41 protein-coding genes (2 of these 41 running past the window's edge) are annotated in these 57,671 nt (G+C 49.2%); 9 read left to right on the top strand and 32 right to left on the bottom strand.

The window, feature by feature from the left end:
• The 8 genes from AAHB90_RS11270 to AAHB90_RS11235 all read right to left on the bottom strand — a co-directional run.
• A protein-coding gene (locus AAHB90_RS11270) for a SusC/RagA family TonB-linked outer membrane protein (RefSeq protein WP_342085149.1) crosses the window boundary here: on the bottom strand, window positions 1-2,240 show its 5' portion. 961 nt of this gene lie to the left of the window's left edge; only the first 2,240 of its 3,201 coding nucleotides appear in the window; its start codon is at window positions 2,238-2,240; the stop codon falls past the left edge of the window.
• 334 nt (window positions 2,241-2,574) lie between these two features.
• Window positions 2,575-3,159 (bottom strand): Crp/Fnr family transcriptional regulator, encoded by a 585-nt coding sequence (locus tag AAHB90_RS11265; protein ID WP_342085148.1) that lies wholly within the window; start codon window positions 3,157-3,159, stop codon window positions 2,575-2,577.
• A 37-nt stretch (window positions 3,160-3,196) separates the two neighbouring features.
• Window positions 3,197-4,210, bottom strand: a complete 1,014-nt coding sequence (locus tag AAHB90_RS11260; protein WP_342085147.1) for an NAD-dependent epimerase/dehydratase family protein — start codon at window positions 4,208-4,210, stop codon at window positions 3,197-3,199.
• Between the two features lie 113 nt (window positions 4,211-4,323).
• On the bottom strand, window positions 4,324-5,910 hold the full coding sequence (locus tag AAHB90_RS11255) for a RagB/SusD family nutrient uptake outer membrane protein (RefSeq protein WP_342085146.1): 1,587 nt from the start codon (window positions 5,908-5,910) through the stop codon (window positions 4,324-4,326).
• 29 nt (window positions 5,911-5,939) lie between these two features.
• On the bottom strand, window positions 5,940-9,449 hold the full coding sequence (locus AAHB90_RS11250) for a SusC/RagA family TonB-linked outer membrane protein (RefSeq protein ID WP_342085144.1): 3,510 nt from the start codon (window positions 9,447-9,449) through the stop codon (window positions 5,940-5,942).
• A complete protein-coding gene (locus tag AAHB90_RS11245; RefSeq protein ID WP_342085143.1) occupies window positions 9,442-10,452 on the bottom strand; it encodes a FecR family protein in 1,011 nt (336 codons plus the stop codon). Before AAHB90_RS11245 ends, AAHB90_RS11250 begins: the two co-directional genes overlap by 8 nt.
• 144 nt (window positions 10,453-10,596) lie before the next feature.
• Entirely contained in the window at window positions 10,597-11,247 is a 651-nt protein-coding gene (locus tag AAHB90_RS11240) for an RNA polymerase sigma-70 factor (protein WP_342085141.1), read from the bottom strand.
• Between the two features lie 213 nt (window positions 11,248-11,460).
• A complete protein-coding gene (locus tag AAHB90_RS11235; RefSeq protein ID WP_342085139.1) occupies window positions 11,461-17,331 on the bottom strand; it encodes an Ig-like domain-containing protein in 5,871 nt (1,956 codons plus the stop codon).
• A gap of 420 nt (window positions 17,332-17,751) precedes the next feature.
• Here AAHB90_RS11235 and AAHB90_RS11230 point away from each other — a divergent pair, with 420 nt between their 5' ends.
• Window positions 17,752-19,875, top strand: coding sequence for an alpha-L-fucosidase (locus AAHB90_RS11230; RefSeq protein ID WP_342085138.1), 2,124 nt, complete (start codon window positions 17,752-17,754; stop codon window positions 19,873-19,875).
• Between the two features lie 93 nt (window positions 19,876-19,968).
• Here the strand turns inward: AAHB90_RS11230 and AAHB90_RS11225 are convergent, their stop codons facing one another.
• Together AAHB90_RS11225 and AAHB90_RS11220 are read right to left on the bottom strand one after the other, a co-directional pair.
• The gene (locus AAHB90_RS11225) at window positions 19,969-20,490 is read right to left on the bottom strand and encodes a hypothetical protein (protein ID WP_342085137.1); all 522 of its coding nucleotides are present in this window, start codon (window positions 20,488-20,490) and stop codon (window positions 19,969-19,971) included.
• Between the two features lie 114 nt (window positions 20,491-20,604).
• On the bottom strand, window positions 20,605-21,201 hold the full coding sequence (locus tag AAHB90_RS11220) for a Crp/Fnr family transcriptional regulator (RefSeq protein ID WP_342085136.1): 597 nt from the start codon (window positions 21,199-21,201) through the stop codon (window positions 20,605-20,607).
• Between the two features lie 310 nt (window positions 21,202-21,511).
• On the opposite strand from AAHB90_RS11220, the gene AAHB90_RS11215 reads away from it, so the two are divergent.
• On the top strand, window positions 21,512-21,976 hold the full coding sequence (locus AAHB90_RS11215) for a hypothetical protein (RefSeq protein ID WP_342085135.1): 465 nt from the start codon (window positions 21,512-21,514) through the stop codon (window positions 21,974-21,976).
• Window positions 21,976-22,380: a hypothetical protein gene (locus AAHB90_RS11210; RefSeq protein ID WP_342085134.1), complete on the top strand. Its 405-nt coding sequence runs from the start codon at window positions 21,976-21,978 to the stop codon at window positions 22,378-22,380. The genes AAHB90_RS11215 and AAHB90_RS11210 overlap by 1 nt, the downstream gene beginning before the upstream one ends.
• Window positions 22,381-22,642: 262 nt before the next feature.
• Here AAHB90_RS11210 and AAHB90_RS11205 read toward each other — a convergent pair whose 3' ends face one another.
• The 7 genes from AAHB90_RS11205 to AAHB90_RS11175 all read right to left on the bottom strand — a co-directional run bounded on the left by AAHB90_RS11205 (window position 22,643) and on the right by AAHB90_RS11175 (window position 38,994).
• On the bottom strand, window positions 22,643-24,958 hold the full coding sequence (locus AAHB90_RS11205; protein ID WP_342085132.1) for a glycoside hydrolase family 44 protein: 2,316 nt from the start codon (window positions 24,956-24,958) through the stop codon (window positions 22,643-22,645).
• A 133-nt stretch (window positions 24,959-25,091) separates the two neighbouring features.
• Entirely contained in the window at window positions 25,092-25,988 is an 897-nt protein-coding gene (locus AAHB90_RS11200) for a hydroxypyruvate isomerase family protein (RefSeq protein WP_342085131.1), read from the bottom strand.
• A 53-nt stretch (window positions 25,989-26,041) separates the two neighbouring features.
• Window positions 26,042-28,171: a glycoside hydrolase family 44 protein gene (locus AAHB90_RS11195; RefSeq protein WP_342085130.1), complete on the bottom strand. Its 2,130-nt coding sequence runs from the start codon at window positions 28,169-28,171 to the stop codon at window positions 26,042-26,044.
• 402 nt (window positions 28,172-28,573) lie between these two features.
• Complete coding sequence (locus AAHB90_RS11190; RefSeq protein WP_342085129.1) at window positions 28,574-29,767, bottom strand: hypothetical protein; 1,194 nt, start codon at window positions 29,765-29,767, stop codon at window positions 28,574-28,576.
• Window positions 29,768-29,779: 12 nt separating this feature from the next.
• Window positions 29,780-31,360, bottom strand: a complete 1,581-nt coding sequence (locus tag AAHB90_RS11185) for a RagB/SusD family nutrient uptake outer membrane protein (RefSeq protein ID WP_342085128.1) — start codon at window positions 31,358-31,360, stop codon at window positions 29,780-29,782.
• A 49-nt stretch (window positions 31,361-31,409) separates the two neighbouring features.
• Window positions 31,410-34,550, bottom strand: a complete 3,141-nt coding sequence (locus tag AAHB90_RS11180) for a SusC/RagA family TonB-linked outer membrane protein (RefSeq protein ID WP_342085127.1) — start codon at window positions 34,548-34,550, stop codon at window positions 31,410-31,412.
• Window positions 34,551-34,845: 295 nt separating this feature from the next.
• Window positions 34,846-38,994, bottom strand: a complete 4,149-nt coding sequence (locus AAHB90_RS11175) for a hybrid sensor histidine kinase/response regulator transcription factor (RefSeq protein ID WP_342085125.1) — start codon at window positions 38,992-38,994, stop codon at window positions 34,846-34,848.
• Window positions 38,995-39,139: 145 nt separating this feature from the next.
• On the opposite strand from AAHB90_RS11175, the gene AAHB90_RS11170 reads away from it, so the two are divergent.
• Entirely contained in the window at window positions 39,140-40,024 is an 885-nt protein-coding gene (locus AAHB90_RS11170) for an AraC family transcriptional regulator (protein WP_342085124.1), read from the top strand.
• 30 nt (window positions 40,025-40,054) lie between these two features.
• Here the strand turns inward: AAHB90_RS11170 and AAHB90_RS11165 are convergent, their stop codons facing one another.
• Complete coding sequence (locus tag AAHB90_RS11165; RefSeq protein WP_342085122.1) at window positions 40,055-40,276, bottom strand: hypothetical protein; 222 nt, start codon at window positions 40,274-40,276, stop codon at window positions 40,055-40,057.
• 5 nt (window positions 40,277-40,281) lie between these two features.
• Window positions 40,282-40,938, bottom strand: coding sequence for a response regulator transcription factor (locus AAHB90_RS11160; RefSeq protein ID WP_342085121.1), 657 nt, complete (start codon window positions 40,936-40,938; stop codon window positions 40,282-40,284).
• Between the two features lie 225 nt (window positions 40,939-41,163).
• On the opposite strand from AAHB90_RS11160, the gene AAHB90_RS11155 reads away from it, so the two are divergent.
• Both AAHB90_RS11155 and AAHB90_RS11150 read left to right on the top strand, forming a co-directional pair.
• On the top strand, window positions 41,164-42,273 hold the full coding sequence (locus AAHB90_RS11155) for a fatty acid desaturase family protein (RefSeq protein WP_342085119.1): 1,110 nt from the start codon (window positions 41,164-41,166) through the stop codon (window positions 42,271-42,273).
• Between the two features lie 110 nt (window positions 42,274-42,383).
• On the top strand, window positions 42,384-43,238 hold the full coding sequence (locus AAHB90_RS11150) for a transglutaminase family protein (protein ID WP_342085117.1): 855 nt from the start codon (window positions 42,384-42,386) through the stop codon (window positions 43,236-43,238).
• 62 nt (window positions 43,239-43,300) lie between these two features.
• On the opposite strand, the gene AAHB90_RS11145 is transcribed toward AAHB90_RS11150, so the two are convergent.
• The 5 genes from AAHB90_RS11145 to AAHB90_RS11125 all read right to left on the bottom strand — a co-directional run bounded on the left by AAHB90_RS11145 (window position 43,301) and on the right by AAHB90_RS11125 (window position 47,274).
• Window positions 43,301-43,768: a hypothetical protein gene (locus tag AAHB90_RS11145; protein WP_342085115.1), complete on the bottom strand. Its 468-nt coding sequence runs from the start codon at window positions 43,766-43,768 to the stop codon at window positions 43,301-43,303.
• A 192-nt stretch (window positions 43,769-43,960) separates the two neighbouring features.
• Entirely contained in the window at window positions 43,961-44,305 is a 345-nt protein-coding gene (locus AAHB90_RS11140) for a cupin domain-containing protein (RefSeq protein WP_342085114.1), read from the bottom strand.
• Between the two features lie 166 nt (window positions 44,306-44,471).
• Window positions 44,472-44,990: a helix-turn-helix domain-containing protein gene (locus AAHB90_RS11135; protein ID WP_342085113.1), complete on the bottom strand. Its 519-nt coding sequence runs from the start codon at window positions 44,988-44,990 to the stop codon at window positions 44,472-44,474.
• Window positions 44,991-45,119: 129 nt separating this feature from the next.
• A complete protein-coding gene (locus tag AAHB90_RS11130; RefSeq protein ID WP_342085112.1) occupies window positions 45,120-45,821 on the bottom strand; it encodes an ATP-binding protein in 702 nt (233 codons plus the stop codon).
• A 196-nt stretch (window positions 45,822-46,017) separates the two neighbouring features.
• On the bottom strand, window positions 46,018-47,274 hold the full coding sequence (locus AAHB90_RS11125) for an ice-binding family protein (RefSeq protein WP_342085111.1): 1,257 nt from the start codon (window positions 47,272-47,274) through the stop codon (window positions 46,018-46,020).
• A 569-nt stretch (window positions 47,275-47,843) separates the two neighbouring features.
• Between AAHB90_RS11125 and AAHB90_RS11120 the strand changes: the two genes are divergently transcribed.
• On the top strand, window positions 47,844-50,087 hold the full coding sequence (locus AAHB90_RS11120; RefSeq protein ID WP_342085110.1) for a glycosyltransferase family 4 protein: 2,244 nt from the start codon (window positions 47,844-47,846) through the stop codon (window positions 50,085-50,087).
• Window positions 50,084-51,094, top strand: coding sequence for a glycosyltransferase family 4 protein (locus tag AAHB90_RS11115; protein WP_342085109.1), 1,011 nt, complete (start codon window positions 50,084-50,086; stop codon window positions 51,092-51,094). Before AAHB90_RS11120 ends, AAHB90_RS11115 begins: the two co-directional genes overlap by 4 nt.
• Here the strand turns inward: AAHB90_RS11115 and AAHB90_RS11110 are convergent.
• From AAHB90_RS11110 to AAHB90_RS11100, 3 genes are all read right to left on the bottom strand, one after another.
• Window positions 51,091-52,563: a glycoside hydrolase family 130 protein gene (locus tag AAHB90_RS11110; protein ID WP_342085108.1), complete on the bottom strand. Its 1,473-nt coding sequence runs from the start codon at window positions 52,561-52,563 to the stop codon at window positions 51,091-51,093. The genes AAHB90_RS11115 and AAHB90_RS11110 overlap by 4 nt on opposite strands.
• A 9-nt stretch (window positions 52,564-52,572) precedes the next feature.
• Window positions 52,573-53,493 carry a lysophospholipid acyltransferase family protein gene (locus tag AAHB90_RS11105; RefSeq protein ID WP_342085106.1) on the bottom strand — a complete coding sequence of 307 codons (921 nt, stop codon included), beginning with the start codon at window positions 53,491-53,493 and terminating at the stop codon, window positions 52,573-52,575.
• 68 nt (window positions 53,494-53,561) lie between these two features.
• A complete protein-coding gene (locus AAHB90_RS11100) occupies window positions 53,562-53,753 on the bottom strand; it encodes a cold-shock protein (RefSeq protein WP_342085104.1) in 192 nt (63 codons plus the stop codon).
• A 136-nt stretch (window positions 53,754-53,889) separates the two neighbouring features.
• Between AAHB90_RS11100 and AAHB90_RS11095 the strand changes: the two genes are divergently transcribed.
• A complete protein-coding gene (locus AAHB90_RS11095; RefSeq protein ID WP_342085103.1) occupies window positions 53,890-54,339 on the top strand; it encodes an alpha amylase C-terminal domain-containing protein in 450 nt (149 codons plus the stop codon).
• Window positions 54,340-54,567: 228 nt separating this feature from the next.
• On the opposite strand, the gene AAHB90_RS11090 is transcribed toward AAHB90_RS11095, so the two are convergent.
• The 5 genes from AAHB90_RS11090 to AAHB90_RS11070 form a co-directional block, all read right to left on the bottom strand.
• A complete protein-coding gene (locus AAHB90_RS11090; protein ID WP_342085102.1) occupies window positions 54,568-54,723 on the bottom strand; it encodes a hypothetical protein in 156 nt (51 codons plus the stop codon).
• Between the two features lie 195 nt (window positions 54,724-54,918).
• On the bottom strand, window positions 54,919-55,479 hold the full coding sequence (locus AAHB90_RS11085; protein WP_342085101.1) for a helix-turn-helix domain-containing protein: 561 nt from the start codon (window positions 55,477-55,479) through the stop codon (window positions 54,919-54,921).
• A 193-nt stretch (window positions 55,480-55,672) separates the two neighbouring features.
• Entirely contained in the window at window positions 55,673-56,941 is a 1,269-nt protein-coding gene (locus AAHB90_RS11080) for a polysaccharide pyruvyl transferase family protein (protein WP_342085100.1), read from the bottom strand.
• A gap of 106 nt (window positions 56,942-57,047) precedes the next feature.
• On the bottom strand, window positions 57,048-57,497 hold the full coding sequence (locus tag AAHB90_RS11075; protein ID WP_446717894.1) for a RagB/SusD family nutrient uptake outer membrane protein: 450 nt from the start codon (window positions 57,495-57,497) through the stop codon (window positions 57,048-57,050).
• Between the two features lie 12 nt (window positions 57,498-57,509).
• Window positions 57,510-57,671, bottom strand: the 3' end of a protein-coding gene (locus AAHB90_RS11070) for a RagB/SusD family nutrient uptake outer membrane protein (protein ID WP_342085098.1). 1,077 nt of this gene lie beyond the right edge of the window; 162 of the gene's 1,239 nt are visible here — the last part of the coding sequence; its start codon lies off the right edge, out of view; its stop codon occupies window positions 57,510-57,512.

Here is a 57,671-nt window from a genome sequence, read left to right as displayed (position 1 = left end):
TCCAGCACCTTGCCTTCAACGCCCAGTTCATACTCTGTGTGCAGTTCGGGTTTCAGGTTGGGGTTGCCAAGGTTATTGTTGACCGAATGGGTCTGGATGGTCGAACCGGCGCTATTGAGAAATGCCCTTGCATTCTGGTCAAGAATGTTCCGCGTGCTGTAAGGCGAGGGAAAACCGGCAGAAGTCCCCACTCCGACGCGCATTTTCAGAAAATTCAGAAAACCGGTCCCCAACCCCTTGAACGCGCTGGTGGGTACGAAGGAAAGGCTGGCTGATGGATAAAAGATCCTCCGGTTGGCGATCTCTACCGTCGACGTCCAGTCATTACGGCCCGCCACGTTCAGGAACAGTGCGTTATCGATATCTGCTGTGATTTCCCCGAAAATCCCGATCCTTGTTTGCTCGGTTTCAAAATCGGAAGCTGTATTATCAATAAAATTATTATGACGGAAAAGTCCGCGTGCCAATTGGTTCTGGCTCGTGATCACTTTACCTTCAAAGAGGTCATTGCGCATGTTTCCGCCGACTTTGGCAGAAAATGAAAATTTTTCAGAAAGCGTTTTGCTGTACGAAAGGATCAGACTATTGTCCCAGATCCTGTTGTTGATGTCATAGGTGCTATAAAAGCCGTTGACAAAACTGACGCCGCCCTTGTTGAGCATGTACCGCTGATTTTCTGTATAAGAATCCAATCCTACCTTGTAAATGAGGTTGAAATCCGGGGCCACTTGGTAGTTGACCAGCGTAGAGGTGAATAGCCTGTTGACAATGCCAGTGGTTTTGTAGTTTTTCAGAATCCACCTAGGATTAGGAATGTCGTTGCCGCTGCGAAAATACACCGTGCCACCGGTAATTGGGTTTTCATAGGGCCATCCCATCAGGTCGACCTGCCTGGGCGTGTACATGACATTGGCGAGCACCGACGGGAAATCGACGGCGTTGTTGCCCGTACCCCCGCTGAGCGGCGGCGCGTACTGGTCGGTATTGACGAAATTGAACGAGGTGATGATATTGAGCTTTTTGCTGAGCTGGGCATTCAATCCAAGGCCGAGATTGAGCCTTTTCAATCCATTCTCCGGGATATAGCCCTGCTCGGCGTTGTATCCTGCCGATACATTGTAGCTCACTTTTTCACCACCACCCGAAACGTTCAGCGACGTCGTCGAGATTTTTCCCGTACGAAAGAAATCCTTGACGTTGTTGGGGTATACCTGCATTTTATACGGGCTGACCGAGGCGACATAATCCGCCATTGCCGCCCGAAGGCCTCCTGATGTCGTCAGGAAAGCGTATGGATGGGTCGTGAGGGCCGTATTGGTGTTTTGGGACGGGTAGGTCTGAGCTTCTGCTAACGTAGGGCCCCAGTTACTGAAAAAGTAGCCCAGGTTTTGCTGGAAACCACCCACGTAGTCATTTTGGTAACGGGGCAGATGCGCCTGGTTGGCAAATACCGATTGTGTGAGGGAGTACTCCGTAGCGCGTGCCTTTTTACTTCCATTCTTGGTAGTTACCAGAATAACCCCGTTACGGCCCTGGTCGCCGTACGTGACCGTCGCGGCAAGTCCTTTGAGGACGGTGATATTCTCGATATTGTTAGGGTCAATATCGAGGAACCGGCTCGATGCCGTTTGCCCTCCGTTTGTAAAACCGCCCCGGGAGTTGGTATTCGAGTTGAACGGAATGCCGTCCACGACAAACAGGGGCTGATTGGAGCCGGTGATGGAGGAATACCCCCGGATCGTAATGTTGGTACCTGTGCCCGAAACACCCGACGTGGACGTAATATTGACGCCAGCAATCTTGCCCTGCAGGACCCGGCCCACGTCCGCCTGCGGGCGGTCCTCGATCGATTTTTTCTCGATGGTCGTTACGGCATAACCCAACGCGCGTTTTTCACGGGCAATACCCTGGGCGGTCACCACGATCTCCTGAAGGTTTTTGGTGTCGACTACCAGTTGCACATCGACAGTGGATCGGTTACCGACCGAAACTTCCTGGGTAGTGGTGCCTACAAAACTGAATACAAGCGTTGTGGCGCCGTCGGGCAGGTCAATGGCGTAGGTTCCGTCGGCCCCGGTGTTGGTGCCTATCGGCGTGCCTTTTACTACAATTGCAACACCCGGAAGATCACTCCCGTCATCGGAGGACGTCACCTTGCCAGTGATTTTTCGTTGCTGGGCAGAAACGAGCTGCCAGCAAGAACATCCCAGCAGGATGCCCAGCAGTAAAAATTTTCCCATAAATCATTCTGTTAGTTAGGTTTTGGCAGTCGGCTACAAGTAACCTTTCCACAATGTCAGAAAACTTGCCCAGCCGTCGTTTATCGGATATTAACCGATATTTACCAAAAATTAACAAAACAGAATTTTATTTTAACTTTTTAAATTTTTATTTGATTTATAACTTTAATAGTTGTTGATACCAAAATATAATTTGTCATAATCTGACACTTACAACATCATAAACTATATAATAATATCAAAATAATACCATACGGGAAATATCATTCCCCGGTCACGCTCAGGGCGTTAACCCAGCTAAAACACGCCTGAACAGTTGTCTCAACGCAAAGTACTATTGGTTTTCATTCGTCAGCTTTTTTCTGATACGGCTCAGGCTTTCCGGTTTCATTCCAAGGAAAGAAGCGATGTACTGGACCGGCACGTTGTGAAGGATTTCCGGGTAAGAACTTATCAGTTTCCGATAGCGCTGCTCGGCGCCGAGTGTGGCAAGCTCTTTTGAGCGGTTTTCGTTGTAGGTGATCGATTGCTGGAAGACTGAAATGCTGAAATCTTTCATCACCGGGCTGGTGGCTATTAGCTTGTCCAGCTCTACTTTGGTGATTCTGAGCAATTCGCATTCGGTAATGCACTCCACGTTTTCAGACGACTCGCTCTGGCCAATAAAATTGCCATAGGAAGTGAAGAATCCCGGCGGGCAATTAATATGCGTGGTCACCTCATCGCCGTTCTCATTGTAGTGAAACAGCCGCAGGTAACCTGAAACTATGTAATACAAATATTTAGGAACAGTCCCCTGCTCTTCTATAATCCGGTTCTTCGGAAAAAGAACCGGATCGAAGCTACTGCTAATCAGATCTGCCTCCCGCGCTGAGAGTGGGTGATATTGATTGATAAAATCGATTAGTTTCCTGTGCATGCTTTCGGCCTGATCCGGGTCAGCAATTTAGCGAAAACTATTGAAGCAGACCTCTATGCTCCATCAGATAAGCCAAGGCATCCCTGACTGCCTGCTCAGGTTTACCGGGATTAAATCCAAGTTCATTTCGGGCTTTACTGATATCAAAATTTTGTTGCAACCCTGAAAACATCGCAATATCCTTTCTGGTCAACAACGGAGCTTTTCCGGAAATCTTGGCGGATAGCTCCATGACGCCGGCAACAGCCATCAGCAAAAACCTCGGTAGTGAACCGGGTACTTTCAACTTCAATTCAGGGTAAAGCCCGGCCGCAAGCCTGGTCGTTTCGGTGATTGTCATACACTGCTCGTTGGCGAGAATGTACCTTTCGCCCGCTTTACCCTTTTGTGCTGCCATATAGCAGCCCTCCGCTACATCTTTGACGTCTATCCAGTTCAAAGTAATTTTTGTATCCACCGGAATCTGCTTGTTCAGGATCAATTTCAGCACGCCGTAGGAGATGTTCAGGGGTAGGCTGGCCTGTCCGCCTATCATGGCCGAGGGCAACACCGCCACAAGCTCCACACCAAGGCCGGCCGCCAGACGGAACGCCAGCTGCTCTCCGTCGTTTTTTGAATTGTAATACATATCCCTTCTTTCCGGGTTGTACCCAAAGCTTTCCTTCGTGGGCAGCTTTGCGTAGTCCAGCGCGGCGACTGAGCTCACGTAAACGATGCGTTTGACGCCCATTTCCGCTGCCGCCTCGATGGTGTTGCGGACACCCTGCAAATTCACATCATAAATTTCTTTTTTCGGATCCCTGGCCCAAAGTTTAAATGCGGCCCCCACCGCATAGAAAACCTCGACGCCCTGAAGCGCTTTCAAAAAGGATTGCTTGTCTGTAATGTCCGCCTGTACCACCTCACAATCCAGACCGGAAAGGGTTGCTTTGCTGTCAATGTTGCGGACGGTTGCCCTTACCGGAATTCCTTTCCCGATTAATAAGCGAACCAGATTGTTTCCCAAATGCCCATTCGCGCCTGAAACCAGCGCCAGATTACTTTGTCCCATCTTTAAACTGTTTTGATTGATGGAACAAAGGTCGCGCCCCTTCATTGGGTGACACTTGACATTTGTTAGGTAATCAGTCCGGCATCAAAATACCGGGCTGCAAGCAGGCATAGCTAGTTCCAGTCCCCGCTTAGGTCTTTGGCAACCAACGGATTGGTGATCTTCTCGGATAAGGGAATAGGAAACAGCACATGTTTATCCTGAAAGAACGATTGGCTGGAATTCGGGAATTTTGCTTTCTTCTCCGCATTCAGTGTTTCTTTGGCGACTCCCCATCGGATCAGGTCAAACCAGCGCACCTGCTCACCGGATAGTTCCAGCTGGCGTTCCAGCATGATTTTCTTCATGGCTTCGTCCTTGCCGCCCAGCGAGGAATATGCAAATGCACCCGAACGCGCGCGCACTTTGTTGATCCACGGCAAGGCCTCGGCGATTTTACCGGTGTTAACCTGCGCTTCGGCAAGCATCAGCAGCACGTCGGCGTACCGGATCACTTGCGAATTGATGTCCGACTGAGGCAATTCTCCTTTTTCCTTGTATTCGTAGGGCTCGTATTTTCGCCATCGGTAGCCATTTCCATTTTCTGCGAATGGGTACGGTTTGGCACCGCCTGTGCAGTTGTCGCAATAGGTAACGTCCCCTCCACTCGCCTTGTCGCCATAAAACGTATTCTTCGCCCTGGGGTCTACGTAAGTTTTACCTGCTTCATCCTTATAAGTGAATGCCTGGACGGCAGCGTCCGAGATAAATACATTTCGCCAGTCGTTCCAGCCGTATTCCATCGCCCGGCCCGTCAGCGTATTCTTTCCGCTTCCCGAGCCTTCCTGCGAGCCGAACATATAGTACGGACTTCCTTCGGCCCAGCCTCCCCATGCTTTGTGCGGAATATCGAAAACCGTTTCCGCATTCTTGACCGGCGATTTGGTAAACAGCTCGTCCAGGTTCGGGACGAGGTCATAGGTATAAGGCGCCTTGGTCAGCAACTCGAATTGCGCGGCAGCTTCCGCATATTTTTTCTGGTATAAATAAGATTTACCCAGCAATGCAATCGCGGCGCCTTTGGTGGCCCTGCCCAGGTCGACAGCGGGATTCGCGTACGCGACGGGTAACCCGGCAATCGCATTGGTCAGGTCCGATTCGACCTGTTTCCAGACCTCCTCGGTGCTCGCCCGGGGCAGATAAAATTCGCTGTTGCCACCGTAATCTTTTCGGATAGGCACCCTACCCCACAGCGTGACCAGCAAAAACTCGGCATAAGCTTTCAAAAAATAGGCTTCGGAGGTGTACTGGGTAAGTTTTGCCTTGTCTGCTTCCGCGGCAGGAACGACCTTCGCGGCCTTGTCGATCACCAGGTTTGCCCTGAATGTGATTTTGTAGGCGGTAGACCAAAGGTCACTGATCTGCGCATGATTGGGCGCGTAGCTGTAATCATGCAACTGCAAAACATCACCGAGCAAAGGCGCATCCGCTTCGGCTTCGTTACCGGTGAGATCCATTAAAAAATAGAAGTCTCTCGAATACAGCCCTTTGTAAAGCATCAGGCCATAAGTTGCCGTTACCGCTTCCGAAATCGTCGCTGGTGTGGTAAAATAGGTATCGTCGTTATAGCTTGTCTGGTTTACGACGTTGTCCAGCGAATTGTCGCATCCGGTCACGCCCAGGCAAGCCAGTGTTCCAAGTATTAGTATTTGCTTTTTCATGATGCCTCAATGAAAATGAATGATAGAATTTAAAACCCAACCTGGACCCCGAGCAGGAAAGTCCGTGGCTGCGGGTATTGGCCGGTATCCACACCTTTTGTGAAAATAAATGACTTGGCGTCATTCACGCTGGCGCTAACTTCGGGATCATATCCTTTATAACTGGTGAGCGTCAGCAGGTTCATGGCTGTGGCGTAAATGCGCAGGCTTGAAAAGACCTTTGTGCTGCCGGCATTCAGGAGTGTCTTGGGAATCGAAAACCCGATCGTCAGGTTACGCAGGCGCATGAATGAGCCGTTTTCAAGAAAGCGGTCGGAAGCACGCAGGTTGGAAGGCGTATTCTGGCCTGATCTGGGCATGTCCGTTACGTCGCCATCTTTTTTCCAGGCATTCAAAACGGCCGTCGACGAATTGAAAGGGCGGGTCGTGCCTTCGGTCCAGTAGCGCAATGCATTGTAGACTTTTACATCCCCGATCCCGGCCAGGCCCATTGAAAGGTCCCATGCCTTGTAGGATAAATTGACTGAGCCGCCGAAAGTCCACACCGGAATGGCCGAACCCAGAAACGCCTGGTCCGAATCGGTAATCTGTCCGTCTCCGTTTAAATCCTGGTAAACGATGTCGCCCGCTTTCAGACCATCCTGATAAGACTTGAAGCCTTTTGCGACAGCCTGCTCGTTGTAACGGGCCACCTCGGCGGTGCTGGACACGACGTGGTCCACTTTGAAACCATAAAACGATCCGATTGCCGCGCCTACGTCGGTTTTGGTGATGTTAATTCCACCATTGGTACTCCCACTCACGATCGGGGCGCCGTTACCGAGTGAAACCACGTTATTCTTATTGTAGCCCGTGTTGGCAGAGATGCTGTAATTGAAATCGCCCGCCTGACCGGCATAGGAAACTGCCGCCTCGAAACCCTTGTTGACGGCATTGGCCGCATTCTGGACCATACTCGCTTCATTATAAACATCGCCCAGGCCCGTAGAAACGGGCAGTTTCACATCCAGCAGCAAATCCTTACTGTCGCGTTTGTAATAGTCCAGGCTCACCTGAAGCCTGTTTTGCAAAAGACCGAAGTCAATACCGAAGTCGACCTGCGTGGTTTCTTCCCATTTGAGGAACGGGTTTGGCACGCGGGTAACTGTCGCTCCTTGCTGGAAAGCCTTGTTTTCTCCAAATGAATACACAATGTTGTTGTTTCCGTAGCCCCGGTAAACGGTCGGATCGGTGAGGAACAGACCGATGTTCGCATTGCCGGTGATACCCCAGCTGCCACGGAGTTTCAAGTCGGAAATAAAGCTTACTCCTTTCATGAAATCCTCATTGGCCAGCTTCCAGGCAACGCCCACCGAGGGGAAGTTCCCCTTTCGGTAAGCTTTGCCAAATGCCGGGTTAATGTCCTGCCGGAACGACGCATTAACCAGATAGCGATCATGAAATGCGTAGGTAAGGCGGCCGAAATACGATCGTGAGGCATAAATACCAGACCCTGCACCGGTAATGCTGTTGGATTTGGAAACCCCGATCTGCTTGATCAGGTCGTTGGTAAAACCCGCGCCTGTAAGATTAACGCTCCGGCTTCTGTTGCCTTCATTAAAGGTGTTGCCGGCCATGATAGAGAAGTCGTGACGGCCCAGGGTTTTGGAATAGGTCAGGATATTTTCAATGATCGGCGAGACTGCGAACGAATAGCTCTCATCAATCTTGCGATCTGTTTTGGTATTGCCGTTCAGATATTCACCGGTATAGTTATAACTGTTGCTGTTGGAAAGGCCAATATTGGCCTGCGTTCTGAATTTCAATCCATTGACAATGTCTACTTCACCCCAAAGCTGGAAAAGATTGGAAACGCTCCTCGACAGTTTTTCAGTCAGATAAATACCGGGCAACGGGTTCAGTGCATCATTCTGGTCCAGGATCGTAGTTACCTTGCTATACCCGCCCAGGTTCGTCGGGTCCATGGTAGGCGCATAAGGTGGCATGCGCAGCGCTTCCACGAAACTGGCCGCATTCCCGGTTGTTCTGTTGTATTTAAAATTAATGGTTTGTCCCAATCGGATACGCTTGCCGATCTGCTCTTCCAGCTGCGTACGTAAATTGATCCGCTGATAGCCGAAATCTTTCATAATGCCCTCCTGATTGGTGTATCCGGCCGAAAAATTATAAGTAGCCTTGTCACTTCCTCCTGTTACATTTACATAGTGTTCGGTAATCTTTGCATTTCTGAAAATCTCCTTTTGCCAATCCGTGCGGGTTACCAGCACATCGGGCGTGTTCAGCTTGTCGGGCACCTTGTTGCCCTGGGTTTCATCAATGTCCTTTACCAGCTGGACGTACTGGGCTGCATTGAGCATATCCAGTTTCTTCCAGGGTTGTGAAATGCCCGCGTAGCCGTTGTAGGTCACTTTCGGCGTTCCGGCCTTTCCCTTTTTTGTAGTAATTAAAACCACGCCATTCGCAGCGGAAGCGCCATATATCGCTACCGAGGAAGCGTCTTTCAGCACTGTAATATCCTGGATATCATACGGACTTACCGAATTGATATCTCCGCCCTGAATGCCGTCGATCACATATAAAGGGTCCGAATTCGTCAGCGAGCCTACGCCACGGATAATGATCTTGGCATTGGAACCCGGCAAGCCTCCTGTATTGACGATCTGCACCCCGGCGATCTTGCCCTGCAAAAGCTGCTGGGCGGAAGTAGCCGACACGTCGCCGAACTCTTTGCGACCTACCACGGAAACCGCGCCGGTAAGGTCCTTCTTTTTGGCGGTTCCGTAACCGATCACCACCACTTCCTCCAACGCCTTGGTATCTACGGCAAGCGATACATCCACCACCGTCCGGTTGCCGACCACCTCTTCAACAGGGAGGTAGCCCACAAATGAAAAGATCAGAATATCGTTCGCACTTGTGCCCGCAATTTCAAATTTACCTCCAATATCGGTCGTTACTCCGCGCTGGGAGCCTTTCAGCACCACGCTCACGCCCGGAAGCCCGTCCCCGCGTTCATCGGTCACTTTGCCTTTCACGGTAACTTCTTCCGGGCTGGCTTTCATGGGTTTGGCCAGGGAAATATCGGGCTTACCCGAGGCTTCAGTTGACATTGCCGGCGCTGTGGTCGCACTTTCTATGCTGGCAGCTTCCACTGCCGAAGTCCTTTTCTCATTCTTTGGTACAATCACATAGGCCTCTTTTCCAGCCTTTTTAAAACGCAGATTAAACGGTTTGAGCAAGTCGGTCAGCTGTTTTTCCAATTTGCTGCCCTCCTGGCGGTAGTTGGCACCGGTTACCGTTATATTGCTCACGGTTTCTTCTTCAAACAATATGCTAACCTGGTACTGCTTGCCCAGGTCAACGAGCAGGTCTTTCAGGTTTTTAACTTTAGTGCGGTTCTCTCCGCGCTGCACTTGGGCCGCACCCGGCTGGGCCGCATTCGGCTGGCTGGCCAATGAAATACCCTGCGCCACGCAAAGTTGCTGAACAGATAGCATGATCAGCACGACGCGGGTTTTTTGTAAAAATCTGCTACTCATGATTAGGGTTGGTTACGGATTTTCTTAATTCAATGAATTCGCTGTGTTTTACCACTTCCAGATGGAGCAGCTCAGATAATATGGTCAGCAAGTCCTCGGCTTGCCTGGCTTTGTAAACACCGCCAATGCGGCGGCGCCCAAGAACGGGATCCAGTATACGCACATCGACTTTAAATCGTTCGTTCATTTGTTCCACCGCTTCCGACAGCAGTGTGTTATCGAAATAAAACATGTCCTGCTTCCAGGCGACGAAAGGCGCGGGTGTGGGCGAGGATGTTAGCGTAAACCCGCCATTTGTTCCGGCAGCGAAAAGATTGCCGGGCTTCATATAAAGCTGTTTGCCTCTGGGCAGGCTAAGTTTTACTTTTCCTTTTGTCAGAAAGACCTTGGTGCCGCGCTTCCGGGAAAAGGCAACAAATTCGGTACCAAGCACTTCAATAACATAATCCTTGTTCATCCGAACGATGAAACGGCTGTCGCGCTCGGTGTGCACCACTTTGAATTCAGCTTCGCCTTCGAGCATTACCTCCCGATTGCCCGAACCGAAGCCCAGCCTGGGGACGCGCAAAACGGAATTGGCATTAAGCACAACCTGGGTCCCGTCGGACAACTCGTAGGATGAGATCCTGCCATTGCCCGACACCAGCGACTTGTACAGCAACTCGGTCCTGAAAACAAAACCTGCCACGATCAGCAGGCACGCAGCCGCCGCGCCGTATAGCCAGGCGCTTTTCCAGATGCTGGTTTGCCTTACCTCCGGCTGGGATAACGGCACTTCTCTGCCTACGGCTTCGTTGTTGATCAATGAAATGTAATTGGACAACGCGTGGTCCATTTTGGGCGCGAATTGCGGATGGCGGCTTTCCCACTCGTCCAGATACTGATAATAAAGCTCCTCGTTATGCGGATCGGCAAGCCAGTCCTCGACAAGCTTGCGCTGAATGGATGTAGTCCTTCCGTCAAAAAAATCGAACAGGACATCTTTGGATAGGGAATCTTTCATTTTATACTTTTTAGCTTTTACAGGGCTCTTAGGATTGTTTCAGCCGGCCACAAATTATTTCCCACAGGGACAGGGCTCGTTACTCAGGTTTTTTCAAGGGACAGACAAGTAGGATGTGCACAACCCCATACCAGCCTCACTTTTTTATTGAAAGCAAAAAACAATACATATAAACCAGCTGTCTTTTAAACCGTTACGAAGCCTGGCAATGGCCCGGGTGATGAGCGCCTCAACCGATTTGGGCGTGATTTGAAGTTCAATCGCGATCTCTTCCAGGGTTTTGCCTTCCACGCGTTTCAACAGATAAGCCTTCCTGCACTGCGGTGGCATTTCCTGCACAATGCGTTCGACCTGCTGATACAGCTCGCTGTATTGCAAAGCCTCGCACGGATTGAGCGCATGGGCAGCGAAAGACGTCACCACCGTTTCCATCGGAGAGGTGCGGTTCAGGTCCCATTTCAGGTAATTGTAGGACCGGTTCCGGACGGACTTGTACAGGTAGGCACGGTAGGATGTCGAGATCAGCTCGAACGTCCGGTTTTGCCAGAATGCCGCAAACACCTCGGAAACAATGTCCTCGGCCACTTCTCCTGAATGCACAAACCGGATCGCATGGTTGCATAAATTGGTGTAGTACTTCCTGAAAAGCAGTTCGCACCCCTTTTGAGGGTCTTTCCCGAACATTTCCCTGATCAGGTATTCATCGTGGAGCATCACCGGTTCGTTGTCTTGCGCGGAAAGATCCACGGACCCGGGCGGCGGAAGCAGTAATTTTTTGGTAGAATCAATGGCCATAGCTTTTCATTAACCCAGTTGCAAATTTGCAGTTTGATCATACAGACAAGTCGGCGAGACCCATCCCCATACTATAAATAATATTTTTTTTTCAATAAATAATTCTATTCGGTAACATAAGTGTAGATGGACTTCGTGTACCGCCGTAAAAAAGTCCGGATCAACTTTCGCTGATCCGGACTTAAACAGTCTGTAATTAAAGCGACGGAAATATTAAGGCTTTAACACCTTCAACACCATCACATCCTTTGAAGAAGCGATCCTGATCAGATACAGTCCTGCACTTTTGCCCAGCGGTAATGCATGGCGCTCATTGTCAACCGGTTTTACAACCGATTTTTTAAACAATGAACGACCGTTTGCGTCTGTCACCGTAATGCTGAGCGGCGATGCATTTGCCCCGCTGACCACAATGTCGGCATGGTCGCCGATGACCGGATTACCCAGCACGCTTACTTTCAGCCTGGCGGGTGCAGCGTCGGTTTCGGTGACCCCAAACCGGGTGTTACCCTGGCCGGCAGGCTCTTCGCCATACACCAGCTGGCCTTTGTAGTAAACCGTGATCTTACTGTTCTCCGCGATGGCGCCCGCTGCCTTATACGAGTAATCGTTGCTTTCGTCGAGTACCGACCAGTCCGATTTTGCGATCCGGTACTGAATGTTGCCGGTACTGCTCAACGGGTACAGTTTGCCCAGCGAAGGTGCCGCCTTCAGTTCGAAATAGGTGTCGGCTTTGACCTTCTGTTGATTACCTGTGAACTGTCCTGAAATATTGCCGGCACCGAGTTTGGCGAAATCGATCCAGTAGTTCAGGTTTGCCGCGCCATCGGGTGTGAACCAGTAGCGGACAGAAAGATCAGCATAGTCGACAGGCACATTTCCATTGTTTTCCACTTTGATCCACGTGCTGAGCGAGCTTGGTGACGCATTCGTATTTTTGTTTTCCGAATAAACCTTCAAATTCACCGCCGCAGCAGCTGTATCAGGTTCTGTGCCCCACCAGAGTTTACCATTGCGATACAACGTAATATGGTTGTTCACAGCATATTCCGAGCCGCTTTTGAACGAATAGTCGTCGGTTTCAGAGAGGTTTTCCCAGTTCACGTTCGCAAACCGCGATTGTATCGCACCCGAATTCGCTCCGGCATTCAGGTTACCGGCCGAGGTATTGAATGCATACTCGACATACCCCAACGCACCCTGGCGCGGTTTTGCCAGCTCCACGTAGGCCATAGACACCTTGCTGTTACCCATCTCGGCGTAATCGATCCACTTGCTGATGCCCGCATAATTCTCGGCGGTAACCCAGTACCGCGCGGTGATTTCGCTGTATGGTATCGCAACTGCGCTTTCATTCGAAATAGTCAGGTAAGGTTTGATATTATTGTTATCGACCTGCCCGTTATCGCCGTCCTTGTAAAGCACTTTCAGACCAGAGGAAACCACCAGCGTGCGGCTTGAAGGCTGCGCCGCATTGTAGGTGGCGTTGCCGCTTTGCGAAGCGGTGATCACCGTTGTACCAGGTGCAAGAACCTTCACTTTTCCGTTCGAAATGATGGCTACCGTCGTATCCGAGCTCGTATAACTTACCGGCAGACCGGAACTCGACACCGCTCCCGGATCAAAATCGGCATCCCCAAATGTCCTGGCAGATAAACTATCGAGTGAAACCGTTTGAGCAATCATTGGAGGGGCAGCAATTGTCAGACAGAAATCATCCAGTATAAACTTTCCGTTCGGACCCGCTTTCGAAGCCCAGATACCGATCGTTGCGGCATTTGCAGGGGCCAATTTAGTCACAGAGTACTTGGTGTATGCTGTTTTTGGCGGATCAAACGGATGAACCTGGAACTGGGTAGTACCGCTTGCAATTTTCACTCCCTGCGCATCATAAAAATCGATTCCGATCCCGGCCCACCAGGGCAATATCAATTGGGAGCTATTAGAAGGGTTAGGCGTTCCCTCCACTTTGGCCCAAACGTCGAAAGTGATTTCTGTGCCTCCCGTCACTGCGATGGTCTTTCCGTAGTTGATTGCTCCACCGTCCGCGGTAATGACCGCACTCTTCAATCCGCTCTGCGCCGACGTGCCAATGGTTGCAGCGGCAGTATTCGGGTTTCTGATCCAGTTTACAAAGCCACTTTCAAAGCCATTGTTGGTAAGCACACCGCATGATCCGGCGCTAACCACCGTAACTGCCGAACCACTAGAGACACCGCCTGCATCTTGCGCAGTGGCGCTAATAGTGGCACTGCCGACAGCGATGGCCGTTACGATTCCGGTCGCATTCACCGTAGCGATCGAGGGATTCGATGAGCTCCACACCACTGTTTTATTGCTCGCGTTAGCGGGAGCTATTGCCGCTTTAATGGAAGTTGTATCCCCCACGCCAACGGTCACAGCCGGTTTGCTCAACGTCACCGATGTGATTAAAACATTGGATACGGTAATCGTACTGCTTGCTGTTTTGGCTCCATCCTGTGTGGTGACGGTAACCGTTGCAGTCCCCGGCGAAATGCCTGTCAATACGCCACTTTGACTTACCGTAACAATGCCAGCGTCAGAAGTAGCCCAAGACACGGCTTTATTTGTGGCATTTGCAGGCTGAACAGTCGCACCAAGGGTTGTTGCATTATTCACGCCAACGGCGGCATTCGGGGTGACCGTAACGCCGCTTACTGCAATGTTCGCGGCGGTTACCGTAGACGAAGCTGTTTTGCGGCCTTCGTCGGTCGTAGCAGTAATGGTAGCCGTACCCGGTGACATTCCCCTAACAAGTCCGCTTCCATCCACACTTACAACGGATGTATTTGAAGAACTCCAGACTACCTTTTGATTAGTAGCGTTCGCTGGTAATACGGTGGCCGACAATCTTGTCGTGTCACCTACACCTACGGAAGCGTTTGAAGGATTTACAGCAACAGAAGTAAGTGGGGTAAGCCCAACTTCAATCGCATTGACAGCCGGGTAATTCAGATTTGCAATCGGCCTGAACACCATCCGTATCTGGCCCGCCGAAGTAGATTTAATGGGAAACTCCCGGACGATGGCCTTATTTCTGCCGCCAGCTTCCGTGAAAATGTCAAAGTTTTTAAGCAGTGTATCCGCGCCCACCGTCATATGGAATTTTCTTTTTCCCGCTGTTATGGTTGTTGAGATCTCTGCAAAATGCAGTCTCACCACATATAATGAATTCGGGATCAGATTATCATATTGGTAAATCAGCGGCTGTCCGGCAACGCGCTGTGTCTTATAGGCATCAGCTGGCGCAGGTTTTACGACTCCACTCAAGTCTATCGCCGTCGTAACGGTCGCAGTCCACATAGATGCGGATTGCGGGGTATCTGCTATAAAATTACCAATGGTTGGTCCTCCGCAATTGTTCGCAATAACGATGGTTCCAACCGTCAACAGGGATGCCGCGGTTTTGGCCCCGTCTTCTGTGGTGACAGTAATGGTCGTCGTACCCAGTTTTAAGCCCGTGACCAACCCGCTGGAATTGATCCTGGCAACAGTTGTATCGGACGAAGCCCAGCTCACTTTCTTGTTCGTTGCGTTGGCAGGGAGCACCGTTGCGTTCAGATTTCTGCTGGTACCTAATCCTATTGTGATCGCCGAGTCGAGCGCTACACTTGCTACACCGACGACAGGCGTAACCTTTATGCTGCTTTGGGCAGTTTTACCACCATCCTGCGTCGTCACGGTAATGGTAGCGAGGCCCGGAGCGACGCCGGTAACCAATCCGCTCGCATTAACGGTTGCAATGCCCGGGTCAGACGAGGCCCAGCTAATTGCATTGTTAGTGGGGTAAGCCGGAGTAAGCGTAGCTTTTAATTGTTTTGTAAAACCTACTATAACAGAATCAGCAGCAGGTGTCACAGCCACAGAAACGATCGGTCCGCCCGCGGGTTCGCCCACAAAAATGCCATTGCCGCCAATTCCAAGATATACCCTGCCGTGCAAATCGGCCACCATGGTACTCACAATGCCAGGAACCGGGTTAACAATCGTCGTCCAGGTAGCACCATTATCGTCAGACCGGAAAACTCCGTACGAAACCCCATTCATCGCCGTACCTTCCGAACTTACATAGATCACCGGATTGGACGATGCTGTCGTATCTGCCTTGCCGACGGCAACCCATTTGGGTTTTTTAATAACATCCGGATTGACTTTGGTAAAGCTCTGGCCGCCATCTGTGGAGTGGAACAGGCCGTCACCGGAGAATGCTATCCAGATATCGCCTTCCTTGCCAGGTGTGGTTTCCAGGTTCATTTGGGCCACATTACCAACATTAGGTAAGTTAGTTGCCGCAGTTGGCGCGAAATTCACCCCGCCATCAGTGCTCTTATAAATCTTACCACTGGCATAAATATAAAAGACGTTGCCATTTACTTTATCGGCTGCCAACGGCTGCATTCCAGCCCATATCTGGTAAATATCGCCTGGCTTTAAAACCGCATTCGGAACGCCGTTACATGCTGTCCAGCTGGCACCCAGGTTATCGGAGCGATAAGTCAAACCACCTTGCGTGACCCAGACCATATTCCTGCTGGTAGCAGAAACGGCGATCCTGCCCCTTGCTCCCGGAATCGAAGCAAATTTCACGTAAGAATCTCCGCCATTGGTAGAATAACCTCCAATGCCTACACCATTCCAGCCATCGCTTCCTACACGCGCAATAAAATTCGGATCTGTATACTGAACAGCCCCGCCGGATGTATTGCAACCGGTTTGGGTTGCAAACCAGGCGGATATTCCTTTTGCAGGGGGAGAATCCAGCGACTTATGGTCAAAACCACCTACATCGCCTGTCGTAGAAACCAGATAATTGGGGCCCGATGGCGGACAAACCATTGGACCGGCCACTACAATTTCTTCCAGTCCGGTATCACGTAGTTTCCAGGTAACCCTGCTTGCCCAGACATTGGTCGTCTGGCCGACATCGAGCATATCTGAAAACCAGACATGTCCGGCATTAAAGGGATCCCAGGCAAAACCATTAATATTATGGCCGATATTTCCGTCGGCCCCGTTTCCAGCTGAATGCGGCGCTTCCGAGGCATCACGGGTTGCCGGTACCATTGACGACCAGCTGCCCTGGCTTCCACCGCTAATGCTGCGGTAAGTGACATCATGGTTCCAGGTGCCTGTGGTTGACACGATCACCTCATTGCTGTTCGAAGGATTAACCCCTACGCCACTAAACTCCTTGCCGGCAACCGGTGTAATATCGATCCAGCTGCTTCCATTCCATTTATGTAATGTAAAACCTCCCAACGGGCGATAAGTGGTTGATGGTAAGCGTGTCACAAAAAAAGTACCGTCGTCGGCGATGCTGGCGCGCCTCGGTTCGGCCGGACTTCCGATCATCAATGCGAAAGTGTTTCCTCCGTCTGTACTGCGATACACACCGGCCTTGCCACCCAGAAAAATATTTCGGGTAACGCCGTTGACCATACCGCCGCTTTTGTCAAAAAAGATAAACCTGCCCGACACCGAATCCGGCAAAGTAGTATTCACCTTCGTCCATGATCCTACCGCTCCGGCGGCTGTGCTTTTATAGGTACCATTTGCCCGGGTTGTCACATAAACCACATTACTGTTGTTCGGATCTACAACCAGACGGTCTGTGAAAGTCTGATCACTATTAGGCAACACTGTTATGCGAAGCTCGCAGTCGGTCCATGTAGCGCCCCGGTCCACCGACTTCATGACCGTCCCGGGAGAGGCCCCGCCGCCGGGAACCGTTCCTTTGCCTGTCTGATGCGTCGCATAAAGGATATTTCCGGTTGCATCACTGGGATCAAAAGCAAGGTCCCCGCATTTGGCGGCGGCCTCCCAATTCCAGTACGTTGTCGGCATTTTATCATACCACATCAAATCTTCCCATTTCTGAGCTGCATGGTTCCAGCGGTAAGGCGTGCCGACGTCGGTAGTGATAAAAAAAAGGTTTGGCACTTTCGGATGCGCCTTAATACTTGTGACGTTGCCGCCCCCGCCTATTCTCACGGATCGCCAGTTGTAGGTTTGCGCGCTGGCGAAGAAATTCAGGGCTCCTGTCAAGGCAATCAACAGAGCCATTAATCGGATTGATTTTTTCATAAACGTTGCTTTTCGTAAGAAGTAACTCGTGAAATACCTCTTACAGACAAGCAAAAAGAAAAATCCCCATATTCAAACTTGATATTTTACAAAAAATATATCCATCTTCAAAGAAAGACACGAACCAGGGAGAGGTATACCCGACTGCCCGGCAATCCCCATAAAGAAGAAGCCCGATTTTTCAAAAGTCTGTTTCAGTCAAAAAAAAGTATTTTTTCCGTGCAATTTTTGCCAGGGACGCGACCTAGTTTTGATGCCTGGTTTGTGATCGAAAATTGCGGTATCGAAATCTTCTCCCTGGTCAGCGATTAGTAGCTGGGGGAAACCGGACGTGGCAGCCTTTGGAGCAAATCAATAAAAATTAACTGACGACTAACTATCAAAAATCAATAGCAGGTAATGAAAAAACATCCATCGAAAGGCTTCTTATCAAACCGGAAACTGGGCATCGTGAGCGGACTACTAATGGCCCTGCTAACCACGCAATTGCCGGTAAATTGCCTGGGACAACCTGGCCCTCCCAAGCCATTTGGCCCGGTGCCCAACAAAAACCAGATCAGGTGGCAGCAAATGGAATACTATGCCTTTATACACCTTTCTACCAACACATTTACCGATCAGGAATGGGGATACGGGGAAGATGACCCCAAGATTTTCAATCCTGAAAAACTGGATTGCCGCCAGTGGGCGCGGGTGTGTAAAGCAGCCGGAATGAAGGGCATTATCCTGACGGCCAAACATCATTCCGGGTTTTGTCTCTGGCCTTCGAAGTACACAGAGTACTCTGTAAAAAATTCCGGCTGGAAAGCAGGAAAGGGTGATATCGTTCGGGAATTGGCCGACGCCTGTAAAGAATATGGCCTTAAACTGGGAATTTACCTGTCGCCCTGGGACCGCAATTATGCCGGTTACGGCAAACCTGAATACATTACCTATTTCCGAAGCCAGCTTACCGAGCTGCTCACAAATTACGGCGAGGTTTTCGAGATCTGGTTCGATGGTGCAAACGGGGGTTCGGGATACTACGGCGGCGCTAACGAAACACGCCGCATTGATGCCAAAACCTATTACGATTGGCCCAATACCTACAAATTGATCCGAAAATTGCAGCCAAACATCGTCATTTGGAACGATGGCGGTGACAGGGCAGACCTTCGTTGGGTGGGAACCGAGGATGGACATGTGGGTGAAAAGAATTGGAGCCTGTTGAATGCCACCGGCGAAGTCAGCAGGGAAATGCTGCGCCATGGCCTGGAAAACGGGGATTCGTGGGTACCGGGTGAAGTCAATACCTCCATTCGTCCGGGATGGTTTTATCATGAATATGAAGACGGCAAGGTTAAAACGCTGCCACGGCTGCTCGAAACCTATTACAGCTCTTTTGGACGCAACGGGACATTATTGCTCAATTTCCCGGTCGATAAAAGAGGACTCATACATGAAAACGATGAAAAAGCGGTTTTAGAACTGGCCGAAACCGTTAAAAAAACCTTCGCAGTAGATCTGGCCGCTAATCAAAAAGTCACTGCGTCGAATATCCGCGGCAAGGTGAAAGCCTATGGTCCGGATAAAGCCCTGGACGGAAAGAAAGACACCTACTGGGCAACAGATGATAACCTGACGTCCGCTTCACTGACTATTGATTTTGGAAAGCCCACCACCTTTAACCGCTTCCTGGTGCAGGAGTACATTCCTCTTGGTCAGCGGGTGAAATCCTTTCAACTCGAAGCGAAGGTAGGAAACGAATGGAGACAGCTTGCTTCCCAAAGCACGATCGGATATAAACGAATACTCGTTTTCCCAACCGTTCAGGCGACGCAACTCCGCTTCACCATTAACGATGCAAAGAGCGCTCCTGTCATTTCCAACATTGGGGTTTACAATGCCCCCCAGGTACTCACCGCGCCGGTCATCAGCAGGGATAAGGATGGCGTCGTGACCATAGAAGCGGCTGATAAAGAATCCGTTATTTATTACACCCTCGACGGCAGTGCGCCGGGCAAGCAGTCAAAAAGGTACACCGCACCCATTCAGACTGACGGAAAGATCGACATCCGCACGATCGCCGTGGATTTGAAATCGGGAGCGGGCAGCCCCGAGGCACGGGAGAAATTTGATATAACCCACAAAAACTGGAAGCTTCTAAACCTTACAGACGAAAAATCCGGTGCGGTGATCGACGGAAACCTCAACACGGCCTGGTATCAGCCGCGGGACCAGAAAATGCCGGTTGATATCGCCATTGATTTAGGCAAAGAGGAGACATTGACCGGTTTCAGCTATCTTCCAGGACAGGGAAGAACAGAGGGGGTTATCTCCCATTTCCAGTTTTATGTTTCAACTGATGGCCAGACCTGGAAACTGGCTGCTGAGGGGGAATTCGCCAATATCAGGAATAACCCATTAATCCAGATCAAACCATTCGACGCGGTTAGAGCACGATATATCAAACTTCGCGCACTCCAAAACACCCAGGGAAATGGCGATGTGGGTTATGGCGAAATTGATGTGATTACACAATAGCTGATCGCTGTTGAAAAATTTCTTTCTGCACGCCGCCTGGTTGTAAAGAGGGGGCCTGTGAATCGCTCGCAGGCTCTCTCTTTTTTGCTTCCCTTAAAACCGGTAGCCCAGATGGATCGTCGGAAAAATGGACCAGCTCGCCTGCGAATAAGCATGCCCGCTTTTTGTTACTACCGAAGGGTTAAATGAATGGATCAAACCTACCCACGGTACCAGGTAAAGGCCTTTAAACTGACGTTCTTGTTTACCAAACATGAACCGGTAACCCGTTCGCAATCCAAGGGTCACACCGCTTACAGACTGGGTGTCTTCGTCGGACTTCAAACCAATCTTGTCGGTGGCATAATCCGATTGCAGGCCAAAGAAAAGCCCCCGGTTTGGGCGTAGCAGGTAATCGACCTTTACTCCGCCTCCTGAGCTAAAAACCGAGAAAAGTTTATTATCGAGGGCAAAATCGGGCTGTTTAATCCCGAAAACACCGGCATCAAACCGCAAATGCCCTTTCGTATAGCCAACATGAAATGAGTACCCGTTAAGTATGAAAGCAATCGGGTCTGCCTCGACCTCAAACCGACCGGGAGAAGGCTCGCGCTGAGCATTACTTTGAAAGGACATTAACATGACAAACAGGATTATCATCCAGGAGCGAATCATAGTATTTTTTGTTTTTTGATGAGTCGCAAAGATATTCCCTGTCAAAAAGGTTATTCCTTAACAAAAGATAAGAAATCAGCCCGATTGGGCAATCCGCCGGCGGATCCGGCTGAGCGAAACCGGCGTTATTCCCAGAAACGTGGCCAGGATGTATAGCGGTACGCGCTGGACCAGATGCGGATACTGATGCGCGAACAGCTCGTACCGTTCCTTGGGACCAGCCAGAATGTAAGATGACAGCAGTTGCTGCGAGGCAACAAAACGGGCCTCCATCACTTTTCGCATGAGCACATGGGTCTTAGGGACCTGCTCGTAAAGTGCGTCAAGCTTATCTTTGCTGAGTACCAGTAAGGTGCAATTTTCCAGTGTTTCAAGATTTTGTGTGCTGGGTTGCTGCCTGATGAAGCTTTCCAGGCTGCTGGCGAACATGTTTTCACAAAATATAAAGGCAGTGATCTGATCATTGTCTTTGGTCTTATAAAATAGCCGGACCAAACCGGAGGCGATGAAATAGATTTCCTTTTCAATTTCCCCTTCACTGGTAATGACCGTTTTGCTGTCCACGGCCCTTTCCGTAAAAGCGCCGCCCAGCAAGGCCCATTCCTCCTCCGAAAGCGAGACAAGACTTTCAACCATTAATCTGAGGTTATTGTGGGCACTCGAATTCGTCATTGTTTTTTAAAATAGGCCGGATAGATAAAGTGAATGGCATCAGCATGCCCACACCAGGCAAGTTAATGCGTGGTAAAATACCGGTTTTTCCATTTCTAAGTTGCATTATCGGTATGATATTTTCTCCCGGTGGCCAGAGGGGCGTTCAATGGGATGTGTTTAAAAGGATCGCGGAACCAGCGCCGGTTGATTGGGGGGAGGTGAGCCTCAAACGTTCTTGTGGCTGCAACGTCAGAGGAGATTCTTTTTTTGCTTTAATTTGTTATCTTGTCCAACCAAGGTTTACTGAACTAAGATAAAAACGTCAACTATGATCGCCACCAAGCCAAATATTCACAGACTCACTCAGGGACTGAGAAAGGCTGTTTCTACCCCGGCAACCGTAAAAGGCGCGAAAGATCAAAAGGATTTAGTTTCATCTATAAGCCTGGCCATCAATAAATTAAAAGACAACCTGATAAGAAAAACGTCAAGTGCCAGAACCGTCAGCACCTATCTGGCCGAACTCACCTGGGTTGATATCACAGACGAAAAGGTAAAGGAGACAGTAGTAGGATTACTTGATTCCTCGCAGGTTTGGTATAGTATGGAGCAGGAATACATTGAAACGGTTCAACCAGTAATAACTAATGGAATAGCCGCGAAAGAGTTCGAAGCCTACAAAGAAGCAATCGAGGATTTGGGTGAAGCCATTTCTGATTTAACATCTGCGGTTATTACATTGCCTAACTCTAGGGAATTCAATGATGCAATGGAGGAACTTTCAAATCTTTAATGAAAATCTTCTGCACAGCCGAGTTCGAGAAAATATTTAAAAAGCTCAGTAAGAAGAATGCTTACAGAGATTTGGAAAGAGAAATCATTGAATATTTTTTCGCGGAAAAGATAGACTTCTCGGGTGGCAGACGTTTGGGAGGGCACGCAGAGAATCCATACATTAAAAAGCGTCTTGGAGGATCCGGCGGTTACCGAACTTATTTTTATGTTATTGTCAAAGACAATAATCTGTATTTAATGTTCCTCCATCCCAAAACCGGCCCCGACGGATCGCCAAATATAACTGACGATGCAAAAACACAACTTCTTAAAAATTTAATTTCAGATATTAAATTGGGAAGATTGCTTTCGGTTACCAAGCATGAAACCAGGAAGCAGTTGATATTTAGAGCGTTGGAATAATCAATGTGTCCGCAATCTTTTACGGTTTTAATATTCATTTCTTTCAAAAATATAGCCCCGGGATTCTGAAACGGCATTTTCTTCCGTTAAATCGGTCCAATGTCTAGTTAATTTTCAAGTAAGCTCTTCCACTCACATCCCATACCAGAGAAAAATCAACTCTTCTATTTTCTAGCCATGATAAGGCTGAATTTAACAGCTATATGCAAAAAAGCCGTCTTCCAATCAGGAAAACGGCTTTTCTGTGGGTTGCGGATGTAGACTATTTTTTAAGAACCCTAAAAGATTTTGACCAGCTTACGCCTTTTACCTTCACCACGTACAACCCGGGTTTCAGCGTGGATCCCAGTGTCAATGCATTAGAACCGCCCGAATGCGTGGAAGTTTCCACTGCTCTTCCCGCCATGTCAAAAAATACAACATCAAATGGCTCGCCGGAATCCGGTACTTCGAGTTTGAAATTCGAGACGAAAGGATTGGGATAAAATTTGATTTCGGAATCCTCAGGGCCATTTAAATCAGGCAACAATGCGCTTTGCCTTCCATTCGGTGAACCCACAGTCGTGATCGACCATTGCTGATTGGAGCTGCTGCTGGTCTGCCATTGGCCTAAATCCACCCCATCTTGCGAAGTGCCTAAACCATCGATGTACAGACCGGTAGCGCGGTTTTTATACTTCACGTAGCCTCCTGCTGCCTCCTGCGACCATTGCTGGTTATTACTGTTGCTGCTTGGCTTTTGAACAACGCCAGCTCCATTGGTTGCGCTTCCATTGCCATCCAGGTACAGGCCTGACGCCCGGTTTTTTATTTTCACATAACTTCCGGTTGTTTCAAATGACCATTGTTGTGCCGTGCTGCCGCTGGAATGCCACTGGCCCGCAAGCGAACCATCCGAATATCGGTACATGCCATCCATCAACATTCCGGTGGCCCGGTTGTTAAAGGTAACATAGGTGACCGAAGGCGCTTTCAGCAGAATAGCCGTCGTGGAAAGCGCAGGAACGGTAATGGTCAGGGAGTTGGAGTTGACGGATACCGTGCCTTGCTGCAATGCATTTTGGGTATGCGATACGAACGTCTCAGTTGCCGGTAAGGAGGCCAGCCGCAGCGTTTGGTAATTGCCGTTAGCCACATTGAAATTACTCAGATTGATCGTAACCGTGCGGGAACCGCTCATGTCACGGTTTACCAGCATCACCGTCAAAGAATCGGCGCTTTCGTTTACCGAGGAATAGGCAGAAACCGTGGTTTCCAGGGAAGAAGTGCTGGATACGCTGTATTTCTTGGCGTTGCGGGCAAAGAGGTGCAGTGTTTCCCACATTCCGATAGACCAGTTCCAGGGTGAAAACAATTCCACGCCATTGTTGGCGAATGTGCCAAGGTGCGAGGCATAGATAACCGATTCAAGGCTTGGGTTGCTGCCCGACATCGTGCCCCACTCGCTCAAACCGGGCGTTATGCCATGGTTGGCGCCAAAATGTTCGGTTAACCAGCCGTCAATCCGCTTAAAAATATATTGCTTCGTAAGGGAGGTATCCCATCCGCCCGTACTGGTCCTGATGCCGTTCGAACCCGGGTAATCATAGGTTTCATCGTAATAAATCCGGTGCCCCTGTAATGCCTCGGTATCGTTATTATAAAAGGGATAGTTGTGAATATCCAGTACATCTACCAGTTTGATACCAGTTGCCTTATACTCGTCACCCAGGCGTTTGATGAAATACTCTATCCAGGGATAATACCTACCGTTGATGTATATACTTTCATTGGACCATTTGTACCACTGCCATTCGGAGGTTGTAACCGGACCGCAAAGCTTGATGCCCGGATATAAAGCTTTCGCTTTCTTGGCGAGCTCTATGTAGCGGTCGACAAATACGGCGGCTGACAGCTGGGTCGGCATTGCCCAATCGTGCGTGCCGCTCCATATATCTACCTCGTTATCCATACTCCAGTAAACAAACTTGCTTTTATTGAACCCCTTGCCATTGGTCCCAAACCAGGAGTTAAGAATGGCTACCGAAGAGTCGGCTGGCCAGGGCTTACTGAACAGATCCTTGTTCCCATCCACCAGGGCCGCTCCCGAGGCATCCGGATTAGGTGTGCCGCCACCAGCAAGATTCTGGTGATAACCATTCCACCCCGGGTGGGCCTGCATGTAATCCCAGTCGGGGAAATTGTTCTGCCCGCTGGATGCGACCCGGCCCAGTAACTGAAAAGCAAACATGCCCTGAATGTTGGAGAAGTTGTTATTAATTCTCTGCGCATTGGCATCCCAATCGGCACCGTAAACATTGTTGAACCAGTCGGGATGAACCGCAAGTTTTTGACGCCAGTTGTAAGCAGACGCGTTATTTCCCCCGTTCATCCGCGCAAAGCGCAGTCCCGCATCCTTGTAAAACTGGTCTGATTTGTCGAAGCTTTCGTTTCGTCCGTAAATGTAGGGTGAAATAAGGCGTTTGTTCTGAGTCGCGTTCACTGAAACAGTGACGTTCTGCGCGAAGGCTGTGATCGTTGAGCATAACAGTGCCCATCCCAGGCACATTGTGGCCAGGTAAAGTACTCGTTTTTCCATCTTGAATTCCTTTTAGTTGGTTTGCTTTCTCTTTCCTTTTTGAATTATGGGAGGGCATGCATTCACCAGGAATCCGCTGGCCGGAGGGAGAGGCCAGCGGATGGAATTGAGTTTTTCGACGGTCAGCGGACCGTCAGGCAATGTCGCAAATGGTAACACCTTGTTTCAAGGATGCAAGATCGTCATTACGGCTTGGGATAAACTCCTGGCCGACAAAGCCCTTATAACCTGTATCGGCAATGGCCTTCATGATAGCCGGATAGTGAAGCTCCTGCGTTTCATCAATTTCGTGTCGGCCGGGGACGCCGCCTGTGTGGTAATGCGCGATGTATTTGTGGTATTTCCTGATGGTGGCAATTACGTCGCCATCCATGATTTGCATATGGTAAATATCATAAAGCAGTTTGAATTTCTCCGACCCGACCATCTCGCATAGCCCGGCGCCCCATTCCGTACGATCGCACATATAGTCCTTATGATCTACTTTACTGTTCAGCAGCTCCATTACGAGCGTAACATTGTGTTTTTCAGCAAGCGGCATCAATTTGCGAAGTGCAACGGCACAATTCATCATGCCATCCACATCGCTCATACCCCGACGGTTCCCGGAGAAACAAATGATCTGATTGTAACCAGCTGCCTGCACTTTGGGAATGATATCGGTAAAACCTTTGATCAGCTCCTCATGGTTTTTGGGATCATTAAAGCCTCTATCCAGGCTTCTGGTAAGGCCTTCTCCCCATGGAAGCGCACACATCAGGCCATGTTGCTTCAATATCGGCCATTCTTCCACTCCGCAAAGTTCTATGGAAGTAAGTCCTATTTTCTTTGCCTCCACGGCAAGCGTTTCCAAAGGGATTTTGCCGTAGCACCAGCGGCAAACGGAGTGTTTGATTTTTCCGTTGAGTTTAGGGCCAAGGCTTTTTTGGGAGGCAGCCATGACGTTGGTAATCGATAACGGCAGGCTCAAAGCTCCCGCTCCGGTGACAATGTTTTTCAGTGCGGTACGTCTGTCGGTTGTACTTTTCATTCTAACTGGTTGCAGTTTATGGTAATTAATGTTGTCAGGATTGTTCGCCCCATTTACTCTACAAGGACATCAAATGTGTACACTCCCAGCGAGATCAGGTACAGGCCTTTGGGAAGGTGCGAAGTATCATAAGAGCTCTCCGAAAAATCGGTTTTGTCGTCTAAAACAACTCCCGCCGTATTCCGGACAACTAACCGCCTTTTGGCCGGCGGAACATCGAAATTCAGTATTCCCCTGACCGGATTGGGGTAAACGATCATTTTAATCCCGTAGTCATTTTTCACATGGATACTACGCGAAAATGTATAGCTATGGTCAAAATCCAGCTGTTTCAAACGGTAATAGGCGTTTGCCAGCGGTTTTTTGTCGATAAACTGGTAGTCGACGCTGACGGATGTTGTACCCTTACCTTTTACAGAACCGATTTTTTCGAACGCCACACCATTCTGACTTCTCTCAATTTCAAATCCCTCGTTGTCTGTTTCCTCTGCAGTGCTCCAACTCAATATATTCCCCTCGGATGAAGCCTTTCCCGAAAAACTGATCAGATGCACGGGCAAAGCAGTTTGGTTAGCCAGCAAAATGGCCGTTGTAGAAAGTGCGGGAACAGTGATAGTCAGCGAGTTTGCATTTACCGCTACTGTGCTTTCCTGCGACGCATTCTGGGTATGCGACACGAAAGTCTCCGCCGACGGTAAAGAGGCCAGCTGCAATGTTCGGTAATTTCCGTTGGCAACACTGAAATTGCTCAGATTGATCGTAACCGTGCGGGAGGCATTCATGTCGCGATTGATCAGCATTAGTGTTAATGAGTCGGCATTCGTGTTTACGGAAGCGTAGCCGGACACCATGTTTTCATCGGAAGAAGTACTCAAAACACTGTATTCCTTTGCATTCCTGCTAAAAAGGTGCAGTGTTTCCCACATACCGACAGACCAGTTCCACGGAGCAAACAATTCGACACCATGGTTTGCAAATGTGCCCAGGTGCGAACCGTAGATCACAGATTCGAGGCTTGGATTGCTGCCCGACATAGTGCCCCACTCACTTACACCCGGCGTGATGCCGTGGTTTGGCCCAAAATGCTCGGTTAACCAGTCATCGATACGTTTGAAAATATACTGTTTGGTAAGCGAGTTATCCCATCCGCCGGTGCTCGATTTAAGGCCGTTTGAACCCGGATAATCATAGGTTTCATCGTAATAGATCCGGTGCCCCTGCAATGCTGCGGCATCATCACCATTATACCAGGGGTAATTGTGAATGTCCAGTACATCCAGGAGTTTGACACCGCTCACCTTGTACTCATCGCCAAGGCGTTTGATGAAATACTCCATCCAGGGATAGTACCTGCCATCTATCCATATACTTTCGTTGGACCACTTGTACCACTGCCATTCAGAGGTTGTAACAGGTCCGCAGATTTTGATGGTGGGATCTATGGCTTTGGCCTTCTTCGCTAATTCAATGAAGCGGTCGACAAATGCGGAAGCCGATAACAACGTCGGCATAGCCCAGTCGTGTGTCCCATTCCAGATATCTACCTCGTTATCCATACTCCAGTACCGGAACTGGTCCTTGTTAAGTCCCAAACCATTCGTACCAAACCAGTGATCAAGAATTGCTACCGAAGAATCGGCCGGCCATGGCTTGCTGAACAACTCAATATTTCCGTCAACGAGGGCCTGGCTCCCGCCGCTGGTATTAACTTGTCCCCCACCCGCTAAATTCTGCCCGTGCCCCGACCAGTACTGCGATTGGTTGAAAGCCCAGTCGTTGAAGTTATTACTGCCGTCGGATGCAACTCTGCCCAGCAATTGAAAAGCAAACATCCCTTGCATCCCGGAAAAATTGGCATTCACTTTCTGGGCCAATGCATCCCAATCAGCAGGGTAAACATTGTTGTACCAATCGGGATGGACTGCCAGTTTTTGACGCCAGTTATAGGCTGATGCATTATTCCCCCCGTTCATCCGCGAGAAGCGCAGCCCCGCATCTTTGTAAAATTGGATAGGCCGATCAAGGAAATCATTCTTCCCATATATGAATGGTGAAATCAGGCGTTTGTTCTGCGTTGCATTTACTGAAATAGTGACATTCTGTGCAAAGGCTGTGATCGACACACAGCACAGAAATGTGCAGACAAGGCCGATTTTTGCCAGGTAAAATATTGGGGTTTTCATTTTAAGTTCTTTTAATTGATTTGTTTGATTTTTCTCTTGTGGGAGAATCATAGTGCGCGTGTTATCCATTGGTACCTGCGTCTCGCACGGGTTTCTTTATCAAACTCCCATGTCAGGGGCGTCGATGTGATGCTTATTCTCTACCTAGTAAGCGGCCCTCCCCGGGCGGCCCTTCCCAGGGTGGCCCTTCCCAGGGTGGCCCTTCCCAGGGCGGCCCTTCCATCCCACCAAAATGGTACCACGCCTCGCTCTTTTAGCCAGTCTGGTCGCATTCAGTTAACCAACGGTCAACAAAATAATTTGGGTAGTATTTTGCCTCAACCAGTCTGTTGATTCATCGCTGTAAGCGCCGAGGCGGGAATCCACTTTTCTATTGAAGGTCGGGCCAGCGAAGGGTTGTCGTCATTTGCGGATATAGTTGTGAATGGCAAATTCGGCCTTATTCGGATCCTTGAACGCGAGTTGCATTCTGTCCTCTTTGAGACTGATCACATATGCTTTGGACCAGACCTGATCCCTGCCCATATTGAGCGGAACGGCGCCAGTGAACGAGATGGTTTTTGTCTTGGTGTCTAAAAAGTAGCTACCCTGGAAAGTCCCGCTTTTGGCTATCCCTTTTTGGGTAACCTTCACAACAGCCTCGGCCGAACCGCCTTTGATGCCGAATGTCATCGTGCCGTAGTCCTGCAATGCACCCATCCAGCTTTCATAACTCGCATCGTACAGCCAGCAATCTCCCCCTGCTTTGGTACACTGGTTATCCCAGCCGTAATCGACGCCGGAGAAGTACAATGGACCTTTGAATTTGGCTGAACCGCCCTTTGCATCCAGGTCGAGTACCCACGTTTTCTCTTTGCCTATTCCGCCTGCGAGCAATGTGAACAAGGGATCTTTGTAATATTCCAGGATGGCGGGGTCGAAAATCACGATGGAATAATTGATTGTGTCGACTGCTGTCCCATAAGTGATTTTATTCGCCAGTAAAGGATCCGCGCCGGAGAAATTGCCTGGAACCTTCACGATCACACTCGAATCGGTGTAGATAGCCCCGGTCAAATTGGCGTCCACTCCCTGGAATGCTATTTTCGTCGCGTTTTTAAGGTTATATCCAACAATGTTAACAGTCTGCCCGGGAAGCAATCTGCTCGCAATCGTATCCTTGGGCGCTGCGGCGTAATTTCTGATGCGGGAAATCATAGGCGAACCCGTGATGTTGATGCTAAAAGATGTGGAACCGCTGCTGTTGACGACCGTAACGATATTCACCTTATCTCTTGCCACCGAATCGAACGGAATCGTTGGCACCTTCACCACAATACTTTGGGCGGTCATTAAAGTCTGGTTAATGGACGCCGGGATACTGCCGAAATAGACCTGAGAAACCTCTCCCAGGTTCTGCCCGAGCAATACCACCCATTGACCGGCTATCAGCGTTTGCACCACGGTGTCGCTGGGCGATGCCTCGTAATTTCGGATTTCAGTGATAAGCGGTGGCGAGGCTACGTCATCCTTTTCGCAGGCAGAAAGTACTAGTAAAACCGCAGCAATGCAGCCAAACAGAAGAAAACTTATTCTGTTATATATGATCTTTTTCATTTCTCTTGATTTTTAAAACGAGTAAGGCACGGGAGCTTCTAACAATTTGGGATTAGCCGTCGCTTCCGGCGAGGGTATCGGGAATTTGAATGTAGTGGTGTTGGCCGGCGTAATGGCTGCCAGCGGGTCGCCCTTTGTTACAACGCCGCTGTCATAAGTGAACAGGATCCGTTCCTGCTCGTTAAGCTTCTTGATAGCCTTGGGTTCGTTGTAATAAGAAAGCCTTACCAGATCTTCCCAAAAATGTCCTTCGGCCGCCAGCTCCACTCTTTTTTCCCTGAACAGGGTCTCAGCATCCAGGGATGTTACCGGCGCAAGACCGGCCCTGGTGCGCACTTTGTTGAAATACAACAGCGCATCCGCATTGGTTGTCGAGGCATTGTTGCCCATAACAGCTTCTGCATAGGTTAAATACACTTCGGCTAGCCTTAACAATGCATTGTGCTCGGTAGAAGACGTCAATGTCATCGTCGGGGCGCTGTTATCCACCCTTGTACCAATGATGTGTTTTTTTAGACCAGCGTTTCCACCAAATTTAAAACCTCCGCCTGCCGCATTCAGTTCAGCGTAATAGTCGCCCTTAAGCATGATGGTGGCCTTGCGTCTGACGGTGTCTTCCGGCGCATATTGCTTATACAAATCGTAAGTAGGCGATATCGAATACCACCCGGCCTGTCCCGCGGCCGAAATCTCGGTACCGCCTGGTGAATAGATTTGCAGCATATTGCCTTCCAGCCACCCGGTTCCGGCCGCCCATTGCAATGCGAACAGGGACTCCTCATTATCGTTAAACTTCGTTTTGAAAAGATCCGCATAGTTGGGCAGCAACGATAACCCGCTTTGTTTGCAGACGTTACCCGCATACAGTTTGGCGCTGTCAAGAAGAGCCTGGTTACGCGGCCCGTTGCCTTTGGCATCCAATCCCGCCCAGGCCAGGTATACTTTCCCCAGCATACCTTGTGCGGACCATGTCGTAACCCTTCCGACATCTTTCACAGGAAGGTTCTTTGCCGCAAAAACCAGGTCATTCACAGCAAACTTGTAAACGTCGTTGACCGTGTTGCGGTACACCAGCGGAGCACTGATGAGGTCCGTATTGTCCTCGATAATGGGGACATCCCTCCATAGCAAAGCGAGGTTATAGTAAGCATATGCCCGTAAGAACTTCGCTTCGGCAATAGCCGCATTCCGGTCTTTTTCAGGAATGGAAGCCGGTGCCTTTTCCTGAATAGCCTTAATGGTAACATTGCAATGCGCGATGATCTTGTACATGGATTTCCAGTTCGCAATCATAATTTCGTTGCTTCCGCTGACCGAAAATGTATGCAGCTGTACAGCATCGCCCCAATAGTTCAAAGCCATATTGCCGCTGAGAACCTCACCGATGGGCAGGTAGCAATTATAATTCCATTCTCCCCACGGCTTGCCACCATACAAAGCCGCCGTTGCCAATCTGAGGTCATTGGTAGTCTGATAAAAGTTGTCTGCGCTGATCTGCGACAATGGCGGACGATCCAAAAAGCTTTCATTGCATCCGGCTGTGAATACGCCCACGAAAAGCAAGGCCGACGCCAGTTTATTTTTTATTTTCATTGCTCAATATTTTAGAATTCACATCAAAGAAGTAATAGCACCGGAGGCCTTATTTGGTCAATTGCAAACTCGCGCCCACGGTGAACACACGCGGTTGCGGGTAAAAACCACTGTCATACCCGGCATTCAGCGGGTTCCACGAACCGATCTCCGGATCCATGCCTTTGTACTTCGTGATCAGGAACGCGTTGGATACGTTCACATACACCCGCAATGCGTGGATGTGTGCTTTTTCAAGCAGTTTGTCCGATACGGTATACCCCAGTGAAATGGTCTTGAACCTGATGAAAGACCCATCCTCTACATATTTGTCCGACGCCCTGGTATTGCCGTTTGTATTGTCATTTCTGATTCCCGGAATATCCGTTTCAGGATTGACCACGTACACATTATTGATGTCTGTGGCAGGTTTCTCCGGATCGATCAGGGCCAGTTTTGCGTAGTTGTTCAATGCTTTAAGATATCCGAAGCTTGTGCCCGGGTACTCGCCGTTCATGCGCATCTGATTGAATACCTTGTTACCGTAGTTCCCGGTCAAAAATACATTCAGGTCAAATTTCTTGTAGGATATGGAGTTGTTCAATCCCAGTTGAAGCTTCGGGATCGGCGAACCCAGATAGGTCTGATCACGCTCATCGATTACCCCGTCGCCGTTGAGGTCCTTAAACTTAAGGTCGCCATACCAGATACTCCCTCCCGCTGCGCCTACCGGTAAAGGAACCCCGTTTTTAGTCGGTAATGCGTGCGTCTCGAAATCCTCTTTTTTCGCGAAAACACCGTCTGCCTTGTAGCCATAGAACTGGCCGATCGAATTTCCTACAACCGTCTGACTGTAAGGATACCCCACCAGCGAGGCGCCGTCGGTGTTCAGTTTCAGGACTTTGTTAATGTTACGTGATACGGTCAGATCGGTTTTCCAGGTAAATGACTTTCCCTGAATGTTTGTCGAGCTTATTTTAAAGTCAAATCCTTTGTTGTTGATCGTTCCGACATTCACGTACGGGGCATCCAGCGCGCCGGGTGACCATCCCACGGTCGTCCCCGAATAATAGGGCAACGGTATCTGCATTAAAAGGCCATCGGTTTTGCGGTTATAGAAGTCCACGGAGAAGTTCAGGCGCCAGGATAGCAACGCCGCGTCCAGACCTATATTCGCGTATTTCGTTTTCTCCCATTCCACATAAGGGTTTCCAATGTTTTCAGTAAGCTGGGATATACCCGACAAACCAGTGGCAACGGTAGCTAACGTAGATGTATATGCGAAGTCCCGCACATTTTGGTTGTTCGTCAAACCATAACCTACCCTAAGCTTCAACTCATTGATATCCTTGAAGCTCTTCAAAAAATCTTCGTTATGTATCTTCCAGGCTACCGCACCCGAATAGGTAGTTACCCACCGGTTTCCGGCGGCGAATCTGGAAGACCCGTCGGCGCGTACGTTGCCGGTGATCAGGTACTTATCGAACAATCCCAAATTCAACCGGCCAAAGTATGACTCCTGGGCATTCTGGCTTTTGGAACCTGAGTTGGTAGCCGAAGTGGGATCACCGCTGCTGATCACCTGCACGTTGTTGGATGGAAAATTCATGCGGCCCGCCGATACATTTTCCCCTTTGCTCAGTTGCGCCTCGTGCCCCACCATTAAATTCGTATTGTAACGGTCGTTGAAAGTGTGTGAATAGGTTAGATAGTTTCTGATGGTGGTGTAAATGCTCTGACTGTAACCATACGATCCGCTGTTGCTATTGTTTTTCACAAGGCCCATCGTGTAGCTGGGATTAAATTTATCCTCGGTGCCCATCGAAAGGCTGCCGGTTACCTCATTTCTCAAAATCAATGATTTACTGAACGTGATCTCCGCATATGCATTCCCGAACAGCTGATTTCTGTTCGCCTGATCTTTGTTGATCGTCGCCACAGCGAAAGGGTTGATGGTACTGTTCACCCAACCGTTAGGGTTATACGCACCGCCCCAGCTGCCGTCGGAGTTTTTGACGGCTATATCAGGCGTTTGACTAAGTGCGGCATTGATAACGTTCGAGCTGGTGGTATTTACGTTCTCCCGGATATTCGCCAGTTGCAGGCTCGTACCGATCTTCAACCAATCGGTCGTCTTGTTATCCAGGTTAAGCCTGACGGATATTCTCCTGAAATCGGAGCCTGTTGCAATCCCTTCCTGCTTGAAATATGAACCTGAGAACAGGTATTGCGTTCTGACATCGCCTCCGTTGATCGTAACGGTGTGGTTGGTCATAGGCGCGTTTTTGAATAGCTCGTTTTGCCAGTTCGTACCTTCCCCCAGGTATTGGGGATTGGCCAGTTCAGGCCGGGTATCGAACCCCCAGCCCAAACCGGCGTTCCGCTCGTTGATGAAGGTGGCGTATTCCCGTAAATTCATGGTAGGGATTCTCTTAGGGAGCTGTTGAAAGCCCGTATAGAAGTCGTAAGAGATCCGGGGTGGCGTTACCGCGCCACGTTTGGTGGTAATGATAATCACCCCATTCGTTGCTTGTGAACCATAGATAGCGGTAGCAGATGCATCTTTCAGCACGTCTACCGACTCAATTTCAGATGGGTTGATCGCAGCAAGCGGGTTCGTACCAGCGCCCATTGACGAGGCTCCGCCGATGATCACGCCGTCAATTACATACAAAGGCCCGCCAGACCCGAAAGAAGATATCCCCCTGATCTGAACGGAAACCCCTCCGCCGGGTTGTCCCGATATCTGCTGGACGACCATCCCTGCCACCTTGCCCTGCAATGCCTGATCAAAGGTAACCGGGTTCGTTTTACGGAGTTCGGCACCGCTTACCGAGGATATGGAGCCCGTAACATCCTTTCTTTTGGATTCCCCATACCCGATCACCACCACCTCCGAAAGCGTGGCGATATCCGGCTGAATCGTGATATCGAAGTAGGTTTTATTTCCCACAGGAATTTGTTCCGTCAGATACCCGATGAAGGATATTTTCAGAACATCCTCAGGCATTGCCTGAATAACAAACTTCCCGTCAGGATCCGTTGAGACTCCCATTGTTGTCCCTTTTAGCAGAATGGTCACGCCCGGCATGGGGCTTCCCGTTTCGCTTTTCACAATTCCTGACACCTGACGTCGCTGCGCGTGGGTCACCATACACGAGAACAAAATGAGGGCAGCAATACAGAAGCATCTGTAAATTTTTTTCATCATTGATTTTTACCTTAAGCAGTTACACAATGCGGTTTGAGAACAGATTCCCCTCATTACAATAGTCCCGGAGCAGGCGCGCCACCTACCTTATCCGACTATCACAATAACAGGGTTTCTTTGCATCAAAGGTAGATCACCAACGAGCTATGGATGGGTACGAATTTGTCCGAAAGAGGGGGATAAAAAGTCCAGAATGGTATTAAAGGGCCAAAAAACAGAAGAAAATTAATGCTTCGACGGTTACAAGTTTGCAGAGGCCCGACACGATCCGGACGGGGCCTAGTCAGCTCGCGCGCTATGACCTGCTTGGCTCCCGCTTACCGCACGAGTATTCGGAGGGGAGTACCTGGTAAAACTCTTTGAAGTAACGGGCGAAATATTTAGGGTTATTAAAACCCACCTGATAGGCGATTTCAGAAACCGAAAGCTGGCTCTTCTCCAATAGCTGGGCGGCATGCTGCAACCGGATATCCCGGATAATTTCCAGCGGAGATCTGCCCGTGAGCGACTGAACCCTTTTAAAAAACTGCGAGCGGCTTATACCCATCTCCCGGGCCAGGTCGGTCACTGTAAATTCGGCATTGGAAACGTGCTTCTCGATGGTCTGGACCATGTCCCTGAGAAATTGCTGATCCAGCGGCGTGATCTTCAGTTCGCTTGCCTTGATACCATTTCTCGATGCGAAAAGGGCATGCAGATTCTGCCTTGTCGAGATCAGGTTCCGTATCCGGGATTCGAGTATCTGGAAGTTGAAAGGCTTGGGAATATAGTCATCTGCGCCTGCCTGAAAACCTTCAAGATATTGTTCATCCTCCGACCGCGCAGTAAGCAAAATAACCGGTGTGTGGGAAACCCGCTGATCCGATTTCACCATCCGGCAAAAGTCGAGCCCGTTCAGCCCGGGCATCATAATGTCTGTCACGATCAGGGTCGGGCGTTGCGCCAGGGCCTTTTCCCAGCCCTCCTCCCCTGTCGACGCTTCAATTACGTTGTAAGACTGTTTGAGGTTATCTTTCAGGTAGAAACGGAAATCTTCATTATCCTCGACGATCAGAATGAGCGGCTTGCCTGCCGACCCGTGTTCGCTCTGGATTTGCTGATCCGTCACCAAAGGCTGCTGCACAGGCTCGTTGACAACCTCATGTACCGCCTGGGTCAGTTTTCTCAATGACAGTACCACGGCAAAACAACTTCCTTTTCCGACTTCACTCTCTACCCGCACAGACCCTCCGTGGATGCGCACGAATTCCCGGGTAATGGCCAGACCAATACCGCTCCCCTGGTTGATGATCGTATTCGGCAGATCATTCTGAAAGAACCGTTCGAAGATCAATTCATGTCGTTCAGAAGGTATTCCAATGCCTGTGTCCCTGACTTTGATCTCTACCATATTGCTTTCGCCGGCATCCTTAACCTCGACCGTTACGGACACTTCGCCGGGCCCCAGCGTAAACTTAATCGCGTTTGAAAGCAGGTTGAACAAAATCTTTTCGAGCTTGTCATGGTCAAAGTTCGTCTCCAGTACCGCGACATTCGAATGAAAGGTAAGCCGGATATCTTTTTTCTCAGACAAGTCCGAGAATGAATAGACCGTATTTTTAATGAACTGGACAATATCGCCGTCCGAGGGTTGAAACCGGATTCCATTTACTTCCAGCTTTCTGAAATCGAGCAGCTGGTTGACCAGGTTCAACAAACGCTTCGCATTTCTTTGGATCAGTTCAAATTGCTTAAGATCCTGGCTGTCCACGGCGCGCTCGGTCAGCTTCTCAACCGGCGCAAGAATCAGTGAAAGCGGTGTACGGAGCTCGTGGCTCACGTTGGTGAAGAATCTGGTTTTCAGCAGGTCCAGCTCCTGTGACCGCCTTGCTTCTTCGCGGGTCTGCCGGATATCGAATTTCATCCTTTCCCTATCCTGGATGATCTTGCGGATGGCCAGGAGCAGCAACACGATCGCCAGCGCGTAGACGACATAGGCCACAGACGATTTCCAGAAAGGAGGAAGCACTTTAATGGGCAGCGATATCCCTTCATTGTTCCAAAGCCCGTCGTTGTTGGATGCAATGACCCGGAAGGTATAGTCGCCGGCATCAAGGTTGGTGAACGTTACTTTCCGGTTGCTGGCATCGGCGGTCAGCCAATCGTCATTAAAGCCTTCCAGTTTATACTTGTATTGGTTTTTGGCGGGCTGTATAAAGCTCAGGGCCGCGAATTCAATGGAAAAAACATTATCACTCGCCTGCAACACAATTGAAGGGTTTGTCGTGATCGAAGCAGGCAACGGCGACTCGCCCTGCGCAGGCGGAACCGGATCGATACTGCGGTTAAACAGTTGAAAATCAGTAAACGCCAGGCGTGGGGCAATTTTATTTTGACCGAGATCCTGCGGTCTGAACAGGTTGAAGCCATTGCCACCGGCAAAAATCAATTCTCCATTTCTGGTCCTGAGCGCCGCATTCTCGGTGAATTGCCTGCCCTGCAAGCCGTCCATCTCCGAATAGTTCCTGAAACTTACCCGCAGGCCTGCCTTACCGGAAGAAATGGTCGCGCAGGACAGCCCGTTCGCGGTGCCCAACCAGAGCCGGCCATTTTCGTCCTCCACCATCGACAGCACCGTTTTATGAGAAAGGCCATGTTTTTCGGTGTAGTTGACGAACGTGTTCGATTCAGGCTTCCATAGGCTAAGCCCGCCTCTTGAAGCGGCCCATATCCTTCCTTTCGAATCCTCCAGTATCTCAAAAATATCGTTGTTGGCAATAGAGGCGGGATTGTTTTTTTCATTTTCGAAATGGACCAAATCCCCCGAAGTCTTCATCACTACATCTATGCCGGTGGGCGTTCCGAACCACATATTACCTTTCGAATCCTCGAAAATGGTGGGAACATAGGTGGAATACAACGCCCGCTGCTTGGGATGGTGGTACCTGGTAAAACTTTTTGTGCTTCGGTCAAACAGGCAAAGCCCGGCGTCGAGGGTACCGATCCAGAGTCGTCGCTGCGAGTCTTCGCATATCTCCCAAACGCTTCGTCCCGGAAGGCTGTTAGGCCTGGCAGGATTATGCTGGTAGCGGGTGAATTTTTTCCCGTCAAAACAGTTCAATCCGCCGAGAAAAGTCCCTATCCATAATTTGTTTTCATGGTCGAGGCACAAACTGACGATGCCATTGGTGCTTAAAGAATGCGGATCCTTCGGATCGTGCAGGTAGGTAGTGAATTTTCCGGTCCGCCGGTCGAAATAGATCAGTCCCCCGCCATTGGTCCCGAGCCAAAGGTTGCCTTTGGCGTCTTCGACAAACGCATTGATGTCTTCATAAGGCAGGCCCTGGGGCGTCGAATACCGGTTGATAAGCGGGAACCGTTTCACGTTCCTGTGAAAGTAATCCAACCCGCTTTTGTAAGTACCCACCCAGATCACCCCGTCGTCGTCTTTAAGCATGGAGGAAACCGAATTGTGGCTCAGCGAATGGTCATTCTGCGGCACATGCGGCATATGGGTCATCGACATGGTTTTTTTATCCAGCACATCGATCCCCACCTGCCCGGTGGAAATCCAGACGTCACCCCGGTCATCGCTCACCACGGCCGTAACCATATCGGAGCTCAGGCGGGCACTTCCAAAGGCCGTTCCGAAATACTGTATCTTATTCGTTTTCCTGTTCAACCAGGCCACCCCCATGTCGAAGTTGGTGGGGTAAACCCAAATGTCCCCATCCCCATCCGCTGCCATCCCGCATTGCAGTCGGTCGTTCTTGCTGAGCCTGCGGTCATAAAAGAAATTGAACCTTTTAACCACCCGCACACCCCGTTTGTCAAGGACTATATTTTCAACAAGCCCATTGCCATGAGCGATCCAGTAAGTACCATCGGCGTGCTGTACGATCGAGGTGACGTTATTGCTGGCGATTGAAGTCGTATCACGATCGAGATGCCTTATCGAAATGGCCTTTCTGCTTTTTTCGTTGTAACAGATCAGTCCGTCGTTTTGCATGACAAACCAGTAATTGCCCCTGTTATCCGCTATGGCAGCTTTCAGATCGACAGCTTTCCGAATGGAATATGCCTGAAAACCTTGGGAAGGCCGCGAGAAAGTTTCGGTTACCGGATCATAAATGCAAGGGCCGAGGGTGGTAATAACCCCCATTTTGCCACCCGGCATCTTTATTAACCCGGCAATATCATCGTGGAAAAGTGATGTCGAATCGGATGCATCGTTGCGAAATACCCTGATCGTGTAACCGTCGAAGCGGTTGAGGCCTGATTCGGTACCAATCCAGAGGAAACCGGTTGGATCGCGATAGATTGCCTTTACATGAGCGTGGGAAAGACCCTGGCGGGCATCAATGTGTACAAACCGGCGCTCCTGCCCGACGGACCTTAATGCCGTGTGAATCAGTAAAAACGTCATCAACACGCGAGCAGCCACCAACAAACTTGATCGTTTCACCACAGAATTTTTAGACTGTCCACATTTATCCACTCTAACTGACAGTCAAAACTAGCCTGCCCTGTTAATTTAAATTGTACCAAAACAGACTTTTTTTTGACTAAAACAGATTTTTTCTACTTTTAGGCCAATTTTCTCACAGATTATGAACAAGCGGTTTCTCAGGCAAACGTTGTCTCTTCTCAACACGGATTATGTCAAGCTCGATTCGAGGTGGAACTACAAAAATGTGATCAGCCCCTATCATCGGATCTACTACATCGATGCGGGCGCCGGCAAGATTTCGGACACATCCAAAACGTTGCCGCTTGAAGCGGGCTACCTCTATATTATCCCCTCCTACACGCTTTGCAATCTGGTTTGTGAAGGCCATCTGAGCCAGTATTTTGTGCAATTCTTTGAGGAGTCGACAGACGGTACTTCCTTGTTTTCCGATGTTCGCCTCGTGCACAGGGTAAAAGCCAGTGAAATTGACCTGATGAACTTTCGCCGACTGGTCGACATCAATCCCGGACGGGGCATCAATCGCTCCGACAATCCGCAAGTCTACGAAAAAAACATTTACTACAAAGAGTATCAGGAGCTCAATAATCACCAGAAAATCTCCGACTTTCTTGAAACGCAGGGCATTCTTTTTCAGTTACTGTCGCGCTTCACGATTCCGGAGATATTTCAGGCCAACGAACCCAAGGTCATTCCAGCCAAAATCCTGGACGCGATGCGATTCGTATATGTGAACCTGCATTTGCCGCTCAAAGTCAAATTACTCGCTGAACGGGCCAGCCTGAACGCGGAGTACTTCTCACGCCTGTTTGAAAACCATACGGGTACCCGTCCGCTGTCATTCATTTATGGAGCGCGGATAGAACGGGCTATTCATATCATGGCAACCAGTCAGGCATCCAACGCCGAAATCGCATCTCTGACCGGCTTTGAAAGCCTGTCGCATTTTACCCGGGTATTCAAAAAGGTTACCAGCCTGGCACCCAGCGTTTACCGAAAGCAAATGAATCTCCCCCGGATCGAATAACCGTGTTGAAAGCAAAGTTCAGCGTGTGATTTACCGGAGCGTATCCAGGTATTGCCTCACTTCATCGAAAATATGCTTATTGCCCTTATTGGGTACATTGCATTCCAGCAATCGTGTCAAAAGGTCGATAGGCCTGGACGTAAGCGCTTCCAACTCCTGCATCAATGCCAGGTTCAGTCTTTCCGAGCTCTGATGCCTGTTGCCTTCCATGATGGGATAGACCTTATCAGCGATTTGTTGGGCTAATTTCATGTTGTTTAGTTTTCATTTGTCCCCAAAATCTCTTTAAGCGCGAGAACATTGTCGATGCCCAGTTTTGCAAAAATGGCGGCTTTAAATGTGCTGATCGTCGATAAATGAAGGCCTGTTTTTTCGGCGATGGACGAAGTCGACATTCCTTGCACCAGGTAATCGGCCACTTCTTTTTGCCTTCGCGTGAGCAGGTCCCACCGTTTCTGGGGGGTGTGGCTTGCGATCAGGTATTCAAATATGAGCGCCATTTGCGTAACGCCAAGATATCGCTTCCCATTCAAGACCGCGGCTATGCAAGCCAGCATCTCCGACACGTCGGCATATCTGGACAGGTAGCCGTTTACCCCCTTCTTAAAATAATCAATGATTACCTCCGGCTGCATTTCCGAGCCATATACGATCAGTCGCGAACCGGCATATTTCTGCCTGATTTCCAGGATTGATGGATATCCCTCCTCCTCAAAATCGGCATGCAGCACACAAATGACCAGATCGGGTATCAGCTGGCCGGCGTCCTGATCATATTCCGTGATCTCCTTCGACTCGACGATAAGTGCTTCCTTGAAATTTTCCCTCAGAAGAATAGCTAGCCCCATGCGCATTACCGGATGGGTATCAAAGATTACAAATGTCGGATGGCCTGGCGCCGGGTGGATATTCATAAGTAAAGGTAGCTGCAATTAACATAGCAATCACCTTTTCCCCGGGCATATTACAAACGCTCCGAAATATCGAACAGCATGGACAAATCAATCCAATTTATTCGAGAAACCTCTACAATAAATATTGATTTTCAGCGTTTTATATCAAACGGCCCTTGCCAGAGCAGATTTAGCATCCTGTATCTTCCCGAGTCTTTTTGCACAACGGACTTAAACAGGAAGGCCATGAATACACAGGCAAAAATCAAATTTGTCGCGATCGACAAAACCCTCTTTTTTCCTACGCTCAAAAGAAGGGTTGAGCAGCATTTCATAGAAAATCACAAATCCAGATACGGCAACCACTCGATGGGCTTTAAAACCATCGTCTTATTGGCTGCCTACATATTGCCATTCGTGGCCATACTGCTGATCGCGCCTCCATTCTGGATCAGCGTCTTCCTGTGGCTTTTGATGGGCGCAGCCATTTCGGGTATCGGCATGAGCGTAATGCACGATGCGAATCACGGAGCTTTCTCCAAAAATCCTATTGTCAACAAATGGCTGGGCTTTACGATTTGTCTTGCCGGCGCGGGGGTATCCAACTGGAAATGGCAGCACAATATCCTGCACCATACCTACACCAATGTGGCCAACGTGGACGAGGACATTAAAGACCGGGGGGTTATCAAGCTGTCGCCGCATGAGCACGTAAAACCCGCGCACCGCTTCCAGTGGATCTACGCCTTCTTTTTTTACGGCATTCTGACGCTCTACTGGGTTTTGCTCAAAGATTTCATTCAGTACGCCAATTTCATCAAATCCGGGCTAAACCCTCAGACTAAACGGGAGAACCTGCAAATGCTCGCCGGGATGATCCTGATGAAGCTGGTTTATTTCGGCATATTCTTTGCGCTACCCACACTTATCTTTCATATTCCGTTCGGATCGATCCTGGCCGGCTTTTTAGTAATGCATTTCTCGGCGGGTCTGATTCTAACGGTCATCTTCCAGCTGGCGCATTCGGTGGAAGGCACCCAGTATCCGCTACCGAATGCCGAGGGGATTATCCAAAAGGACTGGGCTGTACATCAAATGGAAACGACGGTCAATTTCTCGCCGCGCAACAAATGGCTAAGCTGGTATATCGGAGGCCTGAACTTTCAGATCGAGCACCATCTTTTTCCAAAAATCTGCCATATTCACTACCCGGCAATCGCTCCTATCGTCAGGAAAACGGCTAAGGAATTCGGACTGCATTACATGGAGCACCAAACCTTCTGGCTGGCTGTAAAATCGCATATCGCCACGCTGAAAAGATTCGGAATGCCCCGATTTGACGAAGGAATTGTGTAACTTCCGTGCGCTCTTCATATTCTTGTTCCTAGTATGTCTGTTCCTGAATGGAATGCTTACAGGGTAGCGAACATCGCTGATATACCGTCGTCTACCTGTTAAAGATTGCTATGACCTTAATAAGCATTTTTCATAAAACCGTCTATCGCTACGACAGAAGCGTCTTTCTCTCAGCGCATCTGGTAAGGCTTAAACCGGCCGCCCATTCACCAGCCAAAATCGAATCCTACGACCTTCTGGTCCAGCCCGCGAGCCATGTTGTGCACTGGCAGCAGGATGTGTTTGGCAATTTTATAGCCCGGGTAGATTTTGACGGACCGATGGAGTCCATGACTTTGACGGTCCAGCTGAAAGCACAGTTGCGGGCCTATGACCCGTTCGACGTCCGCATAGATGACTATGCGCAGAAATTTCCGTTCAATTACCCATCCAGCCTGCGGCAAGACCTTCTTTCCTATCTGGAAGTTATCGGTCAGGGGCCCCAATTTGCAGCATTTGTAGCTCAGCTGGATCTGGCAGACCAGGATATCCTTGGGTTTCTTGTCTCACTCAATAACACGATCTACACGCGGATCGCCTATATCAAAAGAGAGCAGGAAGGTGTCATGACTTGTGAGCAGACATTGGAATATAGCACCGGCTCCTGCCGGGATTCTGCCTGGCTGTTGGTACAGGTAATGCGTTACCTGGGGCTGGCCAGCCGCTTTGTTTCGGGATATCTGGTACAATCGGATGCGAATAGCATGCCGGTATCGGTGGATTTGCACGCCTGGGCGGAAGTATTTATTCCCGGCGCGGGTTGGATAGGATTGGACACTACTTCGGGGTTATTCACCAGCGAGGGGCACATTCCGCTGGCGGCGACGCCTCGGCCGGTGGATTCGGCGCCTGTTACAGGGACCACGGGTCCCTGCATTGCTTCTATCCGCTACGAAAATACCGTATCGGCCGCACAGCCGTCCTGACCAGTGCCTGGGGCTGAATGAAATCCGGTTCTTTCCACGCCGGACAATGATGGGCTTTCAGATCAGTACATCGGCTCACCATGAACGGGAGGTTGCATGCCCGCCAGTTTCTTTTCATCCTCCTGAATACTGGCTTTCAGCGAGTTGATATCCTTATCGAGTTTTTCCAGACTGTATCCGGCTTTCCGGGCCCTTTTGGCATCTGCCTTGGCCGAACCGGCGCTGTTGCTGGCTCTGCGGGCTAGTTTACGATCCTGGGATTCTTCTCCAAGTTTGTCTGCCGCCTGTATATTGGCATCTGCCGATTTCTGTGCATTCTCCGATGTTTGCGATACCGCCATTACTTTTTCTTCCCGCTCGTTTTCAAGCTTGGCCAGTTCCAGTTTGTTTTCGTTTAACCTTTTGCCTATTTCCAGCATTTGTCTTTGCTCTCTCAGGTTTGAAAGGGAATCCTTTGACACTACTTGCGCAGTTAAGGGGAAAGCGAGCATTATTAAGCTCAGGGCGGATATAATTCGGTTGGTTTTCATGATTCCATGTTGTTTAAAGTGTATCTGTTCTTTTCCAAATCGTCCTGCCAGGGCTCTGCCACGACCGGATAATGCTTTATAATCAGTTCACTAAGTCCCCTATCCTAACGCTTGCGCATATACGGGACACTTTCACCATTTGTGTAACATTTCAAAGGATAGACCCTGGGGAGCAGCCAAATATTAGTCAAATCATTCATAACCACTTTTTATCACTGTCGAAATCATCTTGAAAGGCTCTTTGGCGCAAAAGGAATTTCGCTGATGTGCGGGAATGATAATTCCGTGACCCAGCGCGAGTTTGTGTTTCTTGCCGTCAATGATAATTTCAGCGGAACCGTCGATAATCTGAATGTAAGTATCAAAGGCAGAAGATTTTTCTGCGATTTCCTCTCCGGCATCAAAAGCTGAAACGGTGACATTACCTGTCGTTTTTTTGATGATAGTCCTGCTCAGTACCGCATTGGGTACATACTCGATAATCTCCACGATAATATGGGCCTTCGCCTTTTCCATCTCCTCGCTGTCGTTGTTCATATTCGCTATACTTTCCTGAATGCATCGGTGATACCTGCAAAGGTCGGCATTGATCAGACCGGAACTGTTACACAACAGGCCTCAATAGTTACATTGATCACTGATAAACGGGTTTATCCGGACCTGGACGAACCCGGGCAGAAGACCCAGCGACCGGAGAGCCAGATCATATATTTTCCAGGTTGCTCTCGCGCTTTTGCCGGAGTTTTTTATAATATGTAGGAGTAAGGCCTGTCACCTTTTTGAACTGATTAGACAGGTGCGCTACGCTGCTGTAGTGCATTTTGTAGGAGATCTCTGTAAGGTTCAAGTCTTCATAGAGCAGTAGCTCTTTGACCTTCTCTATCTTGTGATGAATGATAAATTGCTGGATATTAATCCCTTTGACCTCGGAAAAGATGTTGGAAAGATAAGTGTAGTCATACCCGAGTTTTTCGGCGATGTAATCCGAATAATTGGTTTTGGGAAGTTCATCCTGATAATGGATCATCTCCACGATGACATTTTTGATTTTTTCAATCAAGATGCTCCTTTTATCGTCCAGTAGCTCGAGGCCGGATTTGAGCAGATTCGTTTTAAGCGCTTCGTGCTGCTCGGGTGTAATATCTTCCAGGATTTCCACACTCCCCAGATCCACCACCACGTAATGCAAGCCAAGTTTTTTCAGTTCTTGTTGCACCATCATTTTGCACCGCAGGCTGACCATGTATTTGATATACAATATCATAATAGAATAAGCTCAGTAATTACATCGACGGTGAAATTCAAACGCCGATCCAATACAATATAGCTGATTCCGCCGGGGATATAGTAATTACGCAGTCGATTTGTCGGGCTTTACCCCCTTGTTGAACGTCAGGGTGAAGCATGTGCCTGAGCCCGCCTGGGACTGTACGTCGATATCCACATTGCTGGATTTCAGGATTTTCAACGTTGAGAACAGGCCAATGCCTATTCCTCCCGGTTTATCTGAGAACCCTCTTTTAAATAGATTTTTCATGCCCGCATCATTGATCCCGCAACCATTGTCCTCAATGCGGATCAGGTGCGTGGCGTCAGTCGACCTGGTAACCAGCTTCAACTCCCCTTCCCTTGGATCCATGGCCTCAATGGCGTTGACAACGATGTTTGTCAGGGCGATTCTTATTTTTTGCGCGTTGATCGTCATCACGCAGTCTTCCGAATCATAATCCCGCGTCACCTTGACCTTCTTGAGGGCGATACGATCAGTAGTCAGCAAGATCACTTCATCCAATATGGTATGTAAGGAATGGTCGGCACCGGAGCCGTTGTTGAGTTTTTGATGACTAATCAGTTCCTTCAAGATCTTTCCGATCCGGTCCGAGCTTCTTTTAATAATTCCAAGGTAGACCCGAAGGTCATTATCCTGTATTTCCTCGGAGAGCATTTGTAACGACAAATCAATGTTTGTAAGCGGATTGCGAATTTCATGGACCAGCGTGAGAGCAAAGTCAGCGATTCCATCGCCATCGGTTAAAGAATCGGAATCATTCATAGCAGAGAGCTTGATATTAATATGCCAAAGTTCACACATCTACGGCGGAAGACTTTACATCCGTTATTATTACAGTTGCATATATCACAGGTGTCCGCTGGCATCTGTAATTGCCAACCTTTTTTGCTTCGCCGCAATAAGTTGGCAACTTCGATAGGTGTGCGTATAGTGTCGGATATTTAGCCTCATACAATCGCTATTGTTTGACCATTTTCATGAATACAATGTTGCCATTTTTGTCTGTAACGCGCACAAAATACAGGCCTGCCGGAACATGCTTTAAATTAATGCCTGCGGATTTTCCTGTTTGAAATTTAAATGATTGGTCGTGTAAGGTTCTTCCGTTATTGTCATACAGCTGAATCCGTTCGGTCTGGCTAAGATCGTCCGATGCCAATGTTATCCAATCCTTGGCCGGGTTAGGATACAAGCTCATCCGGGAATTTGCGGAAGCTTTAATACTCCGAATTTGGCTATATGAGAAGGTTTGGTCGCGATCAATCATTTTCAGGCGATAAAATTGAATCCCATTTCCATTCATTGCATCTGTATAAAAATAGGAAGTCGATACGCTGCTTTCTCCGCTTGCCGCAATAAATCCGCGTTGTGTCCATTCTTTTCCATTGTAGCTGTGCTCAATTTCGAAATGGTCGCTATTGCGCTCTTCTGCGGTAGTCCATTTCAATAACGCAGTCTGCCCTTCGCCTTTTTCAACTGTAAAACCAATCAGCGTGACCGGCAAAGAAGATTCCAGAGCTACAATTTCGTTATTGTGCAAACTGATCGCCCCGGCTGTCGTTAACGCCCTGCCTACCATTGCCGAACCCTCCATCAACTCTATCGCACCACCACCCAGCACCGTTCCGCGAAAAACAGAACCTGCGGCTAAATCGAACCTGCCGGTGATCTGCCAGTAAACATTGTTAAAAGCGGCTGAATTGATCAGTGTGACCAGGGACAATGCGTTGGCAGACAAAGCGCCTTGAATCTTGAAAATGAATACGGCATCGGGATCATCCTGTCCGTCCAAAATCAATGCGCCATTTAATGTAGAAGCTGCGCCCAGGCAGTAAATGCCCGGAGTCAGAACCTGGCCGTTACCTAATGTAGTTCCTAAAACGGAACATTGATCCAGCGCACTGACTGCGTCATACGCAATTCCCAGATCCACGGCCGCCTGAGCCGAAGCCGCGTCGGCAACATGCGTTTCTCCAACCACTATACCCGGTGGAAAACCATTAAATGCGCCTGCATTTGTACCAACATCTCCGACCAGGACACTTGTCCCATCATTGTTAAATGCACCTATGGTCGTAAATGCGGCAAAATCTGCCGCACTTCCTAATTGGGGTGCTTGTCCGAAGCTAAGCCCTGGTAATAACAACCAGGCAGCGAACATCAAGATTCTTTTAGTGATGCAAATCATAGAAATAGTTTTAAATGAAATAATCATCAAATGTGAACTATTTCTACGTTTTTACTTTATATAATTTATCAAAATAGTTACATAAATCACATTTGCAAACTTGTAACAATTACCGACGGAAACAGTTGGCACCAATTATAAACGGCAAAAAATTGGGGCAGTTGAAAACTGGTTTCAGGCAGGTTTACAACAAAATCAATGAGCCCCATTTAGAACTTGTTTGGTCAAGTTCTAAATGGGGCTCATTGATTAATTCAGAAGTTATTTAATTGCCGGCTAATTGTAAAACGGGCCACTCCGGCTCTGTCGCAGAAACACGCCCATCATTCATCTTTTGACCTGGTATCCCGCTTTTCTTTCTTGTCGGCCCGCTTTTCTTTCAGATTCTTCGTCGCCTTTTTCTTGTCGCCTTTCTGCACGGTTTTCTCTTTGGACATGGTTTTTCAGTTTTATTGTAATATAACCCTTTTTACCTGATTTCCAGCACATTTCCAGTATTAATCCCACCTCGGAAAACAGTTTCGCTGCATGTCAAATAATCCGGGGTAATGCCGGTTAATTAAGCTATCTTAGAAGATAATCAACAGACTACCGGAATGAAAATAGCATTCATAGGAACCTACCCGCCCAGGGAGTGCGGGATCGGAACATTTACCCAAAACCTTTACGATTCGATGGTCGGTATTGATTCATCGGGAAACATCAATCAGGGTTTCGTAATCGCCATCGACGACAATGGGCTACATTACGAATACCCGAAAGAAGTAAAGCTCTCCATCAGGCAGGAGGAACAGACCGATTATCTTGAAGCGGCAAACGTCATTAACCTGAGCGGCGCCGACGTATGCGTTCTGGAACATGAGTTCGGCATATTCGGAGGGCAAAATGGTATTTATATTCTTCCCCTGCTTTACCGCCTGAAAATCCCGCTGATCGTCACCTTGCACACCGTCCTGAAAACACCTTCCTACAATCAGAAGGCGGTTATGACGGAGATATGCAAAATAGCGCAGTCGGTTGTCGTCATGAGCCAGACGGCCGTCGACATGCTTTCGGAAGTGTACCACGTGCCAGCCGGAAAGATCGCACAGATAGCTCATGGCGTACCCGATATCCAGTTTGATCAGCTTTTGGCAAAAAAAGAGTTTAAACTGTCCTCCAAACAGGTTTTGCTCACATTCGGTTTTATCGGGAGGAACAAGGGGATCGAAACCGTATTGAAGGCCTTGCCGGCCGTAGTCGAGAAGTATCCCCAGCTTGTCTACATTGTGCTTGGCAAAACGCATCCCAACGTGATCAGGCACGCCGGTGAGGAATACCGGGTGTACCTTGCCGGACTTGTCAAGCAATTGGGGATTGAAAGGCACGTTGTGTTTCTCAACGAGTTCATCGGCCAGGCCGAGCTTTTCAAATACCTTTCCGCATCCGATATTTACATCACGCCCTATACCAGCGAAGCCCAGATCACCAGTGGCACGCTTTCCTACGCCATCGGGGCCGGAAATGCCGTTATCTCCACGCCCTACTGGCACGCCGCCGAATTGCTGGGCGGTGGGCGGGGAAGACTCTTCAACTTTTATGATTCATCGGCATTGACCGAAATACTGCTGGATTTACTCGATCATCCCGAGCAAATGCGGGAGCTCAGGAAAAACGCATTCGATTATGGCAGGGAAATCATCTGGCCGAGAATAGGCGAAAAATACCTGGAACTCGCCGGGCAAATAGCGGAAGCCGGGCTTGACATTGCCACTGGCGACGAGATGATCCTGGATCCGTTGACGCTCCCCCCCTTCCTGCTCGACCACGTGCAGCGGCTTACCGACGACACGGGCATTATCCAGCATGCCAAATACGGGATCCCCAACCTGAAAGAGGGATACTGCCTGGACGACAACGCGAGGGCGCTGCTGATGGTGTTAATGACGTACAAAAGGAACAAACACCCGCTCGCACTCAAACTGTCGCCGACCTATCTGAGTTATGTCAATTACATGCAAACCCAGAACGGCATGTTCCGGAATTTTCTGAGTTTCAACCGCAATTTTCTCGACGAGGTCGGTTCCGAAGATTCTTTCGGCCGCGCGATCTGGTCGCTGGGCTATTTGCTGGGCAATGCGCCCAACGACGCCTACTACCAGACAGGCCGTGAAATTTTCTTCGATGCCGTCCCGAATTTTACAAGTCTTAAATCCATCCGAAGCATCGCGAACACCATCGTGGGGCTATGCCATTATCTCAAAAGCAATCCGTCGGACGAGGGTATGATCAAAATCCTGAAAATCCTTACCGACAGGCTCATCAACGACTACGACATGCATAAAAGCGACGACTGGCGGTGGTTTGAATCGCTACTGGCCTATGATAATGCATTCCTGCCCCTGGCACTTTTACATGCTGCCGAATTTCTGCATGACGATCGGATCCTTGAAGTAGCATTGGAAAGCATGGATTTCCTCTCAGAAATTACGCTTCGCAATGGCTATCTGTCGGTAGTCGGTAACGAGAACTGGTACACCCGGGACCAGGAGCAATCCATGTTTGCCCAACAGCCACTGGATGCGCTGGCCATGGTGCTGATGTTCCACCAGGCTTTCCGGCTGACAAAAGACCAGGCCTATATCCAAAAGCTCTATACCTGCTTCATGTGGTTTTTAGGCGAAAACGACCTTCGCGTAAGCCTTTATGATTTTGAAACGAAAGGCTGTTGCGATGGGCTTGAAAGCTCGGGTGTCAACCGGAACCAGGGCGCGGAAAGCACATTGGCTTATTTAATTTCGCATTTGAGTGTCCTTGAAGCATTTGAGGAAATTATTAAGATGGAGGCTGAACCGGCATGAGAATCGCGATATTGTCCTCAATAGCCTGGCGAACGCCGCCAAGGCAATACGGCCCCTGGGAGCAGGTGGCATCTTATCTGACGGAAGGCCTGGTGGACAAAGGCATAGATGTGACCCTTTTTGCGACAACCGATTCTGTAACTGCGGCCCGGTTGGAAGGAACCTGTAAGACGCCTTATGCGGAAGACAGGGATATCGATCCGAAGGTTGCCGAATGCATGCATATCAGTCATTTAATGGAAAAAGCGGCACAATTCGATTTAATCCACAACCACTTCGATTTCCTGCCGCTAACTTATTCAAAGCTGATCGGCACGCCGATGCTGACAACCATCCACGGGTTTTCGTCTCCCAAAATCCTGGAAGTCTATCAAAAATACAATGCATCTACCCATTATGCATCCATCAGCAATGCCGATCGCAGCGATAAGCTGGATTACATTGCCACAGTATATAACGGTGTCGACGGACAAGACTTCCCCTTTGAAATGAACCCGCAGGATTACCTGCTCTTTTTCGGCCGTATTCATCCCGATAAAGGCACTTATGAAGCGATTCAGATCGCCCGCCAGGCGGGTAAAGTGCTGTTGATCGCAGGGCTGATCCAGGACGACGCCTATTTTGAACAGAAAATCCGGCCCAATATCGATGACCGATCGGTATTTTACATTGGTAATGTCGGGCCGGGAGAACGGCGAACTTTGCTGGGAAAGGCGTTGGCATTGCTTCACCCCATCCAGTTCGATGAACCTTTCGGGTTAAGCGTAGCAGAATCCATGTTTTGCGGCACACCAGTGATCGCCAACAACCGGGGCTCGATGTGCGAGTTGATTGTAGACGGGAAAACGGGTTTTCTTGTAAATACCATGGATGAAGCCGTGCAGGCGGTTGAAAAGATACCTGGGATCGACAGGCAGGAATGTCGCCAGTGGGGCAAGGCTATGTTTTCCAAAGAGAAAATGGTCGACAACTACCTGGCCGTTTATGACCAGATACTTAGCCGCTAACTGCCGGCGCCGGTGAGCTCGTCCAGTAGTTCGCTGAGGTTAACCACCGCGTAGGTAGAGGCATAATCGGAAGTGGCGTAAGGAATGATCAGGCTATGATTATGTATGAATGCCCCACAGGAATAAACCACGTTGGGCACATAGCCGTCCCGCTCCGTTCCACTGGGGATAAGCAGCGGACGATCGAGGCGTCCCAGCTCTATTTCGGGATTTTCCAGCTCAAAAAGAGACGCACCCAATACATATTCCCGCATTGGCCCGACGCCATGGGTCAGAACCAGCCAACCGGCCGCGGTCTCAATGGGTGAGCCGCAGTTGCCGATCTGGACAAACTCCCAGGGATATTTGGGAGCCTGGATCAAAACGGCACTGCGCCAAACGCTGATATTGTCCGAGTACGCGACGTAGTTGTTGACCCCGTCGATCCGGCAAAGCATGGCGTATTTCCCATTGATTTTGCGGGGAAAAAGGGCCATACCCTTGTTCTGCGCAATCTCTCCGTGAAGCGGCAACACTTTGAAATGATAAAAATCTTTGGTTTTCAGTAGCTTAGGCAGGATATTCGTGCCGTCGTAGGCCGTATAGGTAGCGTAGTAGGTTGGCTGCTCCTTCTCATCGGTGAAGCAGACAAACCTGGCGTCTTCAATGCCCCTCTTTTCTGTGTCGGCAATGGGAAATATGACCCGCTCGGAAATGTCCGTATCCAGGGAAAAATCCATTTCGTAATGCGAAGATGCCAGCCACATGATCTCTCGCAGAAAGAGTTCGGCAGCGGGATCCATTCCCGGCAACCTTCTCGTCTCGTCGACGTATCGTTTCAGTTCTTCGTAAGTAAATGTCTCGGTAAGCCTTGCTTCAATGGCCGGATAGGCCAGATTGTTGAAGTCCAGCATTTCACCTAGTTTCAACAAAAAAGATGCCTTTTTGTACACGTGGTTGCGTACATGCTCGGGAGAATCAAGCAGACGCCCCGGTGTATCGACTGTAATGTGGTCGTTCTCGTCGATCAGCGCCGACCGGAACACGATCGAGGATATATGTCCTTCCCCCGTAGCCCGAAAACTGAGGATAATCCGTGTTTCGCCGGGCTCTGTGCCGGATTGGTCCGGATCGGCAACGATGGACGGGTTAAAAAAAGCTGCGGCCTCAATGGAATATTCCATCGTGAAGTAAGCACCGATCAGCAGGCGCTGATTGGTTTCCAGGTCCTGAGGGTCAATATCCATCGTGCGAAGTAACCTGGTCAGCTTTTCAAAGTGGCGTTCGAACACCCTGAGAATGTTCCGGTGCCGTTTGGCGTACTTTCTCAGGATATTACTCAGCTGCTGAACCTGGTGGCTTTCGTCAAGAGCAAGAATAACCGAGATCAACTGCCTGCCCCTGTCGTCGCCGTTAAAAAGAAACCGGGCAATCACCCGGCTGGAATCAGGTTGAAAAATAACGTTCTTTCGGGTAAGCCGTGCTGCCATGACAGATGATTAAGATGCGTGAATAGTGGAAACTGTCCGAGCTTTCCACCGGTTGTGTGACCATAGCCAATAACTTGGAGCGAGGCTGATACTTTTTTCCAGAAAACGGTAGTATGCCTTTGTAATACTCATTGGAACGACCCGGTCGGTGTTTTCCATCGTTTTGAAGGTGAACTCGTAGCTGAACTGGGCATTTTTCCGGGATTCAACGTATACGATCGCCGCGTCGGAGGATGCAGCCATTCTTTCTCCGCCGGTTTGGACGGCAGTGTCCTGATCCAGAAACGGAATATGGAATTTATCATTGCCCGGAGCAGGGCGCTGATCCGCGATGACGATCAGCAGCTTTGGGGTCGCAGTTTGCCGCAACAACGACAATGCCTGGCGGTAAAAACCTTTTTTGGGAATCAGCTGCACGCCCATAAACGACCGCAACCTGATCATCAGCCGGTCCAAAGGACCACTCTTAATAGGTGAATAGGCCGTGTAGACCTTATAGTCGGTAACCTGCGGCAGATTGATCAGATACTCCCAGTTTCCGTAATGCGACGCAAATACGATGACCGGCCGGCCGGCCCTGTACAATCTTTCCAAAACTTCGGGATTGGTATAAGTGGCCAAACGTTTTCTAAGCATTGCCGGCGCCAGGTAAAACAAAAAAGGTTCAAGCAGCAAATCGCTCATATGGTGGTAATAAGCATGCATAAGCTTACCGATCTCGCGTGTTGATTTCATTGGGAAAGAGCTCGTCAGGTTCTTTCGGATAACTGCTTTCCGGTATTTCAACACAAAGCGGAGCGAGACGAAAACAAGAAACGAAAGGATCTTGGTCGACCATAGCAGGCATTTGCCCAAAAGTGATGTCAGCGCTCTGCCCGGCAGCTTGCCGACCGTTTGCCACCAGGTTCTTGTAAATGGATTGGATTTCATGGGAACGCCGTTGAAAACAAAAAATCCTCCCTTGTGAGGAGGATTTTTCTGCTTGCATGTATGGTTGATCAGATAATGTTCACATTAACTGCATTCAGGCCTTTTCGTCCTTCTTCAACTTCATAAGACACATTGTCATTTTCGCGAATATCATCGTTGAGACCTGACGTGTGTACAAAAACATCATCTCCGCCATTTTCCGGAGCAATAAAACCAAATCCTTTGGTCTCATTAAAAAACTTAACTGTTCCTTTATTCATAACATTATTTTAAAATATTCACCAAATGTAGAATAAAATTTTGACAATAAAAAGAAAAATAAAAATATTTAGAATATTATTTTATTTAGAAACAAATAAAGCTACCTTCATTAAAGCTGTAAATTCGCTGTAAACCATGATGCAAAACCTGCTCGATATTCATTTAACGCCTGACCTGTTCGGTGTCCGCGAGCATTGCCTGGAAAAGTTACGGCCATCACAAATGGAACGGCTGGACCTTCTCATTCAAAAGTACCCTACCCTCCTTTCGGGAGCATTTTTCCTGCGCTCAACTTCACGCAATGGCACCGATTTCAGTTTTCCTGATGGAAAAATTGCAGACCGCGAAGTAGTCGCTTGGTCGCGCATTTCGGATGGTCACGAAATTTTGTGCGCCATGAATCTCGCCCAGGAAAATTATGCGATTGTGTATGTTACTGTCGACGATGCGATACATCCGGTCGACGGTACGATGAAGTGCCTGTATGCCTCCGACCTGAGTCCGACCGAATTAAATATCGAGGTAAGAAATGGGAAGTCGATCCGGCTCACGATCCCTCCCCATGCTCTGGTGATCTATTGTTGATGACGCCTGTCGGGAATCCTTCAAGTCCGATCCCTCATCTAAGGCTCTTCGCCTCATTGTTCGATGAAATCTCCCTTTCAAAAAAGGCATATTCTTTTTCTGAGCCGTCCGCATCCCGGCAATAATAGATCCGGTCGTAATAACGGCGAATGATCAGCTTCTGAGCTGGATTGACTTTGGCATATACGAGTTGACCGTCAATATATTTGCTATCAAGACTTGGCTGTTTCATCCTGCCATGCCTCCCTGCAAACCTAATAGTCTTTTCCCTTTTTCCATAACCCTCCGAATTCTGTACCCCGCTTTTCCAGGATTAAAAGATATCCCCACGGCTACAAACAAGGAAGCCAGCACCCATCCAAACGTTAATTTTTCAGCTTTCATAGTTTATTTAATTTGACAAATGGCATTCAAGCCCGTTCCGGTCTTCATGTACCTCAATAGACCGGTTGCGAGACTTGTAACAAATATCACCACGTAGCTGGTCGCACATGTTACACAAGCAGCGCTAAAAGTTGCATTTTTCACTGATTATGGGCTGGTCGCCTGCGCGGAGATGGGACTTATCAGGCAGGACTTTCAAATATTTTCCAGATTGCGTTCGCGTTTGCGCCGGAGTTTTTTGTAAAACGACGGAGAAAGCCCGGTGACCTTCTTGAACTGATTAGACAGATGCGAGACGCTGCTGTAATGCAATTTGTAAGAAATCTCCGTCAGGTTGAGATCCTCATAAAGCAGCAATTCCTTCACCCGTTCGATTTTGTGATAAATGATAAACTGCTGGATGTTAATGCCTTTGACTTCCGAAAAGACGTTGGACAGGTACGTATAATCGTAATCCAGCTTTTCGGCGAGATAGTCCGAGTAATTCACTTTCGGCAGCTCATCCTGATAATGGATCATTTCGATGATCACATTCGTGATTTTCTCTATCAGTATACTCTTCTTATCATCCAGCAATTCCAGGCCCGATTTAAGAAGATTTATTTTAAGCGCCTCACGTTGTTCGGCGGTGATAGTCTTATGAATTTCGACGCTGCCCAAGTCCACAACCATATGGTGCAGGCCGAGTTTTTTCAGTTCCTCTTCCACCATCATTTTACACCTCAGGCTGACCATGTATTTAATATAGAGAATCATAATTTCGCAACGTGCTGTCTTTGACCAATTCCGGATCGCGCTCATCTCAGGATGACGTTAACGCTTCCTGATACCCTATCGGCTACCGAGGTCGCCATTCCCTGAGGTTAACTCCATAAGGTACCAAGAATTGGCTCAAAAAAAGCATATTATCAAAATTGGCGCTTTCGCGAGTCAGGGGAGCCTGTTCGTTTTATACCTTCTCCCCCATAATCCGGAATGTGGCGTCATAGCGCTCTCTTACTTTCCCCATGGCAGTCTGGACCTGTTTCAATGCACCGGCATAATGTGCATTAATCTCCATTAGGCGATCCGTGATCTGTTTAGCGGTAGTTTGCTCGATCTCAAAAGTCCAGTCGGACAGGCCCAGGTCATAATACATTTGTCCTTTGATCGTATCCTCTGGCTGGCGCAGGTAAAAACATGGTGTGCCGTTTGCAGCGGCTATGATCGGCGAATGACATTCGAAGCTAAGAACAGCCTGTGCCCTTTTGTAAAGCGATGCGGCTTCGTCGGGGAGCCAGTATCCGTGCTTGACGATATGAGCCTTGACATCCTCAGGCAACGGATTAATGAGCAGTTCGTCCATAATATCGACCTGGTAGGTCATTTCAGGGCAAACCACGATTTTCCCTTTTGTCTTCCGCACCCAGGTGATCATGGCTTCCCTGAGCTTGGCGTGGTCGGCTTCCTTCCATTTGTCGTTGAGCTCGTCCACTTCACGGATACGTTCGGCGCTCCATCCCGCATTGTTAGGCCTGATCTTGTAATAGGGCGTCCTTCTTAATCTGGGCACGACGCAGATAAATTTACGGTCGATCAGTTTGTTTTCACTAATAAAACGGGCTGCGGCCTGGTCGTCGTGAATATCCATGGCGAACGTCGCGTCAGGGGCGAAGGCAATGTGCTTTCCTTCCAGGCCTGCCGCTTTCAGCTTACTGATCGAAGCGGTTTCGCGGGTGAAGATGAAAGACGCATTTTCGATGATCCGTTTGAGGTCGGGGGTAATATCCTGAATGGTAACCCCGAAAATCCCAAACGGTTTGCTGGTCTGCTTTTGCCAGGCATCCAGGTAATCGGCGGCTACGACTGACGGCCCCGAACCGTGCAGGAAGAAATCGGCTTCCGTGAATGCCTTTTTCACTTCGTCCGACTGCGGCACACCCTCCTTGCTGACCTGCCCGTGAATGATTTGCAGGTCGGGATAATGCTTTTTGAGCATTCCTTCCGCAAAATCGCTTTTACTTTTCTTCCAGAGGATAAGCCTGGCTTGCGGCAACCGCTTTTTCAGCAGGGCGATCAGCCCGGGTGTATGGGCGATATCACCGATATTCACGTCCTGCCACCCCGAGACGAACAGAATGACAGGATCAGCCTTGGCCCCGGCCATTGTTCCAAACATACAAACTCCCGCCACTGCGGCAGCATTCTTTATAAAATCTCTCCTGTTTTTCAAGTACATAGCTGACAATCGTTTAAAACCTTAATGTAAAAATTAACTTATATAAGACTGCATTGATGCCGTCCGTTCCCTCCGGCGCTTGTCAATATTCAGGCATAAGGCAATCTCACGGATAACCGGGATTTTGCTCGAATTTTGCGCCGGTATTGGCATCAATTACCTTTTGCGGAATGGGCCAGTACCGGTTGAAGTCCTGAATGGTCGTGCCGGAAGAAGGGCCTTTCGGAACGGAGGGAACCGAATTGTACCTCCGCACCCGGTCCACGAGCCGGCCCATGCGGATAAGCGTACGAAGGCGCGGCTCCTCCACAATCAGCTCGCGGGAACGTTCGTCGAGGATAAAATCTTCGGTAACATCCGCAGCGGTAATAAATTTGGCTTTCGCGCGCCCCCGGACGACATTCAGATCCGCGGCAGCCATCGCCTTATCGCCTTTCCTGAAATAAGCCTCGGCCCGTAAGAGGTACGTTTCCGCGACACGCATCCGGCTGAAATCCTTCACCGAATTTCCGCTCAGGTTATTGTTGCCCATCGGCATTCCTTCAATTTTGCGTATGTAGGGATAATACTACCGCAAAGTGTCCAACACGATCTTGGTGGCAACCCCATCCGAACGGGTTGTGTAGAGCTGACCATCCGGTCCCCTTTTTGTGAGAATGGGTTTGCCAAAATACGCCTTGTCTGCCGGATTATTATAGTAATAGGTTCTGCGGATGTTATGGACCGAATT

The sequence above is a fragment of the Dyadobacter sp. OTU695 genome (assembly GCF_038440355.1).
Lineage (GTDB): Bacteria > Bacteroidota > Bacteroidia > Cytophagales > Spirosomataceae > Dyadobacter.
Note: the sequence above shows the minus strand (reverse complement) of the source record. Positions and strands in the feature narration are given on the sequence as shown.

Excerpts from the sequence above, each read along its gene's own strand:
- AAHB90_RS11115 (WP_342085109.1), top strand. The coding sequence starts at position 50,084 with ATGAGAATCGCGATATTGTCCTCAATAGCCTGGCGAACGCCGCCAAGG.
- AAHB90_RS11170 (WP_342085124.1), top strand. The coding sequence starts at position 39,140 with ATGAACAAGCGGTTTCTCAGGCAAACGTTGTCTCTTCTCAACACGGAT.
- AAHB90_RS11265 (WP_342085148.1), bottom strand. The coding sequence starts at position 3,159 with ATGCACAGGAAACTAATCGATTTTATCAATCAATATCACCCACTCTCA.
- AAHB90_RS11165 (WP_342085122.1), bottom strand. The coding sequence starts at position 40,276 with ATGAAATTAGCCCAACAAATCGCTGATAAGGTCTATCCCATCATGGAA.
- AAHB90_RS11215 (WP_342085135.1), top strand. The coding sequence starts at position 21,512 with ATGATCGCCACCAAGCCAAATATTCACAGACTCACTCAGGGACTGAGA.
- AAHB90_RS11160 (WP_342085121.1), bottom strand. The coding sequence starts at position 40,938 with ATGAATATCCACCCGGCGCCAGGCCATCCGACATTTGTAATCTTTGAT.
- AAHB90_RS11080 (WP_342085100.1), bottom strand. The coding sequence starts at position 56,941 with ATGTACTTGAAAAACAGGAGAGATTTTATAAAGAATGCTGCCGCAGTG.
- AAHB90_RS11245 (WP_342085143.1), bottom strand. The coding sequence starts at position 10,452 with ATGAAAGATTCCCTATCCAAAGATGTCCTGTTCGATTTTTTTGACGGA.
- AAHB90_RS11220 (WP_342085136.1), bottom strand. The coding sequence starts at position 21,201 with ATGACGAATTCGAGTGCCCACAATAACCTCAGATTAATGGTTGAAAGT.
- AAHB90_RS11100 (WP_342085104.1), bottom strand. The coding sequence starts at position 53,753 with ATGAATAAAGGAACAGTTAAGTTTTTTAATGAGACCAAAGGATTTGGT.
- AAHB90_RS11110 (WP_342085108.1), bottom strand. The coding sequence starts at position 52,563 with ATGGCAGCACGGCTTACCCGAAAGAACGTTATTTTTCAACCTGATTCC.
- AAHB90_RS11150 (WP_342085117.1), top strand. The coding sequence starts at position 42,384 with ATGACCTTAATAAGCATTTTTCATAAAACCGTCTATCGCTACGACAGA.
- AAHB90_RS11125 (WP_342085111.1), bottom strand. The coding sequence starts at position 47,274 with ATGATTATTTCATTTAAAACTATTTCTATGATTTGCATCACTAAAAGA.
- AAHB90_RS11085 (WP_342085101.1), bottom strand. The coding sequence starts at position 55,479 with ATGATTCTCTATATTAAATACATGGTCAGCCTGAGGTGTAAAATGATG.
- AAHB90_RS11205 (WP_342085132.1), bottom strand. The coding sequence starts at position 24,958 with ATGGAAAAACGAGTACTTTACCTGGCCACAATGTGCCTGGGATGGGCA.
- AAHB90_RS11230 (WP_342085138.1), top strand. The coding sequence starts at position 17,752 with ATGAAAAAACATCCATCGAAAGGCTTCTTATCAAACCGGAAACTGGGC.
- AAHB90_RS11210 (WP_342085134.1), top strand. The coding sequence starts at position 21,976 with ATGAAAATCTTCTGCACAGCCGAGTTCGAGAAAATATTTAAAAAGCTC.
- AAHB90_RS11250 (WP_342085144.1), bottom strand. The coding sequence starts at position 9,449 with ATGAGTAGCAGATTTTTACAAAAAACCCGCGTCGTGCTGATCATGCTA.
- AAHB90_RS11235 (WP_342085139.1), bottom strand. The coding sequence starts at position 17,331 with ATGGCTCTGTTGATTGCCTTGACAGGAGCCCTGAATTTCTTCGCCAGC.
- AAHB90_RS11185 (WP_342085128.1), bottom strand. The coding sequence starts at position 31,360 with ATGAAAATAAAAAATAAACTGGCGTCGGCCTTGCTTTTCGTGGGCGTA.
- AAHB90_RS11200 (WP_342085131.1), bottom strand. The coding sequence starts at position 25,988 with ATGAAAAGTACAACCGACAGACGTACCGCACTGAAAAACATTGTCACC.
- AAHB90_RS11225 (WP_342085137.1), bottom strand. The coding sequence starts at position 20,490 with ATGTCCTTTCAAAGTAATGCTCAGCGCGAGCCTTCTCCCGGTCGGTTT.
- AAHB90_RS11255 (WP_342085146.1), bottom strand. The coding sequence starts at position 5,910 with ATGAAAAAGCAAATACTAATACTTGGAACACTGGCTTGCCTGGGCGTG.
- AAHB90_RS11145 (WP_342085115.1), bottom strand. The coding sequence starts at position 43,768 with ATGAAAACCAACCGAATTATATCCGCCCTGAGCTTAATAATGCTCGCT.
- AAHB90_RS11180 (WP_342085127.1), bottom strand. The coding sequence starts at position 34,550 with ATGATGAAAAAAATTTACAGATGCTTCTGTATTGCTGCCCTCATTTTG.
- AAHB90_RS11195 (WP_342085130.1), bottom strand. The coding sequence starts at position 28,171 with ATGAAAACCCCAATATTTTACCTGGCAAAAATCGGCCTTGTCTGCACA.
- AAHB90_RS11135 (WP_342085113.1), bottom strand. The coding sequence starts at position 44,990 with ATGATGGTGCAACAAGAACTGAAAAAACTTGGCTTGCATTACGTGGTG.
- AAHB90_RS11105 (WP_342085106.1), bottom strand. The coding sequence starts at position 53,493 with ATGAAATCCAATCCATTTACAAGAACCTGGTGGCAAACGGTCGGCAAG.
- AAHB90_RS11130 (WP_342085112.1), bottom strand. The coding sequence starts at position 45,821 with ATGAATGATTCCGATTCTTTAACCGATGGCGATGGAATCGCTGACTTT.
- AAHB90_RS11260 (WP_342085147.1), bottom strand. The coding sequence starts at position 4,210 with ATGGGACAAAGTAATCTGGCGCTGGTTTCAGGCGCGAATGGGCATTTG.
- AAHB90_RS11095 (WP_342085103.1), top strand. The coding sequence starts at position 53,890 with ATGATGCAAAACCTGCTCGATATTCATTTAACGCCTGACCTGTTCGGT.
- AAHB90_RS11140 (WP_342085114.1), bottom strand. The coding sequence starts at position 44,305 with ATGAACAACGACAGCGAGGAGATGGAAAAGGCGAAGGCCCATATTATC.
- AAHB90_RS11190 (WP_342085129.1), bottom strand. The coding sequence starts at position 29,767 with ATGAAAAAGATCATATATAACAGAATAAGTTTTCTTCTGTTTGGCTGC.
- AAHB90_RS11120 (WP_342085110.1), top strand. The coding sequence starts at position 47,844 with ATGAAAATAGCATTCATAGGAACCTACCCGCCCAGGGAGTGCGGGATC.
- AAHB90_RS11155 (WP_342085119.1), top strand. The coding sequence starts at position 41,164 with ATGAATACACAGGCAAAAATCAAATTTGTCGCGATCGACAAAACCCTC.
- AAHB90_RS11090 (WP_342085102.1), bottom strand. The coding sequence starts at position 54,723 with ATGAAAGCTGAAAAATTAACGTTTGGATGGGTGCTGGCTTCCTTGTTT.
- AAHB90_RS11240 (WP_342085141.1), bottom strand. The coding sequence starts at position 11,247 with ATGGCCATTGATTCTACCAAAAAATTACTGCTTCCGCCGCCCGGGTCC.